This window comes from Lunatimonas sp., assembly GCF_020832325.1.
GTDB lineage: Bacteria > Bacteroidota > Bacteroidia > Cytophagales > Cyclobacteriaceae > Lunatimonas.
Genome location: NZ_JAFIEU010000031.1, coordinates 1 through 57,671, shown reverse-complemented (window position 1 = coordinate 57,671; position 57,671 = coordinate 1). Strand labels below are relative to the sequence as shown.

At 46.8% G+C, this 57,671-nt stretch carries 54 protein-coding genes and 1 other RNA gene (1 of these 55 running past the window's edge); 28 read left to right on the top strand and 27 right to left on the bottom strand.

Annotated elements, in window-relative coordinates:
• From JJU34_RS11820 to JJU34_RS11790, 7 genes are all read left to right on the top strand, one after another.
• Positions 1-344 carry the 3' portion of a hypothetical protein gene (locus JJU34_RS11820; RefSeq protein WP_228692579.1) on the top strand. The gene continues 271 nt to the left of window position 1, outside the view, so the window shows 344 of its 615 coding nt (coding positions 272-615); its start codon lies off the left edge, out of view; it ends in the stop codon at positions 342-344.
• Positions 345-354: 10 nt separating this feature from the next.
• Positions 355-1,548, top strand: a complete 1,194-nt coding sequence (locus JJU34_RS11815) for an acetyl-CoA C-acyltransferase (protein WP_228692578.1) — start codon at positions 355-357, stop codon at positions 1,546-1,548.
• A 105-nt stretch (positions 1,549-1,653) separates the two neighbouring features.
• Positions 1,654-2,712 carry a toxin-antitoxin system YwqK family antitoxin gene (locus JJU34_RS11810; protein WP_228692577.1) on the top strand — a complete coding sequence of 353 codons (1,059 nt, stop codon included), beginning with the start codon at positions 1,654-1,656 and terminating at the stop codon, positions 2,710-2,712.
• A 64-nt stretch (positions 2,713-2,776) separates the two neighbouring features.
• Positions 2,777-3,712, top strand: a complete 936-nt coding sequence (locus JJU34_RS11805; protein ID WP_228692576.1) for a phosphoribosylaminoimidazolesuccinocarboxamide synthase — start codon at positions 2,777-2,779, stop codon at positions 3,710-3,712.
• A 134-nt stretch (positions 3,713-3,846) separates the two neighbouring features.
• The gene (locus tag JJU34_RS11800) at positions 3,847-4,224 is read left to right on the top strand and encodes an STAS domain-containing protein (protein ID WP_228692575.1); all 378 of its coding nucleotides are present in this window, start codon (positions 3,847-3,849) and stop codon (positions 4,222-4,224) included.
• A gap of 10 nt (positions 4,225-4,234) precedes the next feature.
• Positions 4,235-5,152, top strand: coding sequence for a ribonuclease Z (locus JJU34_RS11795; protein WP_228692574.1), 918 nt, complete (start codon positions 4,235-4,237; stop codon positions 5,150-5,152).
• Positions 5,149-5,952: a queuosine precursor transporter gene (locus tag JJU34_RS11790; RefSeq protein ID WP_228692573.1), complete on the top strand. Its 804-nt coding sequence runs from the start codon at positions 5,149-5,151 to the stop codon at positions 5,950-5,952. Before JJU34_RS11795 ends, JJU34_RS11790 begins: the two co-directional genes overlap by 4 nt.
• On the opposite strand, the gene JJU34_RS11785 is transcribed toward JJU34_RS11790, so the two are convergent.
• Together JJU34_RS11785 and JJU34_RS11780 are read right to left on the bottom strand one after the other, a co-directional pair.
• Positions 5,941-6,936 carry a bile acid:sodium symporter family protein gene (locus JJU34_RS11785; protein WP_228692572.1) on the bottom strand — a complete coding sequence of 332 codons (996 nt, stop codon included), beginning with the start codon at positions 6,934-6,936 and terminating at the stop codon, positions 5,941-5,943. The two genes, JJU34_RS11790 and JJU34_RS11785, sit on opposite strands and share 12 nt — an antisense overlap.
• Before the next feature lie 33 nt (positions 6,937-6,969).
• Positions 6,970-7,716: an RNA methyltransferase gene (locus tag JJU34_RS11780; protein ID WP_228692571.1), complete on the bottom strand. Its 747-nt coding sequence runs from the start codon at positions 7,714-7,716 to the stop codon at positions 6,970-6,972.
• Between the two features lie 77 nt (positions 7,717-7,793).
• Here JJU34_RS11780 and JJU34_RS11775 point away from each other — a divergent pair, with 77 nt between their 5' ends.
• From JJU34_RS11775 to JJU34_RS11765, 3 genes are read left to right on the top strand one after another with little or no spacing between them, the layout of a single operon-like run.
• Complete coding sequence (locus JJU34_RS11775) at positions 7,794-10,151, top strand: BamA/TamA family outer membrane protein (protein ID WP_228692570.1); 2,358 nt, start codon at positions 7,794-7,796, stop codon at positions 10,149-10,151.
• A gap of 16 nt (positions 10,152-10,167) precedes the next feature.
• Positions 10,168-11,076 carry an oxygen-dependent coproporphyrinogen oxidase gene (gene hemF, locus JJU34_RS11770; RefSeq protein WP_228692569.1) on the top strand — a complete coding sequence of 303 codons (909 nt, stop codon included), beginning with the start codon at positions 10,168-10,170 and terminating at the stop codon, positions 11,074-11,076.
• Positions 11,073-11,660, top strand: a complete 588-nt coding sequence (locus JJU34_RS11765; RefSeq protein WP_228692568.1) for a phosphatase PAP2 family protein — start codon at positions 11,073-11,075, stop codon at positions 11,658-11,660. Before hemF ends, JJU34_RS11765 begins: the two co-directional genes overlap by 4 nt.
• On the opposite strand, the gene JJU34_RS11760 is transcribed toward JJU34_RS11765, so the two are convergent.
• Positions 11,657-12,250 carry a riboflavin synthase gene (locus JJU34_RS11760; protein WP_228692567.1) on the bottom strand — a complete coding sequence of 198 codons (594 nt, stop codon included), beginning with the start codon at positions 12,248-12,250 and terminating at the stop codon, positions 11,657-11,659. The genes JJU34_RS11765 and JJU34_RS11760 overlap by 4 nt on opposite strands.
• A 121-nt stretch (positions 12,251-12,371) precedes the next feature.
• On the opposite strand from JJU34_RS11760, the gene JJU34_RS11755 reads away from it, so the two are divergent.
• The 6 genes from JJU34_RS11755 (at position 12,372) to JJU34_RS11730 (ending at position 16,158) form a co-directional block, all read left to right on the top strand.
• Positions 12,372-13,037 carry a protein-L-isoaspartate(D-aspartate) O-methyltransferase gene (locus JJU34_RS11755; protein ID WP_228692566.1) on the top strand — a complete coding sequence of 222 codons (666 nt, stop codon included), beginning with the start codon at positions 12,372-12,374 and terminating at the stop codon, positions 13,035-13,037.
• 10 nt (positions 13,038-13,047) lie between these two features.
• On the top strand, positions 13,048-13,581 hold the full coding sequence (locus tag JJU34_RS11750) for an acyl-CoA thioesterase (protein ID WP_228692565.1): 534 nt from the start codon (positions 13,048-13,050) through the stop codon (positions 13,579-13,581).
• A gap of 4 nt (positions 13,582-13,585) precedes the next feature.
• The gene (locus JJU34_RS11745; protein ID WP_228692564.1) at positions 13,586-14,161 is read left to right on the top strand and encodes a hypothetical protein; all 576 of its coding nucleotides are present in this window, start codon (positions 13,586-13,588) and stop codon (positions 14,159-14,161) included.
• Positions 14,161-14,484, top strand: coding sequence for a DUF3817 domain-containing protein (locus tag JJU34_RS11740; protein ID WP_228692563.1), 324 nt, complete (start codon positions 14,161-14,163; stop codon positions 14,482-14,484). The genes JJU34_RS11745 and JJU34_RS11740 overlap by 1 nt, the downstream gene beginning before the upstream one ends.
• A gap of 12 nt (positions 14,485-14,496) precedes the next feature.
• Positions 14,497-15,519, top strand: coding sequence for a hypothetical protein (locus JJU34_RS11735; protein ID WP_228692562.1), 1,023 nt, complete (start codon positions 14,497-14,499; stop codon positions 15,517-15,519).
• 150 nt (positions 15,520-15,669) lie between these two features.
• Positions 15,670-16,158 (top strand): DNA starvation/stationary phase protection protein, encoded by a 489-nt coding sequence (locus JJU34_RS11730; protein WP_228692561.1) that lies wholly within the window; start codon positions 15,670-15,672, stop codon positions 16,156-16,158.
• A gap of 156 nt (positions 16,159-16,314) precedes the next feature.
• Here JJU34_RS11730 and JJU34_RS11725 read toward each other — a convergent pair whose 3' ends face one another.
• The 3 genes from JJU34_RS11725 to JJU34_RS11715 all read right to left on the bottom strand — a co-directional run bounded on the left by JJU34_RS11725 (position 16,315) and on the right by JJU34_RS11715 (position 19,849).
• Entirely contained in the window at positions 16,315-18,567 is a 2,253-nt protein-coding gene (locus tag JJU34_RS11725; RefSeq protein ID WP_228692560.1) for a TonB-dependent receptor, read from the bottom strand.
• 112 nt (positions 18,568-18,679) lie between these two features.
• Positions 18,680-18,970: a hypothetical protein gene (locus JJU34_RS11720; protein WP_228692559.1), complete on the bottom strand. Its 291-nt coding sequence runs from the start codon at positions 18,968-18,970 to the stop codon at positions 18,680-18,682.
• Between the two features lie 195 nt (positions 18,971-19,165).
• Entirely contained in the window at positions 19,166-19,849 is a 684-nt protein-coding gene (locus JJU34_RS11715) for a hypothetical protein (protein ID WP_228692558.1), read from the bottom strand.
• A 156-nt stretch (positions 19,850-20,005) separates the two neighbouring features.
• Between JJU34_RS11715 and JJU34_RS11710 the strand changes: the two genes are divergently transcribed.
• Positions 20,006-20,647, top strand: coding sequence for an HPP family protein (locus tag JJU34_RS11710; RefSeq protein ID WP_228692557.1), 642 nt, complete (start codon positions 20,006-20,008; stop codon positions 20,645-20,647).
• A 74-nt stretch (positions 20,648-20,721) separates the two neighbouring features.
• On the opposite strand, the gene JJU34_RS11705 is transcribed toward JJU34_RS11710, so the two are convergent.
• The 7 genes from JJU34_RS11705 to JJU34_RS11675 all read right to left on the bottom strand — a co-directional run bounded on the left by JJU34_RS11705 (position 20,722) and on the right by JJU34_RS11675 (position 25,019).
• The gene (locus JJU34_RS11705; protein ID WP_228692556.1) at positions 20,722-21,741 is read right to left on the bottom strand and encodes a COX15/CtaA family protein; all 1,020 of its coding nucleotides are present in this window, start codon (positions 21,739-21,741) and stop codon (positions 20,722-20,724) included.
• Between the two features lie 171 nt (positions 21,742-21,912).
• A complete protein-coding gene (locus JJU34_RS11700) occupies positions 21,913-22,494 on the bottom strand; it encodes a uracil-DNA glycosylase family protein (RefSeq protein ID WP_228692555.1) in 582 nt (193 codons plus the stop codon).
• Positions 22,495-22,639: 145 nt separating this feature from the next.
• Positions 22,640-22,834, bottom strand: a complete 195-nt coding sequence (locus tag JJU34_RS11695; RefSeq protein ID WP_301005367.1) for a hypothetical protein — start codon at positions 22,832-22,834, stop codon at positions 22,640-22,642.
• Positions 22,835-22,879: 45 nt separating this feature from the next.
• Positions 22,880-23,251, bottom strand: a complete 372-nt coding sequence (locus tag JJU34_RS11690) for a hypothetical protein (protein WP_228692554.1) — start codon at positions 23,249-23,251, stop codon at positions 22,880-22,882.
• A gap of 88 nt (positions 23,252-23,339) precedes the next feature.
• Positions 23,340-23,582: a hypothetical protein gene (locus tag JJU34_RS11685; RefSeq protein WP_228692553.1), complete on the bottom strand. Its 243-nt coding sequence runs from the start codon at positions 23,580-23,582 to the stop codon at positions 23,340-23,342.
• A 233-nt stretch (positions 23,583-23,815) separates the two neighbouring features.
• Positions 23,816-24,541: an iron-sulfur cluster repair di-iron protein gene (gene ric, locus JJU34_RS11680; RefSeq protein ID WP_228692552.1), complete on the bottom strand. Its 726-nt coding sequence runs from the start codon at positions 24,539-24,541 to the stop codon at positions 23,816-23,818.
• Between the two features lie 46 nt (positions 24,542-24,587).
• Positions 24,588-25,019 (bottom strand): Rrf2 family transcriptional regulator, encoded by a 432-nt coding sequence (locus JJU34_RS11675; protein WP_228692551.1) that lies wholly within the window; start codon positions 25,017-25,019, stop codon positions 24,588-24,590.
• A 238-nt stretch (positions 25,020-25,257) separates the two neighbouring features.
• On the opposite strand from JJU34_RS11675, the gene JJU34_RS11670 reads away from it, so the two are divergent.
• Positions 25,258-28,335 carry a PAS domain S-box protein gene (locus tag JJU34_RS11670; protein WP_228692550.1) on the top strand — a complete coding sequence of 1,026 codons (3,078 nt, stop codon included), beginning with the start codon at positions 25,258-25,260 and terminating at the stop codon, positions 28,333-28,335.
• A gap of 7 nt (positions 28,336-28,342) precedes the next feature.
• On the opposite strand, the gene JJU34_RS11665 is transcribed toward JJU34_RS11670, so the two are convergent.
• Positions 28,343-28,498 (bottom strand): hypothetical protein, encoded by a 156-nt coding sequence (locus JJU34_RS11665; RefSeq protein ID WP_228692549.1) that lies wholly within the window; start codon positions 28,496-28,498, stop codon positions 28,343-28,345.
• Between the two features lie 134 nt (positions 28,499-28,632).
• Here JJU34_RS11665 and JJU34_RS11660 point away from each other — a divergent pair, with 134 nt between their 5' ends.
• Positions 28,633-29,160, top strand: a complete 528-nt coding sequence (locus JJU34_RS11660; protein ID WP_228692548.1) for a transposase — start codon at positions 28,633-28,635, stop codon at positions 29,158-29,160.
• A gap of 302 nt (positions 29,161-29,462) precedes the next feature.
• On the opposite strand, the gene JJU34_RS11655 is transcribed toward JJU34_RS11660, so the two are convergent.
• The 3 genes from JJU34_RS11655 to JJU34_RS11645 all read right to left on the bottom strand — a co-directional run bounded on the left by JJU34_RS11655 (position 29,463) and on the right by JJU34_RS11645 (position 33,996).
• Positions 29,463-30,995, bottom strand: coding sequence for a Ppx/GppA phosphatase family protein (locus JJU34_RS11655; protein ID WP_228692547.1), 1,533 nt, complete (start codon positions 30,993-30,995; stop codon positions 29,463-29,465).
• Between the two features lie 174 nt (positions 30,996-31,169).
• Complete coding sequence (locus JJU34_RS11650) at positions 31,170-31,931, bottom strand: LytTR family DNA-binding domain-containing protein (protein WP_228692546.1); 762 nt, start codon at positions 31,929-31,931, stop codon at positions 31,170-31,172.
• A complete protein-coding gene (locus JJU34_RS11645; protein ID WP_228692545.1) occupies positions 31,924-33,996 on the bottom strand; it encodes a tetratricopeptide repeat protein in 2,073 nt (690 codons plus the stop codon). The genes JJU34_RS11650 and JJU34_RS11645 overlap by 8 nt, the downstream gene beginning before the upstream one ends.
• A gap of 353 nt (positions 33,997-34,349) precedes the next feature.
• On the opposite strand from JJU34_RS11645, the gene JJU34_RS11640 reads away from it, so the two are divergent.
• Positions 34,350-34,922 (top strand): hypothetical protein, encoded by a 573-nt coding sequence (locus JJU34_RS11640; protein ID WP_228692544.1) that lies wholly within the window; start codon positions 34,350-34,352, stop codon positions 34,920-34,922.
• A gap of 49 nt (positions 34,923-34,971) precedes the next feature.
• Here the strand turns inward: JJU34_RS11640 and JJU34_RS11635 are convergent, their stop codons facing one another.
• The gene (locus JJU34_RS11635) at positions 34,972-35,535 is read right to left on the bottom strand and encodes a hypothetical protein (RefSeq protein WP_228692543.1); all 564 of its coding nucleotides are present in this window, start codon (positions 35,533-35,535) and stop codon (positions 34,972-34,974) included.
• 238 nt (positions 35,536-35,773) lie between these two features.
• Between JJU34_RS11635 and JJU34_RS11630 the strand changes: the two genes are divergently transcribed.
• From JJU34_RS11630 to JJU34_RS11610, 5 genes are all read left to right on the top strand, one after another.
• Positions 35,774-37,261: a DUF5687 family protein gene (locus JJU34_RS11630; protein WP_228692542.1), complete on the top strand. Its 1,488-nt coding sequence runs from the start codon at positions 35,774-35,776 to the stop codon at positions 37,259-37,261.
• Positions 37,258-37,956: an ABC transporter ATP-binding protein gene (locus JJU34_RS11625; protein ID WP_228692541.1), complete on the top strand. Its 699-nt coding sequence runs from the start codon at positions 37,258-37,260 to the stop codon at positions 37,954-37,956. Before JJU34_RS11630 ends, JJU34_RS11625 begins: the two co-directional genes overlap by 4 nt.
• Positions 37,957-38,062: 106 nt before the next feature.
• Positions 38,063-39,292 (top strand): sulfite oxidase, encoded by a 1,230-nt coding sequence (locus tag JJU34_RS11620; protein ID WP_228692540.1) that lies wholly within the window; start codon positions 38,063-38,065, stop codon positions 39,290-39,292.
• 4 nt (positions 39,293-39,296) lie between these two features.
• Positions 39,297-39,761 (top strand): hypothetical protein, encoded by a 465-nt coding sequence (locus JJU34_RS11615; protein ID WP_228692539.1) that lies wholly within the window; start codon positions 39,297-39,299, stop codon positions 39,759-39,761.
• Positions 39,762-40,120: 359 nt separating this feature from the next.
• Entirely contained in the window at positions 40,121-40,981 is an 861-nt protein-coding gene (locus JJU34_RS11610) for an AraC family transcriptional regulator (RefSeq protein WP_228692538.1), read from the top strand.
• Between the two features lie 77 nt (positions 40,982-41,058).
• Here the strand turns inward: JJU34_RS11610 and JJU34_RS11605 are convergent, their stop codons facing one another.
• From JJU34_RS11605 to JJU34_RS11595, 3 genes are all read right to left on the bottom strand, one after another.
• The gene (locus tag JJU34_RS11605; RefSeq protein WP_228692537.1) at positions 41,059-42,594 is read right to left on the bottom strand and encodes a RagB/SusD family nutrient uptake outer membrane protein; all 1,536 of its coding nucleotides are present in this window, start codon (positions 42,592-42,594) and stop codon (positions 41,059-41,061) included.
• Positions 42,595-42,628: 34 nt separating this feature from the next.
• Positions 42,629-45,718, bottom strand: coding sequence for a TonB-dependent receptor (locus JJU34_RS11600; protein ID WP_228692536.1), 3,090 nt, complete (start codon positions 45,716-45,718; stop codon positions 42,629-42,631).
• Positions 45,719-45,978: 260 nt separating this feature from the next.
• Positions 45,979-47,367 (bottom strand): DUF3748 domain-containing protein, encoded by a 1,389-nt coding sequence (locus JJU34_RS11595; RefSeq protein WP_228692535.1) that lies wholly within the window; start codon positions 47,365-47,367, stop codon positions 45,979-45,981.
• A gap of 165 nt (positions 47,368-47,532) precedes the next feature.
• Here JJU34_RS11595 and JJU34_RS11590 point away from each other — a divergent pair, with 165 nt between their 5' ends.
• From JJU34_RS11590 to ssrA, 3 genes are all read left to right on the top strand, one after another.
• Positions 47,533-47,985, top strand: coding sequence for a hypothetical protein (locus tag JJU34_RS11590; protein WP_228692534.1), 453 nt, complete (start codon positions 47,533-47,535; stop codon positions 47,983-47,985).
• A 32-nt stretch (positions 47,986-48,017) separates the two neighbouring features.
• Positions 48,018-48,656: a DsbA family oxidoreductase gene (locus JJU34_RS11585; protein ID WP_228692533.1), complete on the top strand. Its 639-nt coding sequence runs from the start codon at positions 48,018-48,020 to the stop codon at positions 48,654-48,656.
• A gap of 120 nt (positions 48,657-48,776) precedes the next feature.
• Positions 48,777-49,181: a transfer-messenger RNA gene (gene ssrA, locus JJU34_RS11580) on the top strand.
• Positions 49,182-49,406: 225 nt separating this feature from the next.
• Here ssrA and acnA read toward each other — a convergent pair.
• The 6 genes from acnA to JJU34_RS11550 all read right to left on the bottom strand — a co-directional run.
• Positions 49,407-52,187: an aconitate hydratase AcnA gene (gene acnA, locus JJU34_RS11575; protein WP_228692532.1), complete on the bottom strand. Its 2,781-nt coding sequence runs from the start codon at positions 52,185-52,187 to the stop codon at positions 49,407-49,409.
• A gap of 163 nt (positions 52,188-52,350) precedes the next feature.
• Positions 52,351-53,331 carry an MlaD family protein gene (locus JJU34_RS11570; protein WP_228692531.1) on the bottom strand — a complete coding sequence of 327 codons (981 nt, stop codon included), beginning with the start codon at positions 53,329-53,331 and terminating at the stop codon, positions 52,351-52,353.
• Positions 53,331-54,077, bottom strand: a complete 747-nt coding sequence (locus tag JJU34_RS11565) for an ATP-binding cassette domain-containing protein (RefSeq protein ID WP_228692530.1) — start codon at positions 54,075-54,077, stop codon at positions 53,331-53,333. Before JJU34_RS11565 ends, JJU34_RS11570 begins: the two co-directional genes overlap by 1 nt.
• Before the next feature lie 3 nt (positions 54,078-54,080).
• Positions 54,081-54,878: an ABC transporter permease gene (locus JJU34_RS11560; RefSeq protein ID WP_228692529.1), complete on the bottom strand. Its 798-nt coding sequence runs from the start codon at positions 54,876-54,878 to the stop codon at positions 54,081-54,083.
• A 49-nt stretch (positions 54,879-54,927) separates the two neighbouring features.
• Positions 54,928-56,100, bottom strand: coding sequence for a response regulator (locus tag JJU34_RS11555; RefSeq protein WP_228692528.1), 1,173 nt, complete (start codon positions 56,098-56,100; stop codon positions 54,928-54,930).
• A gap of 87 nt (positions 56,101-56,187) precedes the next feature.
• Positions 56,188-57,671, bottom strand: a 1,484-nt coding sequence (locus JJU34_RS11550; protein ID WP_228692527.1) for a PD-(D/E)XK nuclease family protein, incomplete at its 5' end; no start/stop codon positions are given.

Here is a 57,671-nt window from a genome sequence, read left to right as displayed (position 1 = left end):
AAAACCAGGAGAACCAAGATCAGGAAAGCCAGGACAAAAAGGACGGAGAAGGTGAGGAGCAAACCTCGGAAGATGGTGCCGAGGAATCAGACGAGATGGAAGATCAGCAGGGGGAAAAATCCAGCCGAGAAGAACCTACAGAAGATCCCAGCAGCATGGACAGCGACCTAAGCGAAAGGGAACAACAACTGGAAGACTTACGCCAGCGTTTGGAGGAAATGAACATCTCTCCCGAGCAGGCGGCCCAAATTCTGGACGCCATGAACAGCAACGAACTCCAATTTATCCAACAAAACCGCAGAAAGCCCACCCAACGGCCTCAGCGAGGACTACCAGACTGGTAAAAACCACTCCATGAACCTTAAAAACGTATATATCGTATCGTTGGCACGCACACCACTCGGCAGTTTCGGTGGAGCGCTTTCTTCGCTCAGTGCTGTGGAGTTGGGCAGTGTGGCTATCCGAGGTGCCTTGGAGAAAATCAACCTCGCAGCAGATCATGTTGACGAGGTGTTCATGGGCAATGTACTTTCTGCCAATCTAGGTCAGGCACCAGCTAGGCAAGCAGCGCTGGGCGCCGGACTGGGGAACGAGGTGCCATGCACCACGATCAACAAAGTGTGTGCATCTGGCATGAAAGCCGTGATGCTCGGTGCTCAGTCTATCATGACGGGAATGCAGGATGTCGTCGTGGCGGGAGGCATGGAAAGCATGAGCAATGTTCCCTTTTACGTTCCAAAAGCCCGATTCGGCTATAAATTTGGAAACGGTGAGTTTGTCGATGGCTTGGTGAAAGATGGACTATTGGAAGCATATCATCATTTTCCGATGGGCAACTGTGCCGAAAATACCGCCAAAGAAATGAGCATCTCCAGAGAGGAACAAGACGACTACGCAATCCTATCCTATCAGCGAGCTGCCGAAGCTTGGAAAGCAGGTTATTTTTACAATGAAGTAGTACCCGTGGATATTGCCGGCAGAAAAGGAGAAACCCGTGTGATATCGGAGGATGAAGAATATAAAAACGTACACTTAGATAAAATCCGGTCTCTTAGAACAGTATTCACGTCAGACAATGGAACGGTTACCGCAGCAAATGCCTCTACACTCAACGATGGCGCTGCAGCACTGGTCTTAATGAGTGAGGAGAAGGTGGCAGAATGGGGCATATCGCCTATAGCAAGGATTAGGGCATTTGCCGATGCTGCACAGGATCCGCTTTGGTTTACGACTGCCCCTGCCCTAGCAATCCCGAAAGCCTTGAAAAACGCAGGTCTCCGTAGCGAAGAGGTGGATTACTACGAAATTAACGAAGCCTTTGCGGCAGTGGCAGTTGCTAATCAGCGCATACTTTCTATCGACACAGACCAGCTTAACATTTTTGGAGGTGCTGTAGCCATGGGGCATCCGCTGGGATGTTCAGGAGCACGTATCCTATGCACGCTCACAAGTGTATTGAAGCATAAGGAAGCCTCGATTGGAGTAGCTGGAATTTGCAATGGCGGCGGAGGGGCCTCGGCCATTGTCATCGAGCGATGTATAACTTGATAGATTCCTGTGCAGCCGATGTATAGCCGACCCTATTCAGCCTGTCTTTTTTGCAAGACCGCTTTTCGCACAGTTGGTTTGCTATTTATCGGAGCCGGCCTACTAATGGCATCGGTAAACGCTCAAACCAAAGGATTCACTTATTACGACGAGGAGGAAACCTTGGTAAAAGAGGTCTACTTAATCGAGAATGGCACTCCCCATGGACCGTATGAATTTTACGATGAACAGGGTGCCTTGATTCAAAAGGGCTTATTGGTACATGGTGAAAAACAGGGTGTGTTTGTACACTTTTTCCCCGGAACAACCGACACCCTCCGGTTGTTAAACTATGAGCGCAATCAACGGGTGGGAGAAGCCATCACTTTCTACAAGAGTGGCGCCATCGCCCAGCGGGCTTCGTTTACCGCAGATCAATTAACCGGCCCAAGCACTAGCTATTTTGAAGACGGTGCAATAAAAAACCGGACGCAGTTCCGCGAAAACCTTCCTCATGGGACCTTCGAAGCCTTCCACCCAAATGGAAACCCGTCAGAACGCTCCCTATACCTCATGGGGAAACTCCATGGGGAACAACTAAAATTCGATGAAAACGGAAACCTCTCGGAGAAGAATACCTTTATTGCCGGGTTGCTTTCCGGGCCTCAGCATACTTACTACGAGGATGGTGAGCTGGCTACGGAAATTCATTACCGAAAGGGAGTCAAGCACGGTTTATCCAGAAGCTACTATCCGGATGGAAGCCTAGAAAAAACGGGAACATTTAAGAGAGGTCTGCCACATGGGACCTTCTTGACGTATTGGGAGGATGGTAGCTTGGAGGAACAGTCCAAATTCAAAAATGGCCGTCCCAGAGGGCAAATTATTTCTTACCATGAAAATGGTGCGGTTGCAGTAATTCGCCACCATAGCGCAAAAGGGTACACCCTGCTTACTGAGACCTTTGACGAGTTAGGGAATAAGATCCAGGAAGCTCCTTATAGTGATGGATTGCTGCACGGGGAAACGGTCAATTACTACCCCGACGGACAGGTCAAAGAACGTATACCCTACAGCTATGGAGAACTGCATGGACAGTATGTGAGCTTTTCGGCAGAGGGAGAGCTGCGAATAGAGCGAAACTACCTCCGAGGCAGAAAGACCAAGGAAAAAATCTACAATTAATTCCCTTTCCTTGCCAATTTAACGTATTGTAGTATCTATTTTTGTCATTCTTATTTGAGAAAACATGAGTAAAGGCATCAGAGAAACCCATTTTCAATTTCCCGGTCAGGTAGGTTTTTACAGAGGCAAGGTTCGGGATGTGTACATTTTCGCCGATAAATTGGCCGTTGTGGCCTCCGATCGTATTTCTGCCTTTGACGTAGTTCTTCCTGAACCTATACCCTACAAAGGACAGGTCCTCAATCAGATCGCGTTTCACTTTTTGGAGGCCACCAAAGAGGTGGTACCAAATTGGGTGTTGAGCTCTCCAGACCCCAACGTCACAATTGGACACCGCTGTGAACCGTTTAAAGTAGAAATGGTGATCCGAGGATACCTGGCAGGACACGCATGGAGAACTTACCGTTCCGGCAAAAGGGAATTGTGCGGAGTGACCCTGCCCGAAGGCTTAAAGGAAAATGACCCACTGCCTTTCCCCATCATTACACCGACTACCAAAGCAGACGAAGGACACGATGAGGACATTTCCAAAGCAGACATATTGGGAAAAGGCATCGTTTCACCTTCCGACTACGAAAAACTGGAAGCGTATACTTACGCCTTGTTTGCCGAAGGTAGCAAAATGGCAAAAGAGAAAGGTTTGATTTTAGTAGACACCAAATACGAGTTTGGCAAACGAGGCGATCAAATCCTTTTGATAGATGAGATTCACACGCCAGACTCTTCTCGGTATTTCTATGCAGATGGCTATCAAGAGCGGCAGCAGCGGGGGGAGGCGCAAAAGCAACTCTCCAAGGAATTCGTCAGACAATGGTTGATCTCCAATGGGTTTCAAGGCTTGGAAGGGCAGCAGATACCGGAAATGACACCTGAAATCATTGCGGATATTTCCGGACGGTATATCGAATTATTTGAAAACATTACGGGCAAGTCCTTTGTTAAACAAAGCCTAGAAGATGTTGAGGATCGGATAAAAAATTCCATTATCTCACAAATCTAATTTTTTGTACCTTTGAAAACGAACTAACGGTAAAATTGAGCAGATGAAATCGAGCATGACGTACCCGTCACACACAGGGATGACTACAAACCATGCGAGATTCCATGTGACCTTTGAAAAACAATTATAGACACATGAAATACACGGTAGATAAAAAAGAGCAATACGTCATATTCACCCTACTCGAGGAGAAGTTGGACACTTCCATTTCGCCTCAACTCAAGTCTGAACTACTCACTGTAAATGCTGAGGGGTATCGGAATTTGGTGTTGGATATGAGTCAAGTCAAATACACCGACTCCAGCGGACTCAGTGCCCTTCTAGTCGGCAACAGAACTTTTGGTGAAGATGGCGGCATCTTTGTAATCGCTGCCCCCCAAGAGCATGTACTGAAATTGATCAAAATATCCATGTTGGATAAAGTACTCAAAATAGTCGATGGCCCAGAGGCCGCCGCAGAGGCGATCTTTATCCACGAGATTGACAATGGGGAGGACGAAGAAGCAGATTAATTGATCGAAATTGGAATTTCAGGTAACTATTTTAGGATCAAACTCTGCTGCGCCGGCACATGGTCGCAACCAAACGTCGCAAGTAGTTTCCTATGGTAGGAGCCAATTTATGGTCGATTGCGGAGAAGGCACCCAGCACCAATTAAAGTTGCACCGGGTGAAATCCTCCAAAATCGACCATATTTTCATTTCACACCTTCATGGAGACCACTACCTCGGGTTGATGGGACTTATTTCCACTTTTCACCTCAACAGTCGAACCAGCCCATTGCACATTTTCGGACCCAAAGGTCTGGACGAGATCATCACACTACACCTGAAGTATTCTCATACCCAGCTAAAATTTCCCCTCCATTTCACCGAAACCTCCACGGAGGGAAAGAACTTACTTTTAGAGCAGGGAAATATCCGAGTGTTCAGCTTTCCGTTGAAACACCGAATTCCCTGTACCGGTTTTTCCTTTGAGGAAACCTATAGGCAGCAAAAACTGATTAAGGAAAAAATCGTAGGGACAGGCATGTCGGTAGCTGAAATCCAATCGCTGTTGCAGGGCAAAGACGTGGTAGAAGCAGATGGCAAATTGAAATACGTTGCGAGCGAGTTCACCCACCAGCCTGTCCCACCTAGAAGGTATGCCTTCTGTTCCGACACCGTATTTGATCCCACGCTAATCCCTTACATACAAGGGGTTGACCTACTTTATCACGAATCTACGTTTATGGCTGCAGATAAAGAGCGTGCCAAACTAACCTTGCACAGTACTACCGAGGAGGCTGCAACCATCGCCAAAACCGCGAAGGTGAAAGAATTGCTACTTGGACATTATTCAATAAGGTATGTAGACCTGTACCCGTTGCTTTGGGAGGCCAAAGCCATCTTTGACGCCACCCACTTGAGTGAAGAGGGCAAAACGTATGTGATCAAATGAGCGATCTGCAAAACAAGGTCTTCCAGACCAAAAAGACCAACTTGTTCATCATCCTTTCAGGAATTTTCCTGACAAATGCTATACTCGCCGAAATCATCGGTGTAAAGATATTTTCGGGCGAGATGACGCTTGGCATCACACCCGTTGGCTGGACTTTTTTTGACGAGTATGTATTGGACTTCAACCTTACTGCCGGTGCAGTCATTTGGCCGATTGTGTTTATCACTACGGATATCATCAACGAATATTTTGGAAAAAAAGGTGTGCGTAAAATCAGTTTTATCACCGCCGGGTTCATTCTCTATATATTCGTGATCATTGTGTTGGTAACCAAGCTCCCACCGGCGCCCTTTTGGCTGGAAGTAAATGCCACAGACAACGAAGGTAATCCATTCAATATCGATTACGCCTTCAACACCATCTTCCGTCAGGGTTTGGGGATTATCATTGGTTCCTTGGTAGCGTTCCTGATCGGACAGTTACTGGATGTGTACGTCTTTCAGAAACTACGAAAAATCACCGGAGCCAAAATGATCTGGCTACGGGCTACCGGATCCACCCTTGTATCGCAGTTTATCGACTCCTTTGTAGTGCTCGGCATCGCCTTCTATATATTCGGAAACTGGTCGTTGGCGCAGATCATTGCGGTAGGGATTATCAACTACATCTATAAATTTACAGTTGCCATCGTGCTTACTCCTTTGCTCTATGTGGGACACGGGCTGATAGATCGATACCTCGGCGAAGAGGCGGCATTAAAAATGACCGAAGAAGCCGCCGAAGATACGTCATTTATGTGATTGGTGCCTGGCCCCGAGCCGTTCGGCCAACGCACTGCCCACAATTAATTGCTGGGTATGGTATATCATCAGGGGCAATAACACCACACCAAATACCACTGGGTCAGGAAATAGAATTTTCCCCATCACGGCACCCTGTACAAGCGATTTCTTCGATCCACAAAACAGGACAGTAACTCGATCTGCATACGAAAATGACATGAGGCGTGACAGCCCATACATCAAACCCATCATTGCCAGGAAGAAAAGTAACATTAGGGCACTCAACACGACCAACGCCTGAAGGGACTGCCCCTCAAACATCTTCTCGGCAAAAGAATTGGCAAAGGCAGAAAATACGATCAGTAAAATGATGGATTGATCAAAGTTTTTTAGCCATTTCTGCTGCGCGGCCACCCATTCCCCGAGGTACCTATGCAACGAAAAACCGACAAGTACCGGGATAAGCACTTGAACAATCAGCTTATAGATGGTATCGGTCAGCTGATAATCGCCGTCTGCACCCGTCAAATAAAGGCTCATCCAAATAGGCGTAATGAAAATACCCAAAATGCTGGAGACACTGGCATTGAAAATCGCGGCAGGTAGGTTTCCCTTGGCAATAGATACCATTACCACGGAAGAGGAAACCGTAGAGGGAAGTGCTGCAAGGTAAAAGGTACCTATCCAAAGTGGAGACTGCTCATTTCCCCATATAGCCAGCAGCGTAAGGATTACTGCGGGAAAAAAAAGGAAGGTGGAGACTTGCACCAAGAGGTGTAACTTCCAATTGGCCAGTCCAGCTTTAAGCGCTCCGGGACTGATCTTGACACCGTAGAAGAAAAAGATGATGGCCACCCCGTAATAGGTGATTCCGTCTAGCGGTATCCAAGACCCTGTGCTGCCGATTTCCGGAAAAAGGTAGGCAAGTAGGATACTTAACACCAACAAAAAGAAAAACGTGTTTATTCCCGCTTTGGCCAAGGTGGTTTTTATCGATCTCATGTACGGAACTTTCGAAATGGGCAAAATACATCATCAGCGGCCAAACCTACGGAAATTATCACAAATGACCGCAGTAGCTATGGCCACGTTGAGTGACTCCGCAGCGCCAAAGGATGGAATGGTGATTCGGTGATGGATGCACTGGGCTACATTTGGAGAAATCCCATGGGACTCATTGCCCATCACCAAAATTCCCTCCATGGATAGGTTTAGAGAGTGGATGTTCTCTCCATCCAAAAAAGCCCCATAGGTAGGTACATCCGTTTGTGCCAAGACCGCAGCCAGATCTACATAAGCAAAGTCAATCCGCGTAAAAGACCCCATACTGGCGTGGAGTACTTTTGGATTGTAAAAGTCGGCACTCTGAACCGACAAAAGCACCTTTTTGATCCCATACCAATCGGCTATTCGCAGGATAGTCCCGAGGTTTCCGGGGTCTCGAACGTCATCGAGGGCCAGCACAAACTCCCCCTTTTGCGGAATAATCGTGTGTGGCTTCTTCATCCGGGCAACAGCTAACGCGGAATTGTTGGTCTGAAACGAACCCAATCCCTCCAGCACGTTCTCCCCCACCTCATAGCACTCGCCCGAAAATGTGGAGATCAACGTCTGATTATGCCTTCCAAAACCACTGGTAAACAAAAGGTGGGTGACTTCAAAATCTGAAACCAATAGCTCCGTTACATTCTTGGAACCTTCCACAAAAAAAGAGTCCGCCTGCTTGCGGAATTTCTTTTGGTGCAAGGATTTAATAAACTTAAGCGTATTTTTGCTTAGCATTAGTCGGGAATGTTGTAGTGAACAGATCCAAATATATACATTTTATATTTTTCATCATTTACCTTGGTGGCTGCTCGGTGACGAAAGGTCTGAAGGAAAATCAATTCGTGGTTTTTAACGCCGAAGTTAAAGGGGTGGAAAACAGTGATCCTGACGCTCTCCGAAACTTGGTTAGCCAGAAACCAAATACACGCATTCCGATTTTCAATTTTTCGCCCGGCGTTTTTTTATTTCGAATCGGAGAACTGACCTATGATAGCGCACAGCTGGCCAAGCGAAAGATAGCGTGGCGGGAAGAAGCCGTACTATTGGAATCCCAGTTGGAAAAGGATGCTGCTAACCGTAAATTTTCCAGGCGGTATGCTAAAGTTACCTCACAAATTGCTGCGTTGGACAAGAAACTGGAATACGGAAATTGGTTCATGCGGACCGGTAACCCTGTCATCGTCTACGACAGCTTAAAAACACTGGAATCGCAGCGACAGATGAAGGCCTACTTGATAAATAACGGGTTTTTCGATGCAGAAGTAGCAACCCAGACCGAGAAGAAAAAGAAAAAGGCATTTGTTAACTACGAAGTTCGTGAAAACCGCCCTTACCTAATAGACAGCCTCTTCACATCTACTTCTGACGAGGCCATCGAGCAGCTTCTGAAGAGCAGCACCCAAAATACCCACCTTCAATTAAACGTACGGTACAATCAAAACGATCTGTCACGGGAAAGACAGCGAGTAGAGGATGTCTTAAAAGACCATGGGTATTATACGTTTTCCAAATCCTACGTGGAGTACATTGTCTACAAAGACACGATAGATAAAACAGTGGCTATCGAACAGGTAGTTCGGGTACCTTCAAGTAGTGGGTTCCACCCTGTATATACCATTGACTCCATACGCTTTATCATTTCCAGCCCCTCAGATGCAATCCAAGACGAAAAACAATCCACAAAATACGACGGACTATATTTTCAAATGTATCAAGACCGGTATGCAGAGAAGATCATCCGGTCGCGGATATTTCTAAACAACGGTGACCGATACAACCGAACGGATGTGATCGAAACCCAACGACAGCTTGCAAACTTGGATATGTTTCGCTTTGTCAACATCTCCTTTGATACGCTTGCTAACTCGCTTACCGCGAACATTTACACCATGCCGAACCAGAAGTACCAGGTAACCAACCAACTGGGAGCTAGTGTGACAGAACAGCTGCCTGGACCCTTCTTTAGCCACTCGCTGCGGAACCGTAACCTATTTAGAGGACTGGAAATCTTCGAGTTCAACTTCAGGGCAGGCTTGGAAGGGGTAGCCTCAGCCACCACGGAGGGCGGTGTATACCGAAGCCGCGAACTCAGTGCCTCCGGTTCCGTAATCTTCCCGCAATTTCTGATTCCGTTTAACTTTGGAACGTTGGAGAAATTCGGGCGTTACAATCCTCGGACCAGGGCCCTTTTGGGATATTCCTATGTAAACCGGCCCGAATACGTTCGGGAGGCACTCAACACCATCTTAGCCTACAATTGGGCTACACGGAATCTTCGCCAACAGTTCTCAATTAATCTACTGGATGCCAATCTAATCCGATCTTCTCTCAACCCCTTCTTCCAAGAACGATTGGAGGAACTGCAAGATCAGGGAAATAACCTAATCAATTCCTTCCTTCCCTCCTACGTTAGTAGCATTTCCGGACAGGTCATTATCAATTTCAACCAATATGGGCTTTACCAACGCAGGGCAGCATCCCTTTGGAGACTGTTTTTTGAAAGTGGGGGCTCCACCATTAATCTGCTGGGGTCATCCCTAACCCAAGACCGCAGCCTGAGGTATTTCCAGTTTCTGAAATTTCAATCGGACTTTAGGCGCTACCTGCCGCTTAGCAACCGAAGCACCCTGGCCTATCGACTAAATGTAGGCCTTGCCAAACCCTACGGAATCAGTGAGGGAGTACTGCCCTACGAGAAGTATTTCTTTGCCGGGGGTAGTACCAGTATTCGGGCCTGGCAGCCCAGACGATTGGGACCTGGTTCCTTTACCCCCGAAGTCCGAGAGGACGGAACCTTCGACTACCGGTTTGAACAGCCCGGTGAGATTCTTTTTGAAGCCATGTTTGAATTTCGGAGAAAGCTGTTCGGCTATTTCGATGGGGCCTTTTTTATCGATGCCGGCAATACATGGAACTTTCAGGAAGACCCATCCAGAGAGGGCGCTGATTTTCGGGTAGACCGGTTTTACAAGGAAATCGCCATTGGAACCGGGGTCGGACTACGCATGGATTTTGACTTTCTAGTATTGCGCTTGGATATGGGAATCAAGGCCTTTGACCCCGCCCGACCGGAGGGTGAGCGGTTTATACTCGACAAGCTTTCATTCAACCGGCCTCTAGGTGAACGCGGCCAACAAGTATTTAATATCGGAATAGGATACCCGTTCTGATACAACCGAACAGCATATGACCTTAGATAAAAATACAATCAGCGAAGACTTTAAGCAGATTCAGAGCCACATCTGCGAAGAACTGCAAAAGGCGGACGGCAAAGGAACGTTCATTCGGGATGCTTGGGAACGTCCCGAGGGAGGAGGCGGAATGACCCGTGTATTGACGGAGGGCCAAGTAATTGCTAAGGGCGGGGTAGCCTTTTCGGCCGTTCACGGACCCACTCCGGATAAGATCCTAAAAAAACTCCAACTGGAAAAAGCTGACTTCTTCGCCACCGGAGTTTCCATCGTCATTCATCCTGTAAGCCCCCGCGTACCGATCATTCACATGAATATTCGGTATTTTGAAATGAGTAATGGTGTCTACTGGTTTGGTGGAGGTATCGACCTTACACCCCATTATTTAGCACCAGAAGATGCGGTATTTTTTCACAAGGCACTGAAGACGCTCTGCGACCGCTTTGATCCCACCTATTATCCTACATTCAAAAAATGGGCGGACGATTACTTTTACCTCCCCCACCGCCAAGAAACCCGTGGGATAGGAGGCATTTTCTTTGATCGACTGACGGAGACAAACGAGCAATCCGCCGAAAATATCTTTGAGTTTGTAAAGGAAGTCGGCTACCTGTTTCCAAAAATTTACACCCACTTTATGGAAAAAAATGCAGCTCTGCCCTATGGCGATTCAGAACGTGCCTGGCAATCGCTACGCCGAGGCCGTTACGTGGAGTTCAACCTGGTATGGGATGCCGGCACCAAATTTGGCTTGGATACCAACGGTCGCACGGAGAGCATTCTCATGAGCATGCCCCCACTCGCCACTTGGCAATACAACCAGAAACCATCCGAAGGATCGGCAGAAAAATTCACGGTCGACCACCTAAAAAAAGGCATTGACTGGATTAATTTCAGCATATGATTGAGATCATTGCATCCTGGGACGAATCTCTTTTCCTGTGGTTGAATGCCCTGAGGGCGGATTGGCTAGACCCAGTCATGAATGCCCTTACGGGCACTGCAATCTGGATTCCGTTTTACCTTTTGCTGGTGTATTTCCTAATTCGGCAATTCAGAATGGAAGCTATCTGGTATATGGTTGGGCTCGTAGGGCTAATCTTGTTGGCCGACCAGTTCACTTCGGGGTTTATGAAGCCGTATTTCGAGAGGCTACGTCCCTGCCACGATCCCCGGTGGGAAGGTATCATATTCAACTATTCGGGATGCGGCGGGCGATATGGCTTTGCCTCCAGCCATGCGTCTAACACATTTGCTCTGGCGACCTACTTCTGGTTGATATTCCGGTCTAAGGCTTCCAAGTGGCTCTTCGTTTGGGCTGCCATCATCTCCTACACCCGTGTATACTTGGGTGTGCACTATCCTGCGGATATCTTGGTGGGAGCACTAGTAGGATTGTTTTCAGGGTACTTCTTATACTACCTAGTGGGCTTTCTCCGCCGTCTCCGACGCGATGAAGCTTCTAACCCAGGAAAACCAACCGATTAGCCGAGGTATCCTTTTAGAATGCGTTGGATGTATTTGCCCACAACATCAAACTCAAGGTTTACTCGGTCTCCTACTCTTAGTTGGTGAAAAACGGTATGGTCATATGTGTAGGGTATGATCGCTACCGAAAATCCTCCCTCCCTGGAATTGAAACATGTCAGACTGGTGCCATTGACACAGATAGAGCCTTTTTCCACCGTAACGTTGCCCATAGAGGGATCGTACGAAAAGTCGAATTCCCAACTTCCCCCCTTGTCCACGATACGGGTTACCGTGCCGATCTGATCCACATGACCTTGGACGATATGTCCATCAAACCTGCCGTTTGCCGGCATGCAGCGCTCAATATTTACTTTGTCGCCTATCTGCCAGCCTCCCAAGTTGGTCTTATCGAGTGTTTCTTGCACCGCAGTAACCCGATAATAGTCCGGAGTCACTTCTACCACTGTTAGGCATACGCCATTATGGCTGACCGACTGATCGACTCTAAGATCCGACTGAATTGGGCTAGTGAGGTCAAAATGTACATTGGTTCCATCTTGGCTTATTTGGCTAATTTCAGCCAGTGTTTCTACGATTCCTGTAAACATGTTTGAATAAGCGAATTGCGTACAACTTAGTTTAGAATTGTAAATTTAATTTACCTGAAACCTAAAATTACCCTTAACTTAGTAAAATCGTAGGTTTATTTGATCAGATGTTTTCGAATATATGTTGAAACTGGAAGACTCATACATACACAAAGGGAAGCGTAGGGTCCTCATTGAGACACTGAGAAAAAAAGGCATCACCGATGAACGGGTACTGGCGGCGATGAACACCCTTCCAAGGCACTTTTTCTTTGACAGCGCACTTACAAGCCACGCGTACGAAGACAAGGCTTTTCCCATCGGTGAAGGACAAACCATTTCACAGCCCTATACGGTAGCGTTTCAAACCTCGTTACTGAACGTACAGACCGGAGACAAAGTACTAGAGATTGGCACTGGGTCAGGGTATCAGGGAGGGATATTACACCTGATGGGAGCGAAGGTCTATTCCATCGAATACAACGCCAAGCTGTACGAGCACACCAAAAAGTTTTTGCCAAAACTAGGCATTCGGTTCAAACACTTTCACGGAGACGGTAGCCTGGGACTGGAAGCCCACGCCCCCTACGACAAGATACTGGTCACCGCCGGTGCCCCGGTGGTACCCAAAGCATTGCTCCATCAACTTCAAATCGGAGGTTTATTGGTGATACCTGTAGGAAACCGGGATAATCAGCAGATGCTTCGACTGACAAAAAAAACAGAAAAAAACATTCTTCAGGAATCTTTTGACAGCTTTTCATTTGTTCCTCTCCTAGGAAACGAAGGGTGGAATGCTTCCCAATAACCGACAACACATGACATCAAGCAAGTACGTGCAAGACTCCCGGGCCACCATGACGGAAATGGTGCTGCCAAACGACACCAACACGCTAAACAACCTGATGGGTGGGAAACTCATGCACTGGATGGACATTGTAGCGGCCATTTGTGCGCAGCGGCACTGCAATAACATCGTGGTAACCGCCTCTGTGGACAACATCTCATTCAAAAACCCAATTGCTTTGGGTAACGTGGTCACACTGAATGCCCAAGTGACTCGGGCATTTACTACATCTATGGAGATCTTTTTGGAGGTATATGCAGAAGATATCCCCGCAAATAGCAAGCTTCTGACCCACCGTGCGTTTTTTACATTTGTCGCAGTCGATAAATCAGGTAGACCTGTAAAGGTACCCGAACTGATTCCCAGCGGCCCGGCAGAGAATGAACTATACGAAGGTGCACTCAGGAGAAGGCAACTACGCCTGGTGCTCGCCAAACGCATGGACCCGCAAGACGCTACCGAGTTGAAGTCCCTATTTGACCTGGAAAAAACAGATAACGACTAGCCAAATGACAAGATCAGCCAACCAAGAGCCTATGACGCTACATGAACGGGCACTCTTTTTGCGTGAGGAACTGTTCGTCATCGCCGGGGAACAGGAAAAGTTGCTCTTCGCGGAGCGCGTGAAAAAGCGTATGCCAACGCCCACCAACGAGCAAAGCCAAGTGAATGAACCGGTGGAAGATTACGAAGAAGAAGCATACCGACTGAGTTACGAGGGAGCCTTTAAGAAGAAAATCTTGGTAGTCTTTTCGGGCACAGCGCTGGAAGCAGAGTTAAAGAACTTTCTATTCAAGATCTTGGGAGCGGTGGAATGCACACCCCAAGACATTGCCCTGACTTCCGAACATGCCATCCACGTTGCCGGAAGTGCTGGAATTCAGTCGTTAGATCCTGAAAAAATTATTTTGTTCGGAAAAATTAACCTACCTATTCAACTCTCCAGAAAAAACCTATACGAAATAATCTACGAAGAGGGAAAAGATCTGCTGTTTGCGGATTCCTTGGAAGAGCTGAATGAAAATACAGATCTTAAACGAAAGCTGTGGACTAGTCTGCAGACTTTATTTACCATCAAAAAATAATGACGAAAGAAGAAAAGTTAAAAGTCCTGTCGCAATTTCGGATGGTGAGCATCACGGAAGGTATCTCCATGTTGGTCCTGGTGTTTTTGGCCATGCCATTGAAGTATATCTTTGAATTGCCATTGATGGTTACCTACGTAGGCTGGATCCACGGTGTGCTCTTTGTGGTTTACATGCTGGTCTTGTTTCCGACTAGCCGGAAACTTCGATGGCCTTTTAGGACCGCTGTGATGGGACTGATAGCAGCCATCCTGCCGTTTGGCCCGTTTCTATTTGACCGAAAACTGAAAAAACAGGAACACCTAATCGAGTCTGCTTCCTAACCCTTTGCGGCCATGGCAGTCATCAGCAAAAAAAAGATCGTATACCCCATCAGTGAGGGACTTCGCAATTACCTGATCAAATACGGCAGGGAGGTGGACATTCCCATTCACTATAAGGAACTGCTGCGTTATAGCGGATCGATCGCCCTGTACGATTCCAAGGGGAACGACACCTTGTGGGAGACTGTTTTCTACGATGAGACCGATCGGAGCGAAATTCACTATAAAGTCAAAAAAATCTATGCATTACTAAAAGCTGACGGAGACATGTCGGTTATGCAGCACCTATATGTAGATCGAATCGATCTCTGCATTTACGGAAATACCCAGCCGTTTCGGGTGAGAATAGTCAACAGGATCAATGACAACTTTGATTACTTTTACATCAAACATGCAGATGCGTCGCGGGTTTATGGGCTGGAGCTGGAGCATCTACTGTCGCCTAACCGTATCAGCTACCTGGTATACCAAGATTCACTGATCGAAGAACACATCGCCGGCATACCGGGTGAGCAGTTTATGAAACAGTATATGCCAGACGATCTCTTAAATCCCATCAGGCTGTCTAAAGAGTTTGTCAAATTTAACGAGCGCTGCTTTGTACGATTACTGGGAGACATGCATTCCTCCAATTTCGTCATCGACGTGACTCCCGACTTTGAGGAAATCCATTATCGAATTCGTGCGATCGACTTTGACCAGCAATCCTATGAAGGTAAAAAATCCATCTACCTGCCCCAGTATTTCAAACAAAACAACGTATTGATTCAATTGGGTATTGCACACATCACCCCAGAATCTATGGTGCAATACCAGCGGGAAGAAAGGGCACTGATCGCCACTCGGCTCAAATCCTCCCCCAAGGAAATCGAAGATATCCTCAGCAGCATGGAATCCGATACCATTTCTACCGAAGAAAATACAGATTCTCTAAAAAACGAGCTCGCAAGGCATTATAAAAACATGCAGTTTTATCAATGTAGGAATATGGGACAGATCCTACGAACCAGCTTAAATCTCGTATTACAGCGCTAAAATAGTGTATTACTTTGGCACCATTTATGATACTATTTTGTTATAAATACAAGCTAGGCGAAGGCCTCGGCTGGCTCTGACATCCCGGTAACACGGGATCTGTGGAGTCTTTTTTTATTAAACAAAAAACCATTTTAATCTATTATCAATATGGGAGTTTCAGAAAAAAGAGTGTTTAAAAAACTAGGTTATAACAAAGACGAATCGGAGAAAATTGTTTCTTCCTTAAATAAGTTGCTAGCCAACTACCACGTGCATTACCAAAAGCTGCGCAACTTCCACTGGAACGTGACAGGTGGTGATTTCTTCGAACTTCATAACCAATTCGAGGAGTTGTATAATGAAGCTTTCGCCAATATCGACTTGATTGCGGAACGTATTCGTGTATTCGGCATGAAGCCCTATAGCCTCATGAAAGACTATTTAGAACATGCCGACATCAAGGAGGTAAGTACTGACCTGAAATCAAGAGAAATGGTGGAAGAGGTGCTGCGTGATTTCCAAGTGTTGGTAGACAATATGAACGATTGCGCAGAAAAAGTGAGCGACTTGGGTGATACGGCGACCGAAGACATGCTTATTTCCTTTATCAAAAGCTTGGAAATGCATCACTGGATGCTTACCTCGTTTCTCAAGTAAAAAATAGCCATTCCATTCTTATCAAAGAACCCCGATCTAAAAAACGATCAGGGTTTTTTTGTTGAATCAGTCCAATATAGGCAGCTCCATGACTTGAAACTTTTTCCCGCAACACCGCAACAGCACGGCAGCTTCGGGATTTTAAACCCGATCAACTTATGGAAGCTTGATACCAACCATCACAAAGAAATTCCTACCTGGAGAAAAAAGCGGCCTACGATCCCCACCGATAGGTCGGTTTAGGTGTTCGTAATAAGCTTGGTTTAGCAGGTTTTGTACGCCGGCCTTCAACATAAATTGGGAGCTGAGTGCATAGGAGGCATCCACATCTAACAGGGTAAACCTGGGGGTTGGCAATTCCCCAAATTGGGTGGAAACGCGGTTCTGACCGGCCACATGCCGCAACCGAATGGCTGATTGCAGCTTGTCATCCAAGTGCGTTCCTGTCAACGTATAGCGTATATCCAAAGGGGCTATCTCCGGCAAGGCCTCCCCTAAGACCATGTTTTGCCCCCGGGTGTAAGCCATCGCCCATTGTTGTCGAATCCCTGCACCCATCTCATGGGCAACGCTCAGCTCAAAGCCGCTTTTGAGCGCCCTATCGACCTGAACGAATTGCCGAACTCCAGGAGAGGTGGCAATCCTTGGCGTGAGGGCCGTGCGCTCAGCGGTAATATAGTCCGTAAGAAACGCAACAAAAGGGCTAAACTCTACCTGCAGATTCCCCTTACCATAGCCCAATAAAACATCCAACTGCCGGTTTGTTTCTGCTTTGAGGTTCGGATTGCCTACCATTTCAAAAGGGTCCACTCCTACCGGGAAATAGTTGATAAAACGCTCTAGGATACTACCACTTCGCTGCACACCTGCCACCCAAACCCCCATGGTAAAGTGTTCGGCAAAATCCCGCTGTAACCCAACCGAAAGACCGGGATTTAGCTGGGTCACTGCTGCCACCTCATTGGCATCTCCAAACTCCGGTGTGGTGTCGCGGGCCTCTGAATGGTTTAAATCCACCCTCGCAGCAGCGGATAACAGATACGCGCCTACCGGCAACGTATAGGTCGTAAAAACACCGTATTTCTGGATCTGCGCATCCTGCCAGGCATTGTCGAACAGGGATGTTCCTGCCATGGGTCCCATTAAAAATTCCCGCTGCCGCACACCCCGAGCAGCTTCCGATCGGTAATCCGCACCGGCAAATAACCTCCCCTCCCCTAGCTTCCACTGACCTTCCGTCCTAAATCCCTGATTCCGGGTGGTAGCGGGTGTTCGGGCATTCATCATACGGGGGTCTAGGTCTCTAAGTAGGTTATCCATCAAGTGGTCTACTGCCGTAAAATATCCGGAATTGGTCCAACGCAGCAGCTTCTTGTTTTTAAAGGTACGGGTATGCCTCAAGGAGGCCATCCAGGTATCATCCGTGCGGAGGTCCATCGGCAGCGTAGGAAAATCTACATCCCGAGCAAAATTTCGATTGATCGTCGCTTGAATCAAATCAGCCTCACCTAACCGAAAATCCCCGTACATTCCCACCGTGCCGCGAGTGAAATTTGCGGGAACGATGACGCCGTTCCCATCTTGGTAATCTCCACCGCTGGACCAAGAACCCATGACTCCTATATCATGTCCTTCTCCGGAAATACCGACTCTTCCTTCGTTACGAAACACGTTGCCGTTACTCTCGTACATGGTAGACAACCTGCCATACACGCCCGAAGAGGTGAAGTCTGGGTCCTCCTGAATGTAATTGATCGTGCCACCCAACCCGATACCATAACGTAGTGCATGCGGTCCCTTTAATATCTCCACTTGTTTGATGCGGTTTAAGGCCACTTGGGAAGTTGGCGGATCCATCCGGTTGGGGCAGGCAGCATTGGCGGCATGGAATCCGTCTATAACCACGTTGAGTTGGTCGTACTTGAAACCTCTCATGACGGGGTCAAACCCAAAGGCACCACTCTTTCGGATACCCCCAACAACGGGATTGAGGTTGAGTACTGCTCCTGCATCGTGGTGCAGTCGCTCCTGATCTGAAATCACAATACCCTGATCCTTTTCTGCGCTTTGCTTGAGGGAAATAACGGTGATAGGCTGCAATGTAACAGACACTTCGGCCCGGTAAAGGATGCCCCGGTCCAGCACCTGCTTCAACTCGTCGGCCGATAAGGCCCATTTTCCGTAGTTGATGTGGCTCAAGTGAATGGGCTCACCCGGCATCACCGAAATCCGAATGTGACCCTCAGCATCCGAAACGCCCTGCTGATTCCCATACTGGAAGCTAAGGCCCAAGATGGGTTCCCGACTGTGTTGGTCGAGCACGCGGAAATGTTGTGCAAATGATTGTCCTTGCGCTCCCATTAGACATAGGAGCACAAACAGCCAATAGCTGATTTTGAAAGTATGCATAATTGAAAGGTTGTTTAAACTAGGATATAGACCAACCGGCATTTGGAGATTCCAAATGAAGTACCGGCAATTCCGGCACAAATCGCAGCTTCAGCGACCCATCCGTAACCGATCAAGCCCTCCGTGGGGGGTGAAAAAAATCCAACCCTATTTCAAACGTAGCCAATGATACCCTAGGGCTGGCATATACCAAGCTCCCGATGCTGTAACAAACCGGCTCCAACATTTGCGGTTCCGTCAGGATATAATGTAGGAGAATTTCCTCCAGAAACATCTTTTCTTTCTCGGATTCTTTCTCTTTCGCATCTGAAAGTCGTCTGCCCAACTCGCAACTCCCATTACAGGCCAATTCCGGTAGGTCTTTGTTTTCACAAAATGCTGCCGCAATCTGCGCCCTATTCATGTAAAAATGGGTTTGAATCACCGAATAACTCATCCCGGAAAGTAATAAGTTGAAAACGAGAGCGATATGAATTAACGATTTATGCATGTACTATTGAGAGGCGAATATACTCAATCCTACAGCTAGCTATAGTGACATTGATCACGTTATTTGGGTTATGTGAACAAATTTAACGCTTAACTTCTAGCATACGCCTCATTGAAATAGCCAGCCAACGAATAGTCCATAATTGGGCTTAAACTGCCTCGATGGACCATATTGGTCCAGGTTAGCACCCAAGCCAAACGTTAGCGCCTGCCGTTTGACGCCTGTGCGAAGCTGTAGAAAACTCCGTGCATGGTCACCATTTGCGATGCCGTGTACATACATGAATTGCAGCCGGGTATATAGACCGATTTCGGGGGTCAACGATGGCTTGTATTCGTATATCCCGAAGAGCTCCGCATTTTGGGATTTATTCAGAAAAAAAGTCAGTATAGACACCGCCAACCAATCTTTGTTGGCAAAACTGTGCTGTGCCCCCACTACGGGAGAGAACCCTATTTCATTATTTACGGTACTACCACCTACCAAGGCAATACCCTTTTTCAGGCTATAATTCAGCAAAACCGGCGCCACCATATCCAGATCTACCGATTCGTTGGTGTATTTTGCCGAAAAAGAGGACACACTTAACAATCCAAACCGGCTTGTAGGGGTGAATTTTTTATTCACCACCATCTGAAAAAACATCCGCTCGTGTCCGAACATCCACTCCACCGGTGTGGGCGGCTTGGGAGGCCCCTCTTGTGCACATAGGGGACCAAACAAACAACTCACTCCCGTCAAAAGGCACATCAGGAGTAGTTTACAGGCATATGGGTTGATTAATCGGTTCATCGGGCCAATATCTGTATTTTCGTGAAGAAATACACCAATCCTAATTTGGAAGTAGGCAGGAGGCACCAAAAAATGATGAACCACCAGTCTATAATTTCTATAGGGAATACTTTTATTGTTTTATAATTTTGTTGCTGAATGAAGAGAAGCTAAACCATGGCTACCAAAAAAATCAAACGAGGTTTCCGGAAAGCAAGATTGATTGTGTACAAAGAAACGAGTCACAATCCGATCGACAACCTATGGGCAGTATCCGGTTCATTTCTGGGTATCGCATCCATCGGACTTCTCCAGGAGTTGTTTCACCAAACCGACAACCAAGACATCCTATTCCTAATCGGAGCCTTCGGTGCCACCTCGGTGTTACTTTTTGGCGCGACCAACAGCCCCCTTGCCCAGCCCCGTAACCTAATCTTTGGCAGTTTACTATCAGCCGTCATCGGGGTGACCGTCTATAAACTGTTTTACATGGAAGCCTACATTTGGCTCTCGCCGGCACTCGCCGTGTCACTGTCCATTTTGGCTATGTTATATACCAAGACCCTACATCCTCCTGGAGGTGCCATAGCACTAATCTCCAATATCGGCTCCGAAGAGATTAAAGGAATGGGTTATTTTTACGTGGTAAATCCAGTATTTACCGGTATTGCCATTCTGTTTGTGGTTGCCCTACTTTTCAATAACATCTCCAAGAACCGTATCTATCCCTATCGTGAGGTTAAAATCCGCAAGATGAGTTACCTCGAAAAATTGGCCTTTTGGAAACAGCCTGACCCGGAGAAATCAGACCGCTATTGAAATACCCATGTGGAAAGGATATTCCAATCAACGTATTTCCTCCGTTAAATACTTTCTACCAAGCCCCTATGGTGTCAGCCCACAGGTTTCGGTGTAGACGTTTTTTTGATCAAATAAACAAGACCGAGCAGAAGCAACGTCGCTCCCAACTGATGCAGCACCCCAAGGGAAACAGGTACTGCATATATAAGTGTAAATACACCGAGCAGGAACTGTAAGGATACTAACCCTAGTAAGAGATTACCCGCAAACCGGAGCTTGGGAAAATTGCTACGGATCTTCCACCAAATCCAAACCACACCGAGCAACACTGCATACGCCAAATACCGGTGGATAAATTGGATAGGGATGCCGTTTTCTACCACGGCCAATACGCCATGGATGTCAAAGGCTGTTCCCATTTCAGCTGGAAACCAATTTCTTCCCATCTTCGGAAAGGTGTTGTACATCTTACCTGCTTTCAATCCCGCCACAAAGGCCCCGTAGACTATTTGAATGCCCAAAACGACCATTAAACCAACTCCCAAACGGCGTATGCCATCGGCCTCCACGGTGTTGAAGGGCTTCCATTCCAAAGATACCCAAAAGATGTAGGCAGCAAGTGTCAGTGCGGTGGACAAATGCGCTGCCAGTCGAAAATGACTTACATGCGGCTGATCCACCAAGCCACTCTTAACCATGTACCAGCCCAAGACTCCTTGAAACAAGCCTCCGAAAAAGATGATCACCACCTGTTTTTTCATCCGGGCGTCAAAGGCTCCCTTTACCCAGAAGTAAATCGCCGGAAAGATAAACACCAAGCCCACAATGCGTCCCAATAAACGGTGGACATATTCCCAAAAATAAATCTTCTTGAAATCCTCTAGTGAAAAATGGCTATTGTAAACTTCAAATTCCGGGGTCGCTTGGTAGGCTTCAAACTCCTGCTGCCACTTTTGTTCTGTCAAGGGTGGCAGCGTACCAATAATGGGCTCCCACCGTACCATGGAAAGGCCTGACTGGGTAAGGCGGGTAATGCCGCCGACCACCACCATCATCAGAACCATCACGCAACCCGTCATCAACCAGGTGTACACTGCTCCTCTGTATTTCATTCCCGTTGGATTTGTTTTCGGGTGCAAAAATCGGAAATAAAACCCATAAATCCCCTGCTTATTCCAAAAATGGAAACCATCACCCAAGAGATATACACCAACGGTCCTTTAAGGCAAAACGGCATTAAATGTAACACCGCACTACTTGATAATTACCGAGTTTAGTGCACATTAACCACCCTGCCGAAGCACTTCAAAAACCACCTTGCGAAGCTCTGGAACCACTTCGTCCTCAAACCACGGATTGCGCCGCTGCCATAATTTGTTCCGCGGCGAGGGATGTACCAACGGGAAAAATTTCGGAAGGTATTCCCGAAAGGACTTTACAGTTTCCGTCAGGGAGGCCATTCGCCTATCGTCCAAATAATATTGCTGGGCGTATTGACCAATCAACAACACCAGTTTGATTTGAGGCATCTGCGCAAGCGCTTGGCTATGCCACAAAGGTGCACATTCTTTGCGTGGGGGCAGGTCGCCACCCTTTCCCCTGCCCGGATAGCAAAACCCCATGGGCATGATACCGAATAGCTCCGTATCATAAAAGGTCTCGGAGTCCACATCTAACCATCGCCGGAGTTCCTTGCCGCTTTGGTCATCCCAGGGAATACCGGAAGCATGCACCTTGGTTCCCGGCGCCTGCCCCACGATCAGGATGCGACTACGGGCACTCAGACATACCACCGGCCTTGGCCCGAGGGGGAGCACTTCAGTACAAAGCGTACAGTTTCGGATTTGATTTAGCAGGTGGTTCATTGCTTGATTTGAATAAAAACGTTGTCGCCTAAATCTTCCTTTGGTAACAGAAACGTTAAACATTTTGTCCCCTCACACCAGTCGACATGACGTTACTGGTACAAAATTTTATGGAAAAGGTGTTCTTTCAGGGCGAATCCTCAGCTCAACATCTCCCTAATTTCCGATTTTTCGCAGGCTTAATCGCCAAGGCGTAGGAATGAATCTGACGTTCGTTGAGTTCCCGCAGGGCTTGCTTGATATCTTGAATGCCATATTTCCCTACATCGCGGTTGTAGTCATTGGGTTTTCCGTCAGAAATCAGAATCCCCCATTTGTTTTTCGTAGGTCGCTGATCCAATCGAGCCCCGGCATGGCGCAGAGCGGCACCGGCGCGGGTATATCCCTAAGGCTCCACCGCCCCGATTCGCTGCCTGCCCACTTTCCAGCTTTCTTCAAACTCCTTGAAAGTAAGGTAGGTGGAATTATTCCGGGTTTTGGAATAAAATGAATCGATGGAAAAATCAATGGCGTATTCATTGAGAATTTCTCCAAAAAGAAAGGAAACCTCCTTTTCCACATCGATCACCCGGTTGTTTGCCGCATACCCATCACTGGAAAGACTGATATCCAGAAGAAGCAATTTGGAAAGGCCTTTTTCCATTTTTCGGTTCGATAGGTATATATTTTTGAAGTTGTGTAACAGCACGTAGTCTTCCAGTTGCTGCTTATCAATTGTAAGGGATTTGACCTCCTCTACCGCCTTGGCGTGCAACATCGTCGTATTCCGTGATCCAGCATCGTCCTAGCTCTTGCTGGGCGCTTATATAAAGGAGTCTATAGAAAAAGAAGTATAGGTTTTCTTCTCAAGTCGGCATGGCGGAAAACGAAATCGGGAGGAAATGATTGGTACTCTTATACCCTCCCTCCCGCTCCGTAGGAAAAATCGTAATGGCCATCCCGATAATGGCCCTGGCCAGCAAGGTCAATCTTGGACGTATGGTTTCCAAGTCCACCTTGTGCGACATCTCCTGTTCCGCTAGTAGGCTGCTCCGTTTGAAGTAACGGACTAATTTTCCATAGACCCATTCATCTAAATCCAATGCCACTGAAATTTCATCTAGTTTCGACCGATCACCACCAGCTGTGAAAGACTCTTGAAATACTGGAAGTGTTTACGTTGATTCTATGGAAAATAAGCATTCCATCCCGAAAGGTTTGAAAGGCACAGAGGTTAATATCGTAAAACTTTTTAGTAAAAGATTTTTTTATCTATTAATTTACTAATTAGTCACTCAGGTGCAAATCAACAGCTGTTGGGTATTGGAAGGTTTCCATGATACTAAGCAGGCTGAATCAACCGTGCGAATTGGTCTTTTGCTTTCGGAAACAAGATATTGTTTTCCAAATGGATATGCGTATGCAAATCCTCCTCAAACTCTTTCAGCATGGCATAAGCGACACGGTAAGTCTGACACCCGTCCGACGGAGTGGTGTAGCTGTCGCTAAGTTCGGAAATTCGGCGAAAACGCTCCCCCTCTGCATCGTGTTCATCTTCCATCATGCTTATGGGGTTATCGATATGCCCAAAATGCGGCTGCGAAAGGGTAAATCCGTTGTCAATAGCAGATTGCATGGCTTTAATATAAGGAAACAAAATCAATTCCTCCTTTTTCATGTGAACCGTCAAGCCGTCCGCCGCCTCGAGAAACAAGTCCTTGATCTCGTGTAGCTCCGGATGTCGATCACCATGTACCTGCGCCAACTTTTGCAGATAGGCCCTTAATGGTGGGATGGTGTTCTCCACATAAGCATGGTGTGTGGATACAATGTGGTCGATCAACTCATTCATTGGCTGGCTGGTATACACCAGCTCCTCAGGCAATGCCGCTACCTCCGTTAGCTTACGAATCAGTGAATCAAGGGCCACGTCGTTTTTTTCACATGCTGCCTCTAAGGTAATACCACCTTTGCAGCAAAAGTCTATGCCATATGCTGTAAATACCTTTGCTGTGCGGAAATTATCCGCCACAATACCGCCAACTTTTCTTTTTGCTAATGCTTCCATAGTTGTTTATTAGGGATGTTTTTATCTTTTATTTTGGTAATTCCTTTTACTGCTTTAGAAAGCTCAAGCCGGTATTTACCCGCTCTGCGACTTCCTTCAAATTGGTGGTCAGCAACATACCAAACAGGTGTTCGCGCACAGCCTTAAACTTAAAATGCACCGGACACGGATATTGCTTGGAGCACTTTTCTATACCGATTGCACAGGCCTTAAGGCGCATTTCCCCGTCTACACTGACGACGATTTCAGCGAGAACAATTTCATCGGGGCTATTCTTCAGCGCAAATCCCCCATTTGGCCCCTTTGTGGACACCAGAAGCTCACTCTTGACCAGTGCATGCAAAATCTTGCCCGTAAAAGCTTCTGGAGAGCTTATGGCCAACGCAATATCTTTCAATCCTGCACGCTTTTTTTCGGATTGCAGGGTGGCAACGTAGATCATGGCATTTATGGCATATTTACACGCTTTTGAAAACATGGGAAACAACCATTACAGGACAAATATATCTTTTATTTATTTAACGACAATTTTATCCTTTATTTATTTTCTACTAAAATTCCTTATTCTCGATTTTTCAAAAATAAAACGCCATTATTTTTTCGCTTAGCCTTCTTACAAGTTGCTCTAGATTTAATTTATGGTGATATTTACTAGGGTATTCGATAGCCTATTGCTGTAGCAATCAGTACTAGACTGATCGAATACAATCCCCCGTATGCACCCAGATAAATCGCCCCAAGATTCACCTGTTGACTTTCAAAAAAATGCCAAATTAGCTGCCTATATCGGTGAGGTGCCCATAGCCCTTTTATCGGTACTGCAGGGTGGTGATTTGTTTTTTTCCACTGGAATGGATCAGCCAGCACCAATTTCGTGTCCGATTTGCGCTGGTTCTGTTCCGTTTGATCAGGGTCCGGTCATTGTAAGTGAAGTAGCAACGGACTTACGATACCAGGAACTTGGCCCGCGCGCTGGCGACTTAGATCTTCACTTCTACGCAGGATACCCGCTCCTGTCCAAAACCGGCGAACTGCTCGGTGCATTGTCCATCTGGGACTATCAACCCCGCGTACTAAAAAAAGACCAAGAATGTGCCCTCAGTTTATTGGCAGACCAAGCTGCTCAATTAATCGAGCTTTCCCACCGGGAAAAGTTAGAACAGGAGCTAAACGAAAAAGCGAGTCAACTGCAGGAAGTGATCGATAAACTCCCTATTCCATTTTTTTTGTTTGACGAAAATGGCAACCACCTATTGGTGAATAATGCCATGACCCACTATTCGGAATATTCACCAGAAGAATACAAAAGCATGTATCCACTGGATTTTTTTAGAGACGAAGAAAAGGAAAAAGTCAGAAATGTTATACAAACTGCTTTTTCAGAAGGTGAGGCAACCGTAGAAGCAACGCTTATTAGTAAAACTGGAAAGCAGTTCATTTTTTTATTTAAGGGGTCTCAGTTCACGTATGACGGAAAAAACTGCATCATCGGCATTGGATTAGACATTACGGCTACAAGACAGGCAGAACAGGCCATGGCCGCCAGTGAACGGAAATTCAGAGCCATTGTAGAAGAAGGCGGCGACATCATTACTGTCCTTGACCTTTCGGGTAACTTCACATTTATTGGGAATACTGCATGGAATATCATGGGGTATGATCCGAATACGATGTTAGGAAAAAATGCCTTTGAATTGGTTCACCCAGACGATCTGCCACAAGTTTTTGAAGGTTTTTTAGAAATTAAAAAGACAAAGCGGGTAGAACTAAGTCCTTATCGGTTTTTAGATTTTTCCGGAAACTGGCGATGGTTGGAGACTATCTCGACAAATTTCATTGACGATGAAGCCTTTAAGGGTATTCTGACTAATTCCCGTGATGTCACAAAACAAAAGGAATTTCAGTTAAAGCTGGAGCAGAGTGAAGCCAGATACCGCCTATTTTTTGAATCCCATAGCAATTATGTGATCAAAACCGATCTTGAGGGTAGGTATACCTTTGCCAACAAGAAATTTATAGATGCCTTTGGATGGATGCATACCGAAGGGCTTTTGGGTGAAACGTGTTTAACATCAATCTGTGATTACCACCACGCCAACGTTGTCGAAGTAGTGCAGAAATGCTTAAAGGAGCCAGGCCGTGCATTTCAGGTTGAGATGGATAAGCCGACTAAAATACCGGGGAAAGTCATTACAACCCTATGGGATTTTGTTTGCCTGCTTGATTCCGACAGTGAACCGATAGAAATTCAATGCTCGGGCATTGACATCACCAACCGGAGTCAAATGGAAAAGCAGATCAAAGAAATCAACGAACGGTACGAGGTACTTGCGGATGCCAGTTCGGAGGTTATCTACGAAGTAACTCCGTCAACCGGAGAACTTTTCCTAGGTAAAAACTTCTCCCGCATATTTGGCCATTCAATTGCGGATGACGAACCCCTCACTACGACCTGGTACCAACGACTGATGCATGGACAGGACAAAGAAGAAACCCTCGCTGTATTCGGAAAAATCATCCATGAGAGCGACTCTACCGCGTGGAACTATAGCTATCGTCTTCGCGATGGCAGTGGAGAATACCGATGGGTAGAGGATTCCGGGGTGATAATCCGGGGTGAGCAAGGAGAAGCGATTCGAGTGGTAGGCACCGTAAAGGATATTTCCGAAATTAGAAAGATAAAAGAACTACTTGATTCGGCCTCGAATCTGTCCAAAGTGGGGGGATGGGAGATCAATTTCATCCAAAATACCATACACTGGACACCTACCACCTGCGACATCTTTGAGGTACCCTATGACTTCAAACCAAATTTGGAGAATGTGATGACGTTTTATCGTTCTGAAAGCCTAGAGGAAGTTCAGCGTGCATTTCAAACGGCAATTGAACAAAACAAAAGGTATACCATAGAATCGTTGGCAGTGACAAAGAATGGACGGGAAAAATGGGTACAATCCATCGGAATCCCAGTTTTTGAGGATGGAAAATGCACGCGAATCTATGGAAGCATTCAGGATATCCACAAAAAAAAGCTGGCTGAAACAGAGCTACAACGCATAAACAATGAACTGAAAAATAACGTCCACAAATTGGAGCTATCCAATCAAGAACTAGAGCAATTTGCGTTCATTGCTTCTCATGACCTACAGGAACCCCTTCGGATGATCACCGGATTTATGGGCCTGCTAAAAAAGCGATACAGTGACAAGCTGGATGACAAAGCAAACCAATACATTCATTTTGCCATTGATGGTGCCAGTAGGATGAAGCATATTATTATTGACCTATTGGAGTTTTCAAGAGTAGGCCGGGAGCTAGGAAATCTCGAAGAGATAGACCTAAACCAACTGATTGGCGACTTGGTAAAGCCGGTTAATAAGAAATTACAAGAATTAGGTGGAAGCATAAAATTGGACCCAATGCCGAAAATCTACTCATATGAAACGCCCGTTTTGCAGATCTTCCAAAACCTAATTGGAAATGCGGTGAAATACAGACGCGCAGGAATCCAGCCGATTATCCGAATCACCGGGGAAGAGTTAGACTCGGAATGGTTTTTCAGTGTGACCGATAATGGCATTGGTATCTCATCCGAATATTTCGAAAAAATATTTATCCTGTTTCAGCGCCTTCATAACAAAGACGAATACTCCGGTAACGGTATTGGTCTTGCCATCGTCAAAAAGACGGTCGAACTGTTAGGAGGAAAAGTGTGGCTTGAGTCGGAAGAAGGAAAAGGAACTACCTTTTACTTCACAATTTCGAAGAAACCGCATTTGGCTACTAGCCAATAGGAGCAAATTATCCCCTCGTAATGTGCACCGGAATCGTGAGAAACTGCTCCAGCACATCGGCAAAACGCTGTGCTACAAGCTCCTCGAAATTTGCAATTTCGAGGGCAGATAAAAGGAATTTCCAATTCCCCTCCTTGCCCTGTCTTAGATAATAGGATTGCAAATCCTGTTTATCTGAGGTTCGGGATTGCAAATCCCAAACAGCGCATGCCGAAAATCCAACCGCTATAATTGTTTTATTTTTTCTTTTCTATTACGTAAATTGACATGATTGTCAATACTTTAAAATTTTCGAATATGGCTTTTTCATATACTATCAGAGATCAGTTTGCCATGCATTATGTCACATTTACCGTTCATCAGTGGGTGGATGTTTTTACCCGCGAGGAATATGTTGACATATTGATCAATAGCATCCAATATTGTCAAGAAAATAAAGGGTTAAAAATCTACTGTTGGGTAATTATGACCAACCATTGCCACTTAATACTAGGCAGTGATAAAATACCCTTAAGTGATATCATCAGAGATTTGAGAAAATTCACTTCTAAAGCAATTTATAAGGCTATTGAGAACAACCCTAGGGAAAGTAGAAAGCGGTGGCTATTGTGGCTGCTCAAGAAAGAGGAGAATATTTGGTTTTGGGAGCATGGCTACCATGGCGAGGAAATTTATTCGAAAGATTTTTTAGCATCCAAAATCCGCTATATCCACATGAATCCAGTGAGAGCAGGAATAGTTGAAAAAGAAGAGGAGTATATCAACAGCAGTTGCGGTGAGTTTTATGGTTTAAGGAAGAGTAAGATTGAGTTAAGTCCGTTATAACCCCCGCTCCTCGAGGGCAGATAATAGGATTGCAAATCCTGTTTATCTAAGGTTCGGGATTGCAAATCCCAAACAGCACGCTTCGCACGCTCCTCGAAATTTGCAATTTTGAGGGCAGATAAAAGGAATTTCCAATTCCCCCTTAACCTTTGCTGTGCGGAAATTATCCGCCACCATACCGCCAACTTTTCTTTTTGCCAAGTCTCGCTGAGGCGAAGAATTCCAAGCAAATCTCTGACCTTCCGATGATGGGCTTGCAGTTAGGTCTCTATGCCGAGTACATGAACCGCTAAAAACATACGTCATCCAAGTTCAAACTGAATGGGAAGGCGCAAAAACTGCTCCAGTACATTGGAAAAACGCTGGGCCTCCCAAAGCTCCAATTCCATACCGCCCTCTCCAAACAGCCGGATGCTAAGCCTATCTCTTTGTGGAAGACAGTAAACATTTTCCACCCACTGATTTTTGGTTTTGTCCAGGGCAACGGCAATACGCAGAATCCCCGCTAGTCCTTTGACGGTCCGTTTATCCACTTTGATCATATTTCGGAAAGATTTATGCTTCTTTTTGGGACCAGCCTTGCGGTGATATCTGGCTAGCTGGGCTAGGATATAGATTTCTGAATTGTTAAATCCACGTAGGCCTCCATGTACTATGAGGTATTTGGAATGCTTGTGGTAATCTTTAAAGTTCACAAAAGCTCCGATGTCAAAAATCAAACTGGCATGGTAGAGCAGATCTCTCGCCGATTCATCCATGCCATGAAAGTCCTTCAGCTGATCGAATAGCTGTAGCGCTAATCTGGCAACGTGCCGTTTTTGGTCCACATCGGTTTCGTATCGCTTAGCCAATAGCAAGCTGCTGCGCTCCCGGAGATTCTTTCCCGTAACCGAATCTTGAAGCTTTTGTCCATTCTTTTCAATGTAGTCTATTATAAGCCCGTCCCGCAGCGAGGCATCTGATAAGGTAAGTTCGTCTACCCCCGCTAGGTGAAGCAACTCCACCAACAACAACCCTCCTAAGTGAATGGCATCCGCCCGGCTATCACTGATTCCTGGCACTTCACTGCGCTTCCCCGCCTCCAGATCCAACAAACGGCCGGTAACGTCCTCCAGGTCACTCAAACGGACCACCTCTGCGTTGACCGACTGGATGATCTCCTTTCCGTTTAGAAGCATAGCAGCCTCTCCTAAGGACCGAATGCTGCCGGAGGTACCGATGACCTTCGAAAAGCCTACCGATCTGGCTTCGGCTAAGATTTTTTGGGCCGAATCCTTGATATGAGTTTGTAAGTCCTTCCGCTCCGACTTGGACATAGGGCCCTGTGAACCCACTCGGTCCAAAAGTCGCAGTACTCCCAATTTCATGGAGCTCTTAAACAGCACCTCTTCCTTATTGCCCACCACGGCCTCCGTGCTGCCTCCACCGATATCAATCACGAGTGCATTTTCCTTTCCCAAATCAATTGCCTTTCGCACGGCGAGAAAAATCAACCGGGACTCTTCCTTGCCCGATATCAACTGAGGAGAAAGTCCCACTTCCTGTATGAGGCGATCCAAAAAATCCCGGCCATTTTTAGCCTCTCTAGTGGCAGAAGTGGCGGCTGTAATGATGTTCTCTACCCCATACTCATCGGCTAGCTGCACGTAGCGTTTGATGGTTTCCACGCCACGTTGAAACGCTTCCTCGCTGAGCATCTTGTTTGCAAACACTCCCACTCCCAATTTAACCATTTCCTTCTCCTGCACCAGCACCTCAAAGGTCTGCTTAGAGGTAACTTTCACAATGATCATGTGAATGGAATTGGTACCGATGTCAATGGCTGCAAGATTCATAGGCAGAATGGTGAGAGGTTATCAAATCAGTTACGCGCTTAAAGTAAACTTAATTCTTATTATTTCCCACCTGCTAGGGGCAAAAGATAACTAAATTTCATATCTAACCGAAATAATTGGGTTGCAAATACTAAATCCTTAAAAGATGATTTCCTAATCATTATTATTCCTCATTCACATCCCCTTCAGCGCCTGTAAAAGTGCTTCTCTTCGTCGAACGGAAACTTCAATTTCAGATTTGTCAGAAAGCACCAATACCCCACCCTTGCCACGATTGTAAGCCTTCACTTCCCGCAAATTGACCAAATGAGAGTGGTGCACCCTGAAAAAACCCATCTTGCCTAGCAATGACTCAAACTCCTTCAATGTACGTGACACCGTTAGCTTTTCACCACTGCGCAAAAACAGGTGGGTGTAGTTGGCGTCGGCGGCACAGTGTACAATTTCCCGTACCGGAACCATTTCAATGCCCGTAAACGTATGAATGGGAATCTTCTTGTCTCCAGAAACAACGGTTAGTTGTTCGAGTAGTCCTGCCTCGTAGTGGTCCCGTTGGTTATGCCGGCGACGCCTGAACTTTTCTATCGCTTGCGCGAGCTCCCTTGCGTCGATTGGTTTGAGCAGGTAATCGACGGCATCGATTCGGAACGCATTGGGTGCATACTCCCTGTGGCCCGAAGTAAAAACCACCTGAAAGGAGAAAGTTCCCAACTCCTTTAACAGGGAAAACGCATCGGTATCATTTAGCTTCACATCCAAAAATACCAACTCCGGTAAGTGGAATTGAATGGATTCACTTACCCGGTCTGCTGTCAACACAACCTCTGCAATCTCAAACTCATCAGCGTGGGCCAATTCCAACAGTTTGGCCAATCTGGCAGCGCTAAGAGGCTCGTCCTCAACAATTATACATTTGGTTTTGGTGTTTTCAGCCATAAGCGGGTATAGAAATGGCCACCTCGGTTCCCTGTGGAAGCTGCTTCCAACTGATTTCATTTTTAAGGCTGCCTTTGTTTTCCGATAATAGCTCCAGCCGACTTTGAACTAGCTGAAGAGCCATAGAGCGTTTATGAGGTTCGGACTGTACGATAGAGGGCCCAGATTGGACTCCGCCTCCATTGTCTCGAATTTGTAGATACACCCCCTCCTGCGTTCGGGATACTTCCAATTCCACCAAACCAGCTCTATCCACTTTAGAGATTCCATGCCAAATGGCATTTTCAACCAATGGCTGCAGTAGCATGGGAGGTAAAAGAAGAGTTGCTAGATCGAGGTCTTCTGCACATAGCACCTGAAAATGGATGGGCTTGGCCATTCGCATGGACTCTATTTCAATATAATAGCGCAATACCTCCACTTCATTCTTCAATGTCACTAATGATTGGTCAGACGATTCCAAAATATGCCGGGTAAGCTTTGCAAACTGGGTAAGGTAGTAATCTGCTTTTACCGCATCGTTATGCAACAGAAAACTACTGATAGAACTCAGTGCGTTGAAAATAAAGTGCGGGTCCATTTGCGCCCTGAGTGCTTTCAATTCCAAAGCAGTTTTCTTAGATTGAAACTCAGAGCGTAGTCGCGCCTGTTCTGCCTCCTTCCTTCGGTAAATGCTGTATGCCAAAACGCCAAAAAGAACGAAAAAAAACAACAGGACCCCTATTGTTGCCTTCAAAACAAAAGCATCCTGTCGCTGCATTGCCTCCAATTCACTCTTTTCCAATTGGTGGGCCGCATCAAGCTCTCGTTCACGTTGCTGCAAATCGAAAGCTGCCTGTGCACGAACTAGCTTTTTGTCAGTCTCTGTACTGAACACGCTGTCCTTTAGTGCTACATAGGCTTCAAGTGCCTCCAACGCCTCACTGTATCGACCCAACAGCCTATAAGAACTTGCCAATCCATGCCACGCATTCATTTGATGTAACAGGGAATTGGCCTGCCATGCCGACTGGAGAGACCTTGATTGCAGTGCAGCCGCCTCTACTGCACGGGATTTACCCTTATGCCTCTCCTGCAATACGGCATCTGCCCACCTGTAAAGTGTTAGCGAAAGGTTTAGATGATCTTGGGTTTCCTTGTACAAATCTGCGGATCTCCTAAAAAACGCTATTGCTTTTGTGATTTCCCCCATCCCGGTATACAGCACTCCTAAATTTGCTAAATCAGACGCAATTCTCCTAGGGTTCCCCAACGACTCGTTTAATTCTAACGCCTGATTCAGCAATTCTTCAGCCTCGGCGAATCTGCCTTCTTCCTGATAAACTGCAGCCAGGTTTCCTTTAGCCTGGGCCTGTAGGTGCAGATTGCCTGAGCGCTCATGGTACTTTAATGCTTTCTCGTGATGCAGGACTGCCTTCTGCACGTCTTGTACGTTTTTGTAAACCAGCCCTATATTCGTGTTCAAATTACCCAATTCGTAGTATTGAAGCGAGTCGGTATGAGTCAGTGCGTCCAAGAAATATTCCAACGCCCGTGGATAATCGTTGATTGCCAAAAAAACCACTCCCGTATTTGAAAGGCTGTTGACTAGATTTTGTGTCATGCCCAACTTGCGAAAAACCTCATTGGCTTGTGTGTGGTAGCGAAGTGCGTCCAAGTAAGCCGCTTTGTTATACGAGAGCAACGCCATGTTGTTAAAGGCCCTTGCCTGCCCTGCCTCGTTACCTGTTTGATGATGGTATGTCAAAACCTGTGAATAATGAAACAATGCCAGGGAATCCTTACCCTGATACCAATAGTTAACGCCGAAGCTGTTGTGGGAGCTGGCAATTTTTCCAGCATCGTTCATCTGCTCCGCCAACCGAAGCGCCGAATCTGCATACATGAGGCCTATCTCAGGATCCCTGCCTGCGTAATCAAACGACAGCTCGTTCCAAATATCCACCCGAGCACTATCCACTAGGTCTCGTTGCAATAGTTTCACCTTCATGGAGTCCAACCGCTGAGAAACCACCGGTATACAGCCTAGAAAATACAGCAACACTAAAATACCCGCATGCTTCATGTGTCTATACTTGTTTTTTCAAACGCCAAATACCCGCACGAATGACACCAGCCGGACGGGGAATGTCCAAGAATTTCCTTGGTCAATTTAACCAATAATTACAGAAATCCAGCTAGTCATTACATTTAATAGCCCGTACACCCCAACTGCTCATTGGAGGTGGTGGGTGTGGAGCCAAATACGTAGCTTGAATCCAAATTATGAACTTATGGGGTATGCATCCTCTACACGAAAAAATGACTGATCTCCTTCACTAGTTCACTTCGGCTTGGCAGGTCCTCAAAACCCTAACTGGCGGCCCCTGCCTTTGATACACTTACATTAGGACTAATTTAAAAACAACTATAACCAATATGAAGACAATTTTATCGATTCTTTTCCTCGCCGGTTTATTGATTTATGTGCCAAAAGCCGCGGGACAGGCTTTTGATCAGGGCACGCAGGTGATTGCCGTGGGCGTCGGGATCGGGAGTTCCCTTGGCAGCTTTAATTATTCCTCCCAAATCCCTGCTATCAGCCTACAGTATGAGCGGGGTGTTTGGCAGGCTGGAGATGTCGGCGTAATTAGCTTAGGTGGCTACGCTGGATACAAAGGGTTTTCCTATAAAACATCTTCAGGAAACTTTGAGGCCACCTCCAAATGGAACTATACGATCCTGGGGTTACGTAGCGCCTTCCACTACCAAGGCATAGAAAATGACCGTCTAGACCTTTTTGGAGGACTTATGTTTAGCTACAACATCTTGAACTATTCGTACGAAGACAACACTGGTTCTTCCGCCGTTTCCTCCGGCAACTTTGGAAGTTCTGCTGGAATGACAATCTATGTTGGAGGAAGGTACTATTTCATGGAAAATGTTGCAGCGTTTGCAGAACTGGGGTATGGCGTGTCCTATTTAAACCTTGGACTCGCCTTTCGACTTTAGCTGAATCTTCATCTGGCCTTCGTCATGGCAGATGTATTTTGCCCTTGCATCAGGCACCCCCTCTTTTCAATTTAAACTCACCGTCTGTGATGTGTAATTGAGGGTTTGAAGAAGATGCCAGATTTGGGCCAATGACAATGCCGGAAAATTCACCTCGAATAATTTGTGGGCCAATTTCGGTATATTTCACTTGGGCGTCGTTCGCAATGGAAAGCCCTGGGTAGGAACTTTTGAGCAACACAGCATTGTAAACAAGACCTTCCGGGTTCGCCCAAGTTAAATTAATCCGGGGCAAAGGAACGGAATTAGCCAAGATCGCATCCTGCATATGATAGGTTTCCCCGACCTTGATCTCCGACTCGTTTCGAACTATAATTTGTATAAAATCTTTGGTTCCATCACTTCCGGGCCTCGGTACTAGTACTGAACCATGATACATGGATAGGTTGGCGTCATAAAAAAATACGGCAGGATGTGACGAAACTTCGTACTCATAAAACTGCCCATCCACCTTAAATCGAATGTAAAAATCCCCCTCTTGAGGGGATTGCTCATTTTGGGAACAGGCGAAACAGCATAGTACTATAGCGACAAATCTCAATAGTTTATCCATGGTGTTTTTTTGGCCAAATTATTCAAATTTCCCCCAAAGAGCCAGTACCAATGAGCAATTGGAAAATCCCACTGAATAAGTGATGTCCTTTTCGTTTCAGATGCGGTTTTGATTTCTAGGCATAGTTGTCTCGACAGCAAAGAAAAATTTCACATGGGCGGATTTTTTTCTTAATTTAAGCCATCCATTACCCGCCTTCCCCGAAGGATACCGGGCAATGCACTTAACTGCCGACTAGATGATAAACCTATTTGTCCAACTGGAATTTCTCAAACGGATCCGTTCGACTTCTTTCGCTCGGAGTATCGCCATTGGAATATTTATTGGTTTATTGGGCATTTTATTAATGACTTACCTCCTGCTGTTGGGAGTTGGTCTGAAATACATCATCGAAACCATTTTTGCTCCGGTATCCAATACGGTATTTCTGAACAGTTACCTGGTGTATTATTTTATCATTGAAATCATCTTCCGGTACTTTATTCAGCAATTGCCGGTATTTTCGTTGGAGAGCTTTCTACATCTACCGATTCCAAAGTCACGGATCATTCATTACCTGCTTGTTTCCTCCTTTGTTTCCCCACTGACGCTGATACCCATCCTCCTGTTTGGCCCTTTTACCATTATGGAGATTGTACCTAACTATGGAACCACTGCCGCGCTGGTTTGGCTGGGATCGGTCTTATTTACCAGTTGGTCTATCCATTGGGTCATGCTTTGGTTCAAGCAGCGTTTTGAAGACAGTCTTTCGGTAGTTTTTGTCTTAGCAGGAATCATGCTACTAGGGTCAGGAGGTGCTTATTGGGGATGGTTTGACATCGGTGCCTTCTTTGAACCGGTATTTACCTTTGCGCTGGAACATGCCGTACCTGTGGTTCTTCTCGCCGTGGTAATGGTTTGCAGCTATTTCCTATGCTTCGCCTATTACCGCCAAAATGCTTACCTAGAGGACCTCGCTGAAGAGGAACCCTTTCAGATTCAAGGCAGTTCACTGGGATTCCTATCCCGGTTTGGCTTGGCCGGCGAGATGGCAGATTTGGAATGGAAACTGATTCTAAGGCATAAAAAGAGCAGAACCTACCTAACCCTCTGCGTTTTCTTTCTGCTGTATGGATTGATTTTTTACGTGAACCCTGCCTATTACCAAGATGAAGGGTTCTCGTACTTATTCATCTTCGTTGGGATGTTCATCACCGGCATATTTATGCTGCAATACGGTCAGCTTTTCTTGAGTTGGAACTCTGCGTTTTTTGACTTCTTTCTGCACCAACCCAAGGGCTTAGAATCCCTAATCAGGGGCAAATATCTGCTCTTTGCCGGAATATCTTGCATTTGTTTCTTATTATCTGTGCCGTATGCCTACTTTGGCTGGGAAATCCTATGGATTCACCTTGCCACTTTCCTGTTCAATCTGGGAGTCACCATCCACTTGGTGATCTATTTGGCACTTTGGAAGCCAAAACCCATGGATCTTAACAAAGGCGCTATGTTTAACTACGAGGGGGTTGGAATAGCACAGTTTCTGATGATCATTCCGATGGTGTTGGCTCCTTACCTGATATTTGTACCGGCAGCTTATTTCGGTGGCGATTACTTGGGGCTCGTAGCACTGGGGGTCTGTGGCATTCTAGGTATTCTCGCATTTCCCAAGCTCTCACATATCTCAATCAAAAAAACATTGGCAAACCGTTACGAAATTTCATCCTCATTTAGACAGGAAGTATGATACAAATACACTCGCTGATTAAGGCCTACAAAGACGCCACTGTATTGGATATACCGGAATTGACCATTCCCAAGTCCGAATGCTTTGGGCTGGTTGGCAATAACGGGGCAGGTAAGACCACCTTTTTCAGAATCATCCTTGACCTGGTGCGTGCCACAAAAGGAGAGGTCACCATCGATGGAGAGGTCGTGGCACAGTCGGAAAACTGGAAATACAAGGTGGGCGCATTTTTGGATGAACACATGCTGCTTTCCTACCTCACGCCGGACGAATACTTTGAAGCTTTGAGAAAAATATACCGGCTGTCAAAAGAAGACCTCAACCATCACCTTGAAAAGTTTGCCGACTTGTTTAATGGAGAAATTGTCCAAAAGAAAAAATACATACGGGATCTATCAAAGGGTAACCTAAAAAAGGTGGGAATTGCCGCCGCTATGATGGGACATCCCGAAGCTGTGCTGCTGGATGAACCCTTTCAAAACCTGGACCCCAGCTCCCAGATACGGCTGAAAAAACTCATATTATCCGAAAAAGAAGCGCAAAACATTACGTTTCTGCTATCCAGTCACGACCTTAACCACGTCACCGAAATCTGCGACCGTATCATACTGCTGGAAAAAGGAAAGATACTCAAAGACCTAAGAGAAAAATCGGAGATGGAGCGGGAGTTGGACGCGTACTTTCAAGTAGGGTAAACCGATTTAACCGTTCCGTGGTCACCGCCGGTAGTTTTTTCATTGATTGAAATCGAAAAAAGTCCTAATTTGAAATCGATTTTAATGAGACGTAACGACCACTGAAATGAACCATAAAAAAAACCAAGACCGAAGGCATTTTCTTAAAAAAACCGGTCTCGGATCCCTCGTTGCACTGATCGGTGCCGAAATCGTCTATGCGCTGCCCAAGGACTATACACCCTTGGTACTGGAGAATGATCCCCAAACACTTTTTGGCAAACACCAGGATCTCATTGTGCGAAACAATCAGCCCTGGAACGTGGAATCACCGGCCCATCTACTCGATGATCGCACTACCCCCGCCGATAAAATGTTTATCCGGAACAATGGACTAGTGCCCGAACAGATCGATCTGGATAATTGGACACTGACGATTCGTGGTGAGTCTGTGAACCAAGATAACACCTATAGCCTCGAAGAACTGAAGCGTAAATTTACCAAACACAGCTACCAACTCGTGCTGGAATGCGGTGGAAATGGCCGAGCGGACTACTATCCTCCCACGGAGGGCAACCAATGGGAGGTTGGAGCGGTATCTTGTGCCGAGTGGAGCGGTCTGCGCCTGAGAGACCTACTTGCAGACGTTGGGATCAAAAGCAATGCGGTGTACGTAGGCTTTCATGCAGCTGACCTTCATTTAAGCCGAGACGCAAACAAAGAAGTGATCTCTCGCGGGATTCCCATTGCCAAGGCCATGGAAGAGGAAACCCTTATTGCCTATCAAATGAACGGAACGGATATCCCTTTGGTGCATGGGCATCCCCTTCGGTTGATCGCCTCGGGCTATCCCGCTTCGGTCTCCGGCAAGTGGCTCACGGCGCTGTCGGTAAGAGACAGAGTACACGATGGGGAGAAAATGGCCCCGCCCTCCTACTCCATACCCTGCGACCCGGTACAGCCGGGAGAGGATGTTGCCAAAGAAAATATGTGCATCATCGAGAAGATGCCAGTGAAATCCCTGCTAACCTACCCCAAGTCAGGCGCCATCATCAAAGAAAGAACCCCGCTTGCTATCCGGGGTCATGCGTGGACCGGAGAAAACACAGTTACCAAAGTGGAGTATTCCATTGACTTTGGTGCTACATGGAAACCCTGCCAGTTGGAGAAAGGTAAAAACCGCTATTCTTGGCAGCATTTTCAAGCAAAGGTCGATTTCCCGCGGAAGGGTTATTACGAGGTGTGGGCCAGGGCAACGGATAATTCGGGTAAAACCCAACCCATGTTGACCCCGGGGTGGAACCCCAAGGGGTATCTCAATAATGCCTGTCACCGTATCGCCGTAAAAGTATCCTAGCCCAATGAGACGAAGACTTCAAACCAGGTATCAACCCATCCTAATCGGAGTGGGAATCCTTATTATCGTATTTGCCGGATACTTTTTGTTTGACTCATCGGTATCTGAGCAGGGTGAGTTTATCGAAGCAGATGCCCCCATTCCACTAGATCAGATTGAGGATCGAGTCGAGGACGGAATGCATGTGACCACCGGGCTACTCGACGGAGAAGGGTTACATTTGGTGATAGCCCACTGTACTGCCTGCCATTCCGCGCAGCTGATTACACAAAACCGCGCAGACAAAGCTGGTTGGAAAAAAATGATCCGTTGGATGCAGGAAACCCAAAACCTGTGGGAATTGGGTACGCAGGAGGAAATAATCCTGGATTACCTGGCCACCTACTATGCACCCGAAGACCCAAAAGGAGCAGCTAATTTCCGAAGGGTACCCCTGCAAGATATAGAGTGGTATGAGTTGCGGGACTAGGTGACCGTCCGTTTCAACCAAAGCGAACAGTGGCATGTTTTTTTCCTATTACAAAGCCCGTGGGTGTAGCGGTTGGACCGCATCAAACGGATAGCTTTAGGCATTTGCGCACTTCTAGAAACCCAAAAAAGCTTAATTTTTTAATCGACCGACAATTTCGTTGGGACATAAAAGCACGGATACTACTCAAAATATTCCCCGAAAGAGATGAACCGACCGCGTTCGCGTAGCCTCAACTTTCTATTGCTAAATTAAATCTTATAATTACATAATCGGTAGATAACCTATACCTATTATTGTTTATTTTTAAGAATAATAATTACGCAAAATATTCTGCTACTCAACCAAGCTAATCGATTATGTATTCTGAAAAGATTGGTAGTTCCATGCAGTTCAATCTGAAGCATGTAGGCACAAACAACTTCCTAAACCACGAATCCTTCCAGAAGGTGACCAGCCCGTTTTCGCGCATGTATTTGGTATTGACCGGAACCGGTCAGCTGATGACTAGCGAAGGAACACGCAGTCTGCTGGAGGACCGAATGTACTTAATCCCCAGCTACACCACTTGTTCCTATTTTTTTCACCCGGGTCTACAAATGATTTACGTCCATTTTGCACTTACGATGAAGGATGGCCTGGATGTATTTAATCTCTTGACCTGCCACTCGGAGATAAACGCTACGGACTTTATGAAGTTCCTTTTTAAAAGATTGAACGAAATCAATCCCAATCGGGAAATCCCCCATCACGACCCCGAGGTATACCAAAACAAGCCTTGGAATAACGAGACCATCTGTTACGAATCGCTAAAACACCATTTGGAGACCACATCGTTACTAGGGCAATTGCTTTCGAATTTTATTCAGGTGGAGAACTCCATCTCTCCAGCCAAGTTGTTTCGGTACAAGTTACAGCCGATTTTACACTATATCCGAACCCATTTAGACCAGGAGATTTCGGTGGAAAACCTAGCGGCAATGGCCTGTCTTTCTACCGATCATTTTTCGCGCACATTTAAGTCCATCCTAGGCATGTGCCCCAACGAATACATCATCGCCAAACGGATTGAAAAGGCACAAGCGCTGCTGCTTACAACCGACTTGTCTCAAGCAGAGATTATGGAGGAGGCTGGAATCAAAAATATCTCTTATTTCACCAGAATTTTCAAAAAGCACACCAAATTAACTCCTTCTGAATTCCGGAAAATGCATTGGTAATCCATTCTGATTTAGCAATTTATAGATTCACTAAAAAAGGCTGCTTCATTCCTGAAACAGCCTTTTCCTTTACTGGCTTAGTAGCCGGGATTTTGTACCAAGTTCGGATTGATATCAATCTCAGATTGGGGAAATGGGAAGAGGTAGTGCTTCGAAGGATCAAATACCCTGCGGATATTTGATCCTGGTTCCACCAAGGTATTGATGTACTGCTCGGCTGTCCGCCACCTCCTGATATCTCGGTAACGCATTCCCTCAAAGGCAAACTCCACCCGTCGCTCGTTTCGGATGCGCGCACGCATTTGTTCTTGTGAAAGTCCGGATGGCAGAGGTGGCATGTTCACGCCTGGCCTAGCCCGAACCTCATTGATTGCGTCATACACTCCCTGAACGGGACCTTGGGCCTCGTTTAAGGCCTCTGCGTAATTTAAGAGAACCTCCGCGTACCTCAACAACACCCAATCCTGCTCACTCCTGGTTGAGTAGTCTATAGGAAGTGTTTCTACATTCCCACCTTTGACTGGCGATAGCCCTGTTTGAGAGATGCCGTTCCACGCGAAGGGCACTACTTCGCCGGATGCTTTCACTGCCGGGTCGGTAAATGCCCGGACAGTCTCCAACAGTCTGGGATCACGGTTTTTCTTCCAGTCGGTAGGATCATAAAGCGGAGACTGGCTGATCGGCAAGCCATCCACACATTCAAATGCATCCCGTAACTCTGCCCGGGGATTCCAGATACCATGCCAAAGCAGTCGAATATCCTGCTGACTGGAGTTATCTGGATTTAGGTATCTGGTGGAAAACATGATCTCTGGATTGTTATTTTGCCCTTCGGCAAGGAACATCGTCTTGAAGTTATCAAAGATGCTAAATTTCCCTTCGTCCATGACCTGCTTGGCAGCGGCGGCTGCGCCCGTCCAATCCGACATAAACAAAAGGACGCGGCTCTTCAGTGCCAATGCCGATCCCTTCACCGCATGACCACTGCTGCTGTAGTCGGTGTTCGGAAGGTTGCCAATGGCGAAATCCAAATCTGCAATCACCTGCTGTATCACCTGTTCCTTGGTACTTTGCTGAACCGAGGCCTCCTCTATGCTAACTGGTCGGGTGTAAAGCGGAACACCTCCGTAGAAATCGACCAAGTTAAAATAAAACAATGCCCTAAGAAACTGCACCTCTGCCTTGTAAACCGTTCGTAGACTTTCAGGCATGTCAACCCGATCGATATTCTCCAAGAAAAAATTGCAAGATCCAATACCACGATAGCACTCATTGTAAATATTGGCCAGCAAACCACCAGAAACTGCTTCGATATTTCCTAGTGCAAAAGAGCCCACAGAACTAGCGCCCAAGCTTTGGGCTCCTTCATTGGCATCTCCCGCCATGATGTCCAGTGAATACACCCCCTCGAAGTTGAAGGTGTTTGCATTAAGCCGTGAATACACGCCAGCGAGCGCTAAATCGGCATCCTTTTGGTTTTTCCAAAAGGTGGGGCTAGAGATTTGCGTGGTGGGGTTCCTCTCGAGAAACTCTTCACACGATTGGCTGATCACCGCAACGACGATCAGGAATGCCAGTCTGAACGACAGCTTGATATATTTCTTAAAATCCATGTTTTCTGCTTTTAATAGTAGGTGAAAGGTTAGGCTAGAGACGAACTTTTAAGCCTAGCGTGTAGGAGGTAATCTGAGGATAGGCTTGAAACCAGTTGGTGGCAGCCCGCTCCGGATCCGATCCCGGCCAGTTAGTGAACGTCAGTAAATTATCCCCCGAAACATAGAACCTGGCGTTTTGTAGACCCACTTTGTTAGCCAGCACCCTAGGCACATTGTATCCAATCATGAGGTTTTTCAGCCGTAGGTAGGAGGCATCTAACAGCCAGTAGGAGTTTCGTGTACCTGTAACCGGACCGTAGCCGGAAATATACATTGCCGGGTGACTGTTGGTTGATCCCTCACCGGTCCACATGTTATTGATAAAATCTACCGGCGGGGGAGATCCTTGAATATAAGGCACCAAGCCCCAAGATAATCCCTGTGTGCTTTGCGCAACGCCCTCTACCCCCTGGAAGAATGCATTTAGATCAAAATTTCGCCAGGAAAGGTTGATCGTACTTCCGTAGATAAAGTCCGGATATGCACCCGGCATCACGACTCGGTCGGCGGCATTGATCACCCCGTCTCCGTTCTGATCTTTAAATTTCAAATCACCAGGTTTTGGGTTGAAAGGATGTAAGGGACCCTCGGCGATTTCCTGTTCATTTTGGAATATACCGGTCCACTCCACCATAAAGTGGGAATTAAACGGCAGCCCCTCCTGAACGGTGTAATTGCCATAGATGGGTGCCAGGATACGTAGGACCTCATTTCTGTAGGTGGAGAAATTCAAACTGAAATTGTAATTCAGCTCTCCTACGCTCCCTCTTGACCCCACCTCCAAGTCTATGCCCCGGTTCCTCATTTTACCGTAGTTGACAGTTGGCGAGGCAAGGCCCACGCTGGCAGGAATGGGGATATTATACAGAATATCGTCCGTCACTTTATCAAACCAGTCAAAGGTAACATTCAGACGACCCTCCTTAATACTGAGGTCAAAACCTATATCGGTCATGGTAGTGGTTTCCCACCGCAAAGTGGGATCAACCATACGGTTCATTACGGCACCCGGGACGGCAGTCGCAAAGGGATACGAGGTGGTGGCCAATACTTCCTGATAGGGATAGAGACCTACATTTTGATTTCCAAGCTGTCCCCAGGATGCTCGTAGCTTCAGATCGTCCATCCAGGTGCTTTGCTGTAGAAAAGACTCCTGCGACACTCTCCAACCACCCGATAAGGAAGGAAATACGCCCCATCTGGTATCTGCAGAAATCCGCGAGGTTCCATCGTACCGTAAGTTTGCTTCGAAGAGGTACTTGCCCCGGAAGTTATACATGGCCCTGGAAAAAAGGGATTGAATTGCCCACTCTCCCGAGCTTCCGCTAGTACTCTGATTGAGAGGTGCACCTGCATCAAGCTCCTTGAGTTCATCGGTCGGGAAAAAAACCTTGGATCCACCTAGTGCGCGGCTCAAAAAATACTCTTGATTGTATCCCGCCAAAATATTTAAATCATGCTCGTTGTTAAACAGCTTGTGGTAGTTCAGGGTCGAGTAAAACGTAGTCAGCATCTGCGTACTCCAGTTTTCCCTCACCCCTAACTGCCAAGTAGAGTTGTTGTGGGCGTAAGAGCCATCTTTAAAAAAGTAATTATCCACAGGGATTTCGTGGTTTTTATATGCCCGGGTGTCGTAGGATATCGCGCCTTTTGAAAACCACGTCAGGTTCTTGTGGGGCTTGATCTCTGTATAGAACTGTGGTAGCACGTTGTATTGAATATCGGTTTGCACACCACTTGCATCTTGGGCATCTGGATTTCTAACGGTCCACTCCCCAATGGCCGAGCTGTATCTGGCCACGTAACCGGTAGCTCCGTTGGGCAATGTCATGGTTGGAGTATAATTGGGACCTGCACCGTAGATGGCCAAAATCTGGTAATCAACGTCCCCATTGTCCCAATTACTGCGTTGAATATCCTTCTGCACAAATTGAATGTCGCCACCGATTTTTATCCAATCCTTTAGTGTGGATTCAATTACTACCCGGGAGTTCAGCTTTTTGAACTCGTACAAACTGGTAATACCAGGCTGGTCAAAGTAGCCCAAGGATACGTTAAACGTTGTTTTCTCATTACCTCCACCGATATTGATAGACTGGTTATGGGTGACAGCGGTCCGAAAGGAATGATCAATCCAATCGAAATTTGGATAATTTACCGGGTCATTCGGATTGTTTCGAAAGGCGTCAATCTCCTGTTGGGTAAAGTAGGGTGTCTGACCTGAGCGCTCTCTTCCCTGATTCCAGTACATCATGTAGTCCGCTGAATTACTCAGTAGCCTAGGAAGTCGCGTAGCCTGCTGTACTTGTACGTTGCTATGAATATCTACGTACAAATCTCCTACTCTTCCCTTTTTGGTCGTGATCAAGATCACACCATTTGCCGCCCTGGCGCCGTAAATCGCACTGGAAGCAGCATCCTTGAGTACTGAAATACTCTCAATGTCATTGGGATCCAAATTGGTCATGTCACCTGCGATACCATTTATCAGTACCAAGGGGTCACTGCCGGCAGCACTAAAGGTACCAATCCCACGAATCCGCAATGTGTTGTTTTCTGTACCGGGCTTGCCGGAGTGAGAAGATACCTGAAGCCCAGCGACTTTTCCCTGTAGCAGGTTGGCTACATTTGTTCCGGGTCTTTTTATTATCTCGTCAGCTGCCAAGGTAGCTACGGAACCCGTCAGGTTTGCCTTTTTCTGGGTACCGTAGCCTACAACAACTACTTCATCGAGGCTTGCGAGGTCTTCCTCCAAGACGACATCAATTACGCTACGATTGCCTACTACAACTGCCTGCGATTTAAATCCAATGAAGGAAAAGGAAAGGGTTGCATTGTCTGGTACCGTAATCGCATAGGATCCGTCGCCGTCGGTCACCGTGCCGATATTGGTCCCTAAGGCGACTACAATCACTCCCGGTAGCGGGACACCTCCTACGTCCTTTACAACGCCACGGATCACGATATCCGCGTCTGCCCGGTCAGCCGCGTGGGACATACCGATGGGCACGGATAAAATCATTGCCAGCATCGCCAAATGCCACAATTTTTGGATGGGTACTCTTCTCAGATAAGTTTTCATAAATGGTCAGGTGGATTTATTATTTGTTAAAGCTATCACTTTAGGCAAGGGAAACACCTGAACATTTCCGACAAATTCTTGCACAAAAACGACTACTTTACGGAAGAAACCGGGTACAAAAAGCAAGCACCTACCCAACCCCTCAAGTGTTTCAACCTGATCATGATGCACTAGGCCGAGTCGTTGAAAACCAACTTCTCCAGTAAAAAAATCTTTAAATCGGCTCTGCTTTCCCCATGTGCACCTTGCACAAAAAACAATTAATGAGGTTGCGCAACCAAAAACACTTGAATAAACGAACCCTGCCCCGATGGCACGTACCGGTTAAATGCAATATGCTCCCCATTGCGGGACCAACAATGCGCAAAGGGAGCTTCTTCCGATCGCTCCGTGATACGCACCGGCTCCGACACATTGCCATCTAGCGATATACTTGCCAAGAATAAGCTGTTGTCACACACGTAAGAAAACACCCTTTCTCGGGGATGCCACCGCACCATACTCTGAACGGACGTCTTGTGGTTGGTAGCCTGCACGGGCTCATCACCCAACGGTGAAACCAAAAAAACCTGAACCACACCATCGTCGTCTTTGGCTAAGTAACTGATAAAACCACCATCTGCCGAGGAGCTAAGCCAATGGCGGGGCTCCGTAGATATACCCGGATACCTTCGCCCCTCTGTCCGCGTTAGCCTTCTTACCACCGCACCCCTTGGAGGCGCCGGCAATTGTGTTTCTGTCCCTTCCAAAGGGCCCAATTCCCCCGCAAGGTGAATACTGTCCGGGACATCTACGATAAACACCTCTGTAATGTGCTCGCCCTCTTGGGTGATCAAATCCCCCATAAAAGCCCTTGCCCGCTGCAGGGTGCCATTTGGCTTGCGATATCCCGAAGTGCCCACCCACCAATCTTCGTAGGCCTTGCTGATTTCATCCGTACCCGGTTTGGGGTTTGGCACTACCGGAACGAGCAATACCGAAAACCACGCTCCTTGGATCTGTTTTCCCGTCGAATCCGATCGAACAGTAACAGGCGGCCCCAACCGCTTGGATACCCCTACGGTTCGCAGGTCACACTTTTTGCCTGATGCCCTTTCCAAAGCCACCATCACGGCGTCGTTATAGGTAAACCCAATCCACTCCCCATCTACGCTCCATTGATGCCGGTGGGTACCTCCGCGCAGTGCACCTGGGGTATAAGGAGGCACAACATCTCTGGAGTCCATCCATATCCGCTCTCCTGGCCGGCTTTCGTCGATGATCAGCCCGGTGCGCCAGTGGCCTGCGTACGGCCTATCCTGATCGGCACTATCTGGACCGTGAATAAATACTACTTGGTTTAAGAAGGGGTGATAGCTGACCGCGCCTACTCCCGGACCATAGGGACCCGGATTGGTGACCGTGTAAAGGGCTTGCGTTTCTCCAGTCTGCACATGGACTTTCTCTATCTTCGCGTTTTGCTGTATTCCTGCCGGATCAGGTCGGGTATCGTATACAATCCACGCGTCGTCGGGAGAGAAATTCTCATTATGGTCTAGTTCATGGTTTTGTTCGGCATGCGTCAACTGACGCTCTGGCCAAAAGCCGGTAGGATTGTCACAGGCGATCATAAGAAAAAATACAAGTGGGAAGGTATGGAAATAGCGCATTTCAGCTGGGTCATTTTGGGAAGGTTTTCACCATGGCAATTTACGCACCAAGGCAAACTACCCAAAACTTATCTACTCATATTTGTGTTATACGTCCAGTATGGAATAGACTTTCGATCCATTCCTTATGATAATACTTCAAAGATTTTTACCTAAATGAATGCAATGATGAACCAAACTTCTCTTTTTCGACAGCTGACTTTCTCCTGTCTGTTAGCCGTGGCTGTAGGCTTTCTAGCAAGCAGTTGCGGTCCGAAAATCTACTTCCCGGTTTCCGCTGTGGTCCCCGCGGCAGAACCCAAAGCCGACATTAAGAAAACCAAAGAAGGGGCATACCGAGTCAAACTGGACGTAAACAATCTGGCCCTTCCAGAGCGCCTTTCCCCGCCCAAACGAAACTACGTGGTATGGGTCAACACCGAAACCCAAGGTGTGCGGAATATCGGTGAGTTGAAAAACCGTCGCGGTATGCTCGCAAACACGGGAAAAGCAAGCTTTTTAGGTACCGTACCGGAAAAACCTACGCAGATCATCGTGACGGCCGAAAACAATCCGAACGTTCAATTTACCGGGGATCATACCGTGCTGAGAAGCGATGTTTTTCGCATCAAAAAATAATCATCTTACTTTCTCAAATCAACCAAAAACCTATGCAGATTGAAATCTGGTCGGACGTGATGTGTCCATTCTGTTATATTGGAAAGCGGCGCCTTGAGTCCGCATTGAAGGATGTAGGCTTGCAGAACGAGGTAGAAATAACCTGGAAAAGCTTTTTGCTGAACCCAGAGATGAAAACTGACCCTTCAAAAAACAGTCTGGACTACCTCGCCGAGATCAAAGGATGGTCCATGGAACAGGTTATCCAAATGACCGAACAGGTAGCCGGAATTGCTGCTGCGGAAGGACTTGACTACCGAATGGAGGATACCAAGGTGGCCAATGCCATGGATGCACACCGCATCATCCAACTGGCTAAAAGGCACAATCTGGGCAACGAAATGGAAGAGCGGCTGTTTCGGGCCTACTTTACCGAAGGGGCCAACATCGCCGATCATGTCACGCTAATCCGGCTAGCAGAGGAGGTGGGCATTCCCAACGAAAACGCCGCGGCCTGCCTCTCGGAACAAGCCTTTACCGAGTCCATTCACAACGACATCCGCGAATCCCAAGAGTTGGGTGTTCGCGGGGTTCCTTTCTTTGTGTTCAATAGGCAATATGCCATTTCAGGTGCTCAACCTAAGGAGCTGTTTGTGGAAACCCTAGAAAAATGTAGGCTTGAGGCCGAGTAGGATAAAAATCTGACAATTAAGTATATAGATCGAGGAGCCTTAAAAAAAAGGTAGCAGACAATCACGTTTTTGGTTCATCAGGAACTTAATTTGCTTTACTTTTGTCTACCTTGTTCAAATGGGGCTGACCGGTTTTGACAGTAGGTGTAAGGATCGGGCTCGCATGCAGGCTGGAGTATGTACGGCCTTGAATCATTCATACGAACCATAATTGGCGAATCTAATTACGCCATGGCTGCCTAATCTTACCCTTCGGGGATTTAGATACGCTTAAAGGGTTGAGTTTCGAGAGATGCTCCCCGGCCACATCCCACCGTCCGTTGCGCTGTCCGGGTGGAGTTGGGGTGTCGACTTGACAGGGCTGCTTCCCGCGAGGCTACTAAGTGGGACTAAGATCAGTGGCTAAGCTATTGTCCGGTGTGTCACCCAGCAAACAATAGACGAAAACCCAACAGGTGACTAAGCATGTAGAAGGTACGGTGTTTCCCTATCTGGACGCGAGTTCGAATCTCGCCAGCTCCACTTAAATGGCTCCTACTCTTAATGAAAACCAAGCGTTTCAGAAGAGTAGGAGTTTTTTGGTTTTTAGCCAATTTTTGGTGGCATCGGAACAACATCCGATTTAGCGAATTTGAGTTAATCTTGCCAATCCCGAAAATGATGTCACCCGTTTCGAACCTTACGGAAAAAGAACCGTGTGCCCCATCCATAATCCCGTAATTGGAAACAAACGGATGGATAACTTCGAAATCACCTCGCCAAGAACTGTCTCAACACGTAATGGAGTATCCCTCCATTCTTGTAATAGGCAATCTCTATAGCTGAATCCAGCCTAGCGATGGCCTCGAAGGCTACCTTCGAACCGTCACTCCTCGTAGCAGACACCTTCAACGTTTTAAGCGGGGTCAATCCGTCAGAAATGCCCTCTATGGAGTACACCTCTTTACCCGTAAGACCCAAGGAATCTGCATTTTGCCCAGCCGCATACTGCAATGGCAACACGCCCATACCTACCAGATTACTACGGTGTATGCGCTCATAGCTTTCTGCCAACACCGCCTTTATCCCCAACAAACTGGTTCCCTTGGCCGCCCAATCGCGGGAGCTTCCACTGCCGTACTCCTTCCCCGCCAATACAAGAAGAGGCGTGTGGTCTTTTTGATACTTCAAAGACGCATCAAAAACCGACATTTCCTCCCCACTTGGAAGATGAATCGTGTAGCCACCTTCCCGCTGGGCAAGTTGGTTCTTAATGCGCACGTTGGCAAAGGTACCCCGGACCATCACCTCGTCATTGCCCCGACGGGAACCATATGAATTAAATTGGTCTACAGGAACTCCACGTTCTGTCAGGTACCTTCCTGCCGCTGAATCAGCCTTAAATGATCCAGCCGGAGAAATATGATCTGTGGTGATAGAGTCACCTACCTTCAACAAAACCTGTGCATCTAAAATATCCTTAGGCTCCAGTACCTCTTCGGTGATGCCCTGAAAAAAGGGGGCTTCCTTGATATACGTGGACTCTTCGGACCACTGATACACCTCATCCGCGGGTGCAGTCAACGCCTGCCACTGCTCGTTTCCCGCAAAAATCTCCCCGTAATTTTTCTCAAAGTCCATTGGAGACAATACCGAGTTAATTACGCCCATAATCTCTTCCTGGGTGGGCCAAATATCCTTGAGATATACCGGTTCCAAGTTGGGATCGTAACCGAGGGGCTCCTCATTTAAATCTACGTCTACCCGGCCAGCAAGCGCATAGGCAACCACCAGCATGGGTGACATCAGGTAGTTCATCTTTACCTGCGGGTGCACCCGAGCTTCAAAATTCCTGTTGCCGGAAAGCACCGACGCGACGACGAGGTCATTTTCCTCCACTGCTTGGGCAATGTGCTTGGGCAGCGGTCCGGAATTACCAATACAGGATGTACAACCATACCCCACCACATGAAAGCGCAGCGCCTCCAGATCATCCAGCAGACCGGCATTTTCCAGGTAGTCTGTCACCACTTTAGAACCCGGTGCCAATGAGGTCTTTACCCAGGGCTTTACATCGAGCCCCCGCTGCCTTGCTTTTTTAGCCATCAACCCAGCACCTACCATCACACTCGGATTAGAGGTGTTCGTACAGGAAGTAATGGCGGCTATCACCACTGACCCGTCGTGCAGCGCAAACTTTTCGTTTTGATGCTTCACCACCACCGTTTTCAGACCGTCTTTAATCTTGGTTTCAATCTCGATTTCCTCGGAGCCGGCCCCTTCTCCAGAACTCATGGGCTGCCCTCCTCCACCTTCTGCATACCAGCGGCTTTCGTCCCGTTGATCGATCGGTATGTACGCACGCCCGTGCACTTCGTGCAGCAGCTCCCCAAATTTCTTTTTGAAGTTTCTAAGCAGGATCTTGTCCTGAGGCCTCTTTGGCCCGGAGACCGTTGGTTCCACAGTAGAAAGATCCAATTCTACGACACTTGAGTAGGTGATCTCGTCTTCGTTTTCACGCCAAAGGAGGTTCGCCTTTGCATAAGACTCTACCAGCTTAACCTGATTGGAAGGTCGGTTGGTTTTCTCCATGTAGTCCAGTGTGCGATCGTCGATCGGAAAATAGGTCACGGTACAGCCAAACTCGGGGGACATATTGGAGATGGTGGCCCGGTCTGGCACAGATAGACTATCCAATCCAGGGCCAAAAACCTCCACAAATTTACCAACGACCCCATGGTCGCGGAGCAGCTTGGTGATTGTCAGCACCATATCCGTCGCGGTGGTACCCAACGGAAGTTGACCAGACAACCTCAGTCCAACTACCTCCGGCATGATGAAGTAAATAGGCTGACCCAAGATAGCTGCCTCAGCCTCAATGCCGCCCACACCCCAGCCCACCACGCCGATCCCATTCACCATCGGCGTGTGTGAATCTGTTCCCACAAGGGTATCCGGGAATACCATTCCGTCCAGGGCGATGACACCCTGGGCCAGGTACTCCAAGTTTACCTGATGACAGATCCCCATGCCCGGGGGCACCACGGAAAAGTTATCAAAGGATTTCTGCGCCCATTTCAAAAACTCGTAGCGCTCGCCGTTACGTTCGTATTCTACATCTACATTTTTCTTGTAAGCATAATTGGTCCCGAAAAAATCGACCTGTACCGAATGATCCACCACCAAATCTACAGGAATCAGCGGGTTGATTTGATTGGGATCCTTTCCCTTGCGCACGGCCTCTGCCCGAAGCGAGGCGATGTCTACCACCGCAGGCACGCCCGTAAAATCCTGCATCAGCACCCGTGCCGGCTTGAAGGGAATGTCCTTATCCGATGGTTTTGGCGTCCAATGCAGCAAGGTTTCCAGATTTTCCGTTGTTATCCCAAAATCGTCAAAATTTCTACACGCATTCTCTAACAGGATTCGGATCGAAAAAGGTAATTTTTCGACTGCATACCCCTGCTTCTGCAACTCTGCAAGACTCCAATAGGTCAATGTGCCGGTGGATGATTCTAATGTTCGTTTGATATGGAAAGGGTCGTGCGACATAGTGAAAATGGTTTATGTGAATTAAAAAAAAGGTACAGTAATAGTAACCCAAAACCCATGGGTTTGATTCCTTTAGTATACGCTTAATTCCAGCAAAAACCAAACTAAAAATAGATTCCAGATCACTAAAAATAAAAAAAGCGGAAAAAAATCCGCTCTTTATTTACTGATCTTGCGCCTCCTCTTTGGCTCTCTCACTCTTACGGAAGGAGCGCCGGAAAAACCAATGATAACGCAGTGCTTCCAAGGTCTCGTTAAAAGACTCTGTACCCGAATCCAAGTTTTGCATGGTACCCTTCAGGTATTCGGCAAACTCCACGTCGGAAAGCAACATACCGGCAGCGTTGTCACTTGCATTAAGCTTGTCTGTAGCTACTTTCAAATTCTCTGCTGCGGCATTCGCCTGCTGTATCGTCTGTTCCAACCCTGTAGTAGAAGATTGTAACGATTTGACCAATATCGTGTCTGACAAAAACTGATCTATTGGGGTTCCTTTTTGGTTTAGTTTTCGGGAAAAGTTTGCCAGTTCCCCCGTCATCACCCGGCTATTCTGTGCCGATCTGTCCAAGTCCTCCAGCAACTGCCGAAAACCCAATGCCAGCGTTGAATCTGTCAAAAGTGCCCCAACGATCCCGTCTCCTGCGGCTATTTTCCCAGTCAATACCTTCAGGTCATTGGTTATAGAAACCAAATTGTTGTTGTTCTCCTGAAGGGTTTCCATCATCTTATCCGTGTCTAGTGGCATCACCGCTTCCAGCCTATCTCCTGGGTCGATTATAGGGGCTTCATTGGTCCCTCCATAAATGACGATTATCTTGTTTCCAATTAAACCATCCGAGCTGATGGTTGCCTTTGAGTTTTTGCGGATAAAATCCCTGGTATTGGATTCCAGGTTCATCTCAATCTCAACTTGTGAGTCTCCGTAAAAATTGATCTTCTTTACGGTCCCGATTTTCACACCGGAAAACCACACATTATTTCCTGTCTGAAGACCTGCTATATCGTCAAAAACCGCAAAAACGCGGTAACTTTTGACAAAAGCCTTTTGCTGTGCACCCAGCGTCATCACACCTACCACCAAGATGATGATACCTATCAGCACAAAAATCCCCACCGTTACGGTTTTCTTATTATCGTCCTTCATCACTGAATAAAGTTATAGTCATAAAATGATTTAATGCGAGGATCTTCGGTCTTAAAAACCTCCTCGAAAGTCCCTTGAGCACTGAAAACGCCGTCCAACAGAATTACCACTCGATCCCCCGTCATTTTTGCGCAAGTCAGGTCGTGTGTAATGATGATGGAAGACGTATGGTATCGGTCGTTTACTTCGTTGATCAGGTTGTTGATTTCCACGCAGGTGATCGGATCCAATCCTGCGGTTGGCTCGTCGTAGAGCATAATTTCAGGATTCAAAATCAAGGTTCTTGCGATACCGATCCGCTTCCGTTGACCACCGGACAGTTCCGAAGGCATCTGATTGATCGTGGATAATAGTCCTACGCCATCCAGCACATCCTCCACCCGCTGATCTTTTTCGGCTTTGGTAAGGTTTTTCACGTTTCTGATCAAGGGAAACTCCAAGTTTTCCCGCACGGTCATACTGTCGTACAGCGCACTGTTTTGAAAGGAGAAACCGATTTTTAGACGAAGCTTGTTTAAGTCCTTGGGGGAAAGATTCTCCACCTCCTGACCCAATACCCTACAACTCCCCTCATCCTGGTAAAGCAACCCCACCATGATCTTGATCAAGACGGATTTTCCACTGCCGGATTTCCCCAAGACCACCAGATTCTCACTTTTATATAGCTCTAAATCCACACCCCTCAGTACATGAAGATCGCCGAAGGATTTCTTTAAGTTTGCTATTTCAATTACCTTTTCCCGCATGGCCTATAGTTGTCTAAAGAAGTTGGTAATCTGCAATGCCAGTAGTTCTTCGATAAAGATCAAAAACATGGCCATCACTACCGCCGCATTGGCCGCCTTTCCCACGCCCTCTGTTCCCTTGGTTGAATTATACCCCTTGTAGCAACCCACTATCCCGATGGTAAACCCAAACACCAACGACTTGAGTATGGAAGATGTGATATCCAAAAACGATAATGCGTCAAACACCTGTACGAAGAAGGTACTTAAACTTACCAACTCATTTTGGTTCACATTGATAAAAGAACCTATCAACGCCACAAAATCCGTGTACATCACTAGTATCGGGATCATGAAGGTGCTGGCTAATACCCGGCTGACCACCAAAAATTTGAACGGGTTGGTGGCAGAAACCTCCATTGCATCGATTTGCTCGGTCACTTTCATGGAACCTATCTCGGCACCAATGCTGGAACCTACCTTTCCTGCGGCAATCAGTGCGGTTACCAAAGGGCCCATAGCCCGCACCACGGCGATGGAAATCAGTGCTGGCAACCAAGAGGTGGCTCCGAACTCTGACAGAGAAGGGCGGGATTGGTTGGTAAAGACAATTCCAACAATAAACCCAGTAAGTGATATCAAGGGAAGGGAATTGTAACCGATTTGGTAGCATTGGCGGATAAACTCCTTAAACTCGTAAGGGGGAAGCCATACTTCTACAAAAAACCTCTTCACAAAATCGAAGGCACTCGCCATGCCCACAAAGAATTTATTTAGTCTCTTGCCAAGAAATAATTTTTCGTTAGCTTTTTCTTTAGACATTACCGGTTTTAATTTTCTTTATGTATTAACGTAAAATCAAAAAGAAGAACTATAAAAACTCATCAATTACTTCTTTTCGCAGTGGCTTGACCAGAAACCCACTTACCATTTCAAAGTGTTGGCTTTTTTCAATATCACGTGGGTCCAGCGAGGAAGTTAACATTTTTACTTCCATATTAATTCCACGCTCCTTCATAAGGTTTAGAAAGTCCCAGCCCTCCATCATAGGCATATTGATATCCAATAACAAAATATCGGCCACATTTCGCTCCAGCCAGCTTAATGCCTCGTAAGGGTCTTCAAAAAACACAAGATCCAAATGGGGGTTGATCCTCATCAGTACCCGCTTATTGATCATATGCTGAACCTTGTCGTCGTCCACAAATATTATGACCTTCGCTGGATTGTCACTTTTTTCTGAAAACCTACTGACTCCACTGTTTTCCATTAGAATTCTGTTTACTTTCTTGACTTCTTTGTCCAAATTTTTTGCGGACTTCTTTAGCATTTGCAACACATCGCCCGAAGGCGACTGCTGATCTCCCATCAGATGGATAATCCCAAGGATATTTGCCAAGTGACTGCGTATGTGATGTGAGTGTAGAAACGAAAAATTTTTCAACCGCTCATTTTGCGCTATCAGGGAGTTGTTGAGCTGCACATTTTCTTCCAGCGAACGGTGCACATTGGAATGATCTACCACCAAGGCCAACGTACAGGGCCTGTTTTCATACTCAATTGGCATCATAAACAAGTCTACTTGCCTAGGTTCATAAAAGCGATCTACCATCACCAAATTGCGAACGGTAAGCGGCCGGGTGACCCCCTTGAGCCTAACCTGACCGGGATCCTGAAATAGCAAACAGAAATTGCCTCCTGTGGCCTCGTCCACACCAAGTCCTCCGTAGTACCGCGTAGCCATCTCGTTGGCAAGCAGAATCTCCCCATTGTCCGTAGACAAAATCCAAACGGAATTGGGAAGTTTCTCAAAAATCATCCTGTACTGCTTGCTGAGCTGTTCCTCTAAGACCCTATACCGCTTGGAGGTGAAATAGGCGTGGAAAACTACAAAAACAGTAATTAAACCTGCCATCGCAATAGCCAGCAATCCTTCAGGTAAATCGAAATACAAATTAATAGGTGTATAAAATAAGGCCGGGAGCAAAAAGAAAACCCCTGCCAAGATCCCATACTGTAGGGTACATTTGATCTCAGGCCTCATAATTACCAATTAGCGCCATGAAGATAAAAATAATAATTGGATAAAGCCCATAAAAAAGACAGACTCGCACCTCTCCTCCGGCCATTTCTATCGACCACAAAGCTTGTTATAGGGGCAGTAGGCACATTTTTGCAGGTCATCGGTCTGATCAAAGGGTATCCTCGGATCGAAGATTTCCTCGATAACTCCCTTCAAACCCTGCTCGAATTCCTCTCGGTAATCCTCGTAGTCTTGTACTTCCTGCCGCTTGCCACGAGCCTCCACATGGACCAAATAAGGATTGAAATCCTCTTTGAAGATCTCCCTCAGGTTTAGGATAGCCGGCTTGAGTGGCCTTTGGTTATCCGGGAAATTTTGTCGGAATAGAAATCCATAAAATAACGTCTGCATCGCCGCCTTATTTCGCTTTTTATCAGATCGGTCAAACAGGCTTGCTATGGATGGGAACTGCTTTTCATCCTTCCCCGATTTGTAGTCCATCAAGCGAATCACCTCCTCGTGCAGATCTACCCGGTCTATAATCCCCCCCAAAGCCACTTGGCTAGTAACTCCATCCACTTCGATTTCCATCTGAGCCCGGTATTTCCTACCTGCCTCCAACGAGATAATCTGAAAGGGAGCGGATAGCTCGTCCCATTTCAACACTTGGATGATGTACTTATGCAGTACATCTCGTACGATCGCCATTTGTCCTTCAAACTTGATGGGCTGGGTTTCATCCAAAAAATACTGCTTTCGGACGGCCTGCTCGATCGCAGGTCCCACAAAGGGCTTTAATCCCGGAAAATCAGCCTTCTCCAGTGTCTTACGCTTCTTTCTCGCTATAAAGCCCAGGTAAAGGTTTTCGAGTGCGCCATGCACCAGATTCCCAAAAACCGCCGCATCCACCTCTTCTTTTACTTCCTCCGGCTCGGCCATTTCGGCGATATACTTAAAATAAAACTTCAAACGACAATCCAGCCAACTACTCAGAGCAGAGGGTGAAAATGCCACAGGGCTTTCCCGTTTTGGGGAAAAGACGTACCGGTCCAGCAGATCCCTAATAGCGGCATTTTTTGGAATGGCTATTTCTGTTGCCTTCCGAACATCCACTGGAACGAATACGACCTCCTCTTGCTTTGTAACGGGCAATGCCTCCAACTCCTCCGTCAACTGGAGCAAGTAGCGGCTCTTTTCACCGGGCTTACCTTCGCTCCCTGAAGTGGTATAAATAAGGTGTATTTCTTCCGCCCGATGAAAAAGGCGGTAGAAGGTATAGGAATATACCGCATCGTTTTGCTCTTGAACCGGTAGTCCAAAAGCAGAACGAAGATTATAAGGAATCATGGAACTCAACGCCCCCGAAGGAGGGAAATTGCCTTCATTCATATGGCAAATGATCACCCGCTTGAAATCCAAATTACGAGATTCCAACACTCCCATCACCTGCAGCCCCCGCAAAGGCTCCCCTTCAAAGGGAATGCGAATTTGCCGAAAAAGCTGCCTGAAAATTCGCAAGACCAACTCCAGCCCTGGGATCTTGCCTTCCCGTGCTTGGAATACCTCTGTCAACCTGCTTAACTGCCGATAGC

Excerpts from the sequence above, each read along its gene's own strand:
- JJU34_RS11815 (WP_228692578.1), top strand. The coding sequence starts at position 355 with ATGAACCTTAAAAACGTATATATCGTATCGTTGGCACGCACACCACTC.
- JJU34_RS11810 (WP_228692577.1), top strand. The coding sequence starts at position 1,654 with ATGGCATCGGTAAACGCTCAAACCAAAGGATTCACTTATTACGACGAG.
- JJU34_RS11805 (WP_228692576.1), top strand. The coding sequence starts at position 2,777 with ATGAGTAAAGGCATCAGAGAAACCCATTTTCAATTTCCCGGTCAGGTA.
- JJU34_RS11800 (WP_228692575.1), top strand. The coding sequence starts at position 3,847 with ATGAAATACACGGTAGATAAAAAAGAGCAATACGTCATATTCACCCTA.
- JJU34_RS11790 (WP_228692573.1), top strand. The coding sequence starts at position 5,149 with ATGAGCGATCTGCAAAACAAGGTCTTCCAGACCAAAAAGACCAACTTG.
- JJU34_RS11785 (WP_228692572.1), bottom strand. The coding sequence starts at position 6,936 with ATGAGATCGATAAAAACCACCTTGGCCAAAGCGGGAATAAACACGTTT.
- JJU34_RS11780 (WP_228692571.1), bottom strand. The coding sequence starts at position 7,716 with ATGCTAAGCAAAAATACGCTTAAGTTTATTAAATCCTTGCACCAAAAG.
- hemF (WP_228692569.1), top strand. The coding sequence starts at position 10,168 with ATGACCTTAGATAAAAATACAATCAGCGAAGACTTTAAGCAGATTCAG.
- JJU34_RS11765 (WP_228692568.1), top strand. The coding sequence starts at position 11,073 with ATGATTGAGATCATTGCATCCTGGGACGAATCTCTTTTCCTGTGGTTG.
- JJU34_RS11760 (WP_228692567.1), bottom strand. The coding sequence starts at position 12,250 with ATGTTTACAGGAATCGTAGAAACACTGGCTGAAATTAGCCAAATAAGC.
- JJU34_RS11755 (WP_228692566.1), top strand. The coding sequence starts at position 12,372 with ATGTTGAAACTGGAAGACTCATACATACACAAAGGGAAGCGTAGGGTC.
- JJU34_RS11750 (WP_228692565.1), top strand. The coding sequence starts at position 13,048 with ATGACATCAAGCAAGTACGTGCAAGACTCCCGGGCCACCATGACGGAA.
- JJU34_RS11745 (WP_228692564.1), top strand. The coding sequence starts at position 13,586 with ATGACAAGATCAGCCAACCAAGAGCCTATGACGCTACATGAACGGGCA.
- JJU34_RS11740 (WP_228692563.1), top strand. The coding sequence starts at position 14,161 with ATGACGAAAGAAGAAAAGTTAAAAGTCCTGTCGCAATTTCGGATGGTG.
- JJU34_RS11735 (WP_228692562.1), top strand. The coding sequence starts at position 14,497 with ATGGCAGTCATCAGCAAAAAAAAGATCGTATACCCCATCAGTGAGGGA.
- JJU34_RS11730 (WP_228692561.1), top strand. The coding sequence starts at position 15,670 with ATGGGAGTTTCAGAAAAAAGAGTGTTTAAAAAACTAGGTTATAACAAA.
- JJU34_RS11725 (WP_228692560.1), bottom strand. The coding sequence starts at position 18,567 with ATGCATACTTTCAAAATCAGCTATTGGCTGTTTGTGCTCCTATGTCTA.
- JJU34_RS11720 (WP_228692559.1), bottom strand. The coding sequence starts at position 18,970 with ATGAATAGGGCGCAGATTGCGGCAGCATTTTGTGAAAACAAAGACCTA.
- JJU34_RS11715 (WP_228692558.1), bottom strand. The coding sequence starts at position 19,849 with ATGAACCGATTAATCAACCCATATGCCTGTAAACTACTCCTGATGTGC.
- JJU34_RS11710 (WP_228692557.1), top strand. The coding sequence starts at position 20,006 with ATGGCTACCAAAAAAATCAAACGAGGTTTCCGGAAAGCAAGATTGATT.
- JJU34_RS11705 (WP_228692556.1), bottom strand. The coding sequence starts at position 21,741 with ATGAAATACAGAGGAGCAGTGTACACCTGGTTGATGACGGGTTGCGTG.
- JJU34_RS11700 (WP_228692555.1), bottom strand. The coding sequence starts at position 22,494 with ATGAACCACCTGCTAAATCAAATCCGAAACTGTACGCTTTGTACTGAA.
- JJU34_RS11690 (WP_228692554.1), bottom strand. The coding sequence starts at position 23,251 with ATGTTGCACGCCAAGGCGGTAGAGGAGGTCAAATCCCTTACAATTGAT.
- ric (WP_228692552.1), bottom strand. The coding sequence starts at position 24,541 with ATGGAAGCATTAGCAAAAAGAAAAGTTGGCGGTATTGTGGCGGATAAT.
- JJU34_RS11675 (WP_228692551.1), bottom strand. The coding sequence starts at position 25,019 with ATGTTTTCAAAAGCGTGTAAATATGCCATAAATGCCATGATCTACGTT.
- JJU34_RS11670 (WP_228692550.1), top strand. The coding sequence starts at position 25,258 with ATGCACCCAGATAAATCGCCCCAAGATTCACCTGTTGACTTTCAAAAA.
- JJU34_RS11660 (WP_228692548.1), top strand. The coding sequence starts at position 28,633 with ATGGCTTTTTCATATACTATCAGAGATCAGTTTGCCATGCATTATGTC.
- JJU34_RS11655 (WP_228692547.1), bottom strand. The coding sequence starts at position 30,995 with ATGAATCTTGCAGCCATTGACATCGGTACCAATTCCATTCACATGATC.
- JJU34_RS11650 (WP_228692546.1), bottom strand. The coding sequence starts at position 31,931 with ATGGCTGAAAACACCAAAACCAAATGTATAATTGTTGAGGACGAGCCT.
- JJU34_RS11645 (WP_228692545.1), bottom strand. The coding sequence starts at position 33,996 with ATGAAGCATGCGGGTATTTTAGTGTTGCTGTATTTTCTAGGCTGTATA.
- JJU34_RS11640 (WP_228692544.1), top strand. The coding sequence starts at position 34,350 with ATGAAGACAATTTTATCGATTCTTTTCCTCGCCGGTTTATTGATTTAT.
- JJU34_RS11635 (WP_228692543.1), bottom strand. The coding sequence starts at position 35,535 with ATGGATAAACTATTGAGATTTGTCGCTATAGTACTATGCTGTTTCGCC.
- JJU34_RS11630 (WP_228692542.1), top strand. The coding sequence starts at position 35,774 with ATGATAAACCTATTTGTCCAACTGGAATTTCTCAAACGGATCCGTTCG.
- JJU34_RS11625 (WP_228692541.1), top strand. The coding sequence starts at position 37,258 with ATGATACAAATACACTCGCTGATTAAGGCCTACAAAGACGCCACTGTA.
- JJU34_RS11620 (WP_228692540.1), top strand. The coding sequence starts at position 38,063 with ATGAACCATAAAAAAAACCAAGACCGAAGGCATTTTCTTAAAAAAACC.
- JJU34_RS11615 (WP_228692539.1), top strand. The coding sequence starts at position 39,297 with ATGAGACGAAGACTTCAAACCAGGTATCAACCCATCCTAATCGGAGTG.
- JJU34_RS11610 (WP_228692538.1), top strand. The coding sequence starts at position 40,121 with ATGTATTCTGAAAAGATTGGTAGTTCCATGCAGTTCAATCTGAAGCAT.
- JJU34_RS11605 (WP_228692537.1), bottom strand. The coding sequence starts at position 42,594 with ATGGATTTTAAGAAATATATCAAGCTGTCGTTCAGACTGGCATTCCTG.
- JJU34_RS11600 (WP_228692536.1), bottom strand. The coding sequence starts at position 45,718 with ATGAAAACTTATCTGAGAAGAGTACCCATCCAAAAATTGTGGCATTTG.
- JJU34_RS11595 (WP_228692535.1), bottom strand. The coding sequence starts at position 47,367 with ATGCGCTATTTCCATACCTTCCCACTTGTATTTTTTCTTATGATCGCC.
- JJU34_RS11590 (WP_228692534.1), top strand. The coding sequence starts at position 47,533 with ATGATGAACCAAACTTCTCTTTTTCGACAGCTGACTTTCTCCTGTCTG.
- JJU34_RS11585 (WP_228692533.1), top strand. The coding sequence starts at position 48,018 with ATGCAGATTGAAATCTGGTCGGACGTGATGTGTCCATTCTGTTATATT.
- acnA (WP_228692532.1), bottom strand. The coding sequence starts at position 52,187 with ATGTCGCACGACCCTTTCCATATCAAACGAACATTAGAATCATCCACC.
- JJU34_RS11570 (WP_228692531.1), bottom strand. The coding sequence starts at position 53,331 with ATGAAGGACGATAATAAGAAAACCGTAACGGTGGGGATTTTTGTGCTG.
- JJU34_RS11565 (WP_228692530.1), bottom strand. The coding sequence starts at position 54,077 with ATGCGGGAAAAGGTAATTGAAATAGCAAACTTAAAGAAATCCTTCGGC.
- JJU34_RS11560 (WP_228692529.1), bottom strand. The coding sequence starts at position 54,878 with ATGTCTAAAGAAAAAGCTAACGAAAAATTATTTCTTGGCAAGAGACTA.
- JJU34_RS11555 (WP_228692528.1), bottom strand. The coding sequence starts at position 56,100 with ATGAGGCCTGAGATCAAATGTACCCTACAGTATGGGATCTTGGCAGGG.